This window comes from Nocardia fodinahabitans (assembly GCF_052983615.1).
Genome location: NZ_JBRJJC010000001.1, coordinates 2,856,057 through 2,911,358, shown reverse-complemented (window position 1 = coordinate 2,911,358; position 55,302 = coordinate 2,856,057). Strand labels below are relative to the sequence as shown.

58 protein-coding genes and 1 pseudogene (2 of these 59 running past the window's edge) are annotated in these 55,302 nt (G+C 69.4%); 33 read left to right on the top strand and 26 right to left on the bottom strand.

Translation table 11 applies throughout. The annotated features are described in order from the left end of the window. The 3 genes from NV348_RS13630 to NV348_RS13620 form a co-directional block, all read right to left on the bottom strand. Positions 1–346, bottom strand: the 5' portion of a protein-coding gene (locus NV348_RS13630; RefSeq protein WP_447147270.1) for a hypothetical protein. Its footprint begins 2 nt before the window's first position; only the first 346 of its 348 coding nucleotides appear in the window; its start codon is at positions 344–346; the stop codon is cut by the window's left edge — 1 of its three bases falls inside, at position 1. 87 nt (positions 347–433) lie between these two features. Beyond that, positions 434–1,531 (bottom strand): SPFH domain-containing protein, encoded by a 1,098-nt coding sequence (locus tag NV348_RS13625; protein WP_447147269.1) that lies wholly within the window; start codon positions 1,529–1,531, stop codon positions 434–436. A gap of 14 nt (positions 1,532–1,545) precedes the next feature. After that, the gene (locus NV348_RS13620; protein ID WP_447147268.1) at positions 1,546–1,779 is read right to left on the bottom strand and encodes an NfeD C-terminal domain-containing protein; all 234 of its coding nucleotides are present in this window, start codon (positions 1,777–1,779) and stop codon (positions 1,546–1,548) included. Positions 1,780–1,899: 120 nt separating this feature from the next. Here NV348_RS13620 and NV348_RS13615 point away from each other — a divergent pair, with 120 nt between their 5' ends. Beyond that, positions 1,900–2,523, top strand: coding sequence for a DJ-1/PfpI family protein (locus tag NV348_RS13615; RefSeq protein WP_447151025.1), 624 nt, complete (start codon positions 1,900–1,902; stop codon positions 2,521–2,523). After that, entirely contained in the window at positions 2,523–2,972 is a 450-nt protein-coding gene (locus NV348_RS13610; RefSeq protein ID WP_447147267.1) for a MarR family winged helix-turn-helix transcriptional regulator, read from the top strand. Before NV348_RS13615 ends, NV348_RS13610 begins: the two co-directional genes overlap by 1 nt. 74 nt (positions 2,973–3,046) lie before the next feature. Here NV348_RS13610 and NV348_RS13605 read toward each other — a convergent pair whose 3' ends face one another. Beyond that, the gene (locus tag NV348_RS13605) at positions 3,047–3,595 is read right to left on the bottom strand and encodes a YceI family protein (protein ID WP_447147266.1); all 549 of its coding nucleotides are present in this window, start codon (positions 3,593–3,595) and stop codon (positions 3,047–3,049) included. Positions 3,596–3,620: 25 nt separating this feature from the next. Beyond that, on the bottom strand, positions 3,621–4,241 hold the full coding sequence (locus tag NV348_RS13600) for an FMN reductase (RefSeq protein ID WP_447147265.1): 621 nt from the start codon (positions 4,239–4,241) through the stop codon (positions 3,621–3,623). A 245-nt stretch (positions 4,242–4,486) separates the two neighbouring features. On the opposite strand from NV348_RS13600, the gene NV348_RS13595 reads away from it, so the two are divergent. Then, entirely contained in the window at positions 4,487–5,725 is a 1,239-nt protein-coding gene (locus NV348_RS13595) for an IS110 family RNA-guided transposase (protein ID WP_280188929.1), read from the top strand. A gap of 29 nt (positions 5,726–5,754) precedes the next feature. Here the strand turns inward: NV348_RS13595 and NV348_RS13590 are convergent, their stop codons facing one another. Together NV348_RS13590 and NV348_RS13585 are read right to left on the bottom strand one after the other, a co-directional pair. Further along, entirely contained in the window at positions 5,755–6,846 is a 1,092-nt protein-coding gene (locus NV348_RS13590; protein WP_447147264.1) for an LLM class flavin-dependent oxidoreductase, read from the bottom strand. Positions 6,847–6,934: 88 nt separating this feature from the next. Further along, on the bottom strand, positions 6,935–7,693 hold the full coding sequence (locus NV348_RS13585; protein ID WP_387161426.1) for an HAD-IIA family hydrolase: 759 nt from the start codon (positions 7,691–7,693) through the stop codon (positions 6,935–6,937). 165 nt (positions 7,694–7,858) lie between these two features. On the opposite strand from NV348_RS13585, the gene fgd reads away from it, so the two are divergent. Continuing rightward, entirely contained in the window at positions 7,859–8,869 is a 1,011-nt protein-coding gene (gene fgd, locus NV348_RS13580; protein WP_447147263.1) for a glucose-6-phosphate dehydrogenase (coenzyme-F420), read from the top strand. Between the two features lie 98 nt (positions 8,870–8,967). On the opposite strand, the gene NV348_RS13575 is transcribed toward fgd, so the two are convergent. After that, positions 8,968–9,351: a MerR family transcriptional regulator gene (locus tag NV348_RS13575; protein ID WP_447147262.1), complete on the bottom strand. Its 384-nt coding sequence runs from the start codon at positions 9,349–9,351 to the stop codon at positions 8,968–8,970. A 78-nt stretch (positions 9,352–9,429) separates the two neighbouring features. Next, complete coding sequence (locus NV348_RS13570) at positions 9,430–9,936, bottom strand: nitroreductase/quinone reductase family protein (RefSeq protein ID WP_447147261.1); 507 nt, start codon at positions 9,934–9,936, stop codon at positions 9,430–9,432. A 74-nt stretch (positions 9,937–10,010) separates the two neighbouring features. Here NV348_RS13570 and pta point away from each other — a divergent pair, with 74 nt between their 5' ends. Next, a complete protein-coding gene (gene pta / locus NV348_RS13565) occupies positions 10,011–12,089 on the top strand; it encodes a phosphate acetyltransferase (protein ID WP_447147260.1) in 2,079 nt (692 codons plus the stop codon). After that, positions 12,086–13,288, top strand: a complete 1,203-nt coding sequence (locus tag NV348_RS13560; protein ID WP_447147259.1) for an acetate kinase — start codon at positions 12,086–12,088, stop codon at positions 13,286–13,288. The genes pta and NV348_RS13560 overlap by 4 nt, the downstream gene beginning before the upstream one ends. Here the strand turns inward: NV348_RS13560 and NV348_RS13555 are convergent. Genes NV348_RS13555 through NV348_RS13545 form a run of 3 tightly spaced genes read right to left on the bottom strand, consistent with a single transcriptional unit; the run spans position 13,285 to position 18,229 of the window. Beyond that, complete coding sequence (locus tag NV348_RS13555) at positions 13,285–15,783, bottom strand: serine/threonine-protein kinase PknG (RefSeq protein ID WP_447147258.1); 2,499 nt, start codon at positions 15,781–15,783, stop codon at positions 13,285–13,287. The two genes, NV348_RS13560 and NV348_RS13555, sit on opposite strands and share 4 nt — an antisense overlap. A 5-nt stretch (positions 15,784–15,788) precedes the next feature. Continuing rightward, positions 15,789–16,751: a glutamate ABC transporter substrate-binding protein gene (locus NV348_RS13550; RefSeq protein ID WP_447147257.1), complete on the bottom strand. Its 963-nt coding sequence runs from the start codon at positions 16,749–16,751 to the stop codon at positions 15,789–15,791. Further along, positions 16,748–18,229, bottom strand: a complete 1,482-nt coding sequence (locus tag NV348_RS13545) for a GlnX family signal transduction membrane protein (RefSeq protein ID WP_447147256.1) — start codon at positions 18,227–18,229, stop codon at positions 16,748–16,750. Before NV348_RS13545 ends, NV348_RS13550 begins: the two co-directional genes overlap by 4 nt. A 129-nt stretch (positions 18,230–18,358) precedes the next feature. On the opposite strand from NV348_RS13545, the gene NV348_RS13540 reads away from it, so the two are divergent. After that, positions 18,359–18,988, top strand: a complete 630-nt coding sequence (locus tag NV348_RS13540) for an NUDIX hydrolase (RefSeq protein ID WP_447147255.1) — start codon at positions 18,359–18,361, stop codon at positions 18,986–18,988. Between the two features lie 6 nt (positions 18,989–18,994). Here NV348_RS13540 and thiE read toward each other — a convergent pair whose 3' ends face one another. Beyond that, positions 18,995–19,699: a thiamine phosphate synthase gene (gene thiE, locus NV348_RS13535; RefSeq protein WP_447147254.1), complete on the bottom strand. Its 705-nt coding sequence runs from the start codon at positions 19,697–19,699 to the stop codon at positions 18,995–18,997. A 79-nt stretch (positions 19,700–19,778) separates the two neighbouring features. Here thiE and thiO point away from each other — a divergent pair, with 79 nt between their 5' ends. From thiO to NV348_RS13505, 6 genes are all read left to right on the top strand, one after another. After that, positions 19,779–20,861: a glycine oxidase ThiO gene (gene thiO, locus NV348_RS13530; protein ID WP_447147253.1), complete on the top strand. Its 1,083-nt coding sequence runs from the start codon at positions 19,779–19,781 to the stop codon at positions 20,859–20,861. Next, positions 20,858–21,073, top strand: a complete 216-nt coding sequence (thiS, locus tag NV348_RS13525; RefSeq protein WP_447147252.1) for a sulfur carrier protein ThiS — start codon at positions 20,858–20,860, stop codon at positions 21,071–21,073. Before thiO ends, thiS begins: the two co-directional genes overlap by 4 nt. Further along, a complete protein-coding gene (locus NV348_RS13520) occupies positions 21,066–21,827 on the top strand; it encodes a thiazole synthase (protein WP_447147251.1) in 762 nt (253 codons plus the stop codon). Before thiS ends, NV348_RS13520 begins: the two co-directional genes overlap by 8 nt. Before the next feature lie 93 nt (positions 21,828–21,920). Continuing rightward, positions 21,921–22,853, top strand: a complete 933-nt coding sequence (locus NV348_RS13515; RefSeq protein ID WP_355274513.1) for an ABC transporter ATP-binding protein — start codon at positions 21,921–21,923, stop codon at positions 22,851–22,853. Further along, complete coding sequence (locus NV348_RS13510) at positions 22,853–23,611, top strand: ABC-2 transporter permease family protein (RefSeq protein WP_447147250.1); 759 nt, start codon at positions 22,853–22,855, stop codon at positions 23,609–23,611. Before NV348_RS13515 ends, NV348_RS13510 begins: the two co-directional genes overlap by 1 nt. Before the next feature lie 289 nt (positions 23,612–23,900). Continuing rightward, positions 23,901–24,668, top strand: a complete 768-nt coding sequence (locus tag NV348_RS13505; protein WP_447151024.1) for an adenylate/guanylate cyclase domain-containing protein — start codon at positions 23,901–23,903, stop codon at positions 24,666–24,668. A 2-nt stretch (positions 24,669–24,670) separates the two neighbouring features. On the opposite strand, the gene NV348_RS13500 is transcribed toward NV348_RS13505, so the two are convergent. Beyond that, on the bottom strand, positions 24,671–24,985 hold the full coding sequence (locus NV348_RS13500; protein WP_447147249.1) for a hypothetical protein: 315 nt from the start codon (positions 24,983–24,985) through the stop codon (positions 24,671–24,673). Positions 24,986–25,086: 101 nt separating this feature from the next. Continuing rightward, entirely contained in the window at positions 25,087–25,230 is a 144-nt protein-coding gene (locus tag NV348_RS13495) for a CG2302 family histidine operon protein (protein WP_218722217.1), read from the bottom strand. A gap of 85 nt (positions 25,231–25,315) precedes the next feature. Between NV348_RS13495 and NV348_RS13490 the strand changes: the two genes are divergently transcribed. The 10 genes and pseudogenes from NV348_RS13490 (at position 25,316) to NV348_RS13445 (ending at position 35,324) form a co-directional block, all read left to right on the top strand. Beyond that, positions 25,316–27,031, top strand: coding sequence for an acyclic terpene utilization AtuA family protein (locus tag NV348_RS13490; RefSeq protein ID WP_447147248.1), 1,716 nt, complete (start codon positions 25,316–25,318; stop codon positions 27,029–27,031). Then, on the top strand, positions 27,028–28,179 hold the full coding sequence (locus tag NV348_RS13485; RefSeq protein ID WP_447147247.1) for an acyl-CoA dehydrogenase family protein: 1,152 nt from the start codon (positions 27,028–27,030) through the stop codon (positions 28,177–28,179). Before NV348_RS13490 ends, NV348_RS13485 begins: the two co-directional genes overlap by 4 nt. Then, a complete protein-coding gene (locus NV348_RS13480) occupies positions 28,176–29,774 on the top strand; it encodes an acyl-CoA carboxylase subunit beta (protein ID WP_447147246.1) in 1,599 nt (532 codons plus the stop codon). The genes NV348_RS13485 and NV348_RS13480 overlap by 4 nt, the downstream gene beginning before the upstream one ends. 11 nt (positions 29,775–29,785) lie before the next feature. After that, positions 29,786–30,025 (top strand): annotated as a pseudogene (locus tag NV348_RS13475) (biotin carboxylase N-terminal domain-containing protein); the annotation flags it as partial. Positions 30,026–30,092: 67 nt separating this feature from the next. Then, on the top strand, positions 30,093–31,862 hold the full coding sequence (locus NV348_RS13470; protein ID WP_447147245.1) for an ATP-binding protein: 1,770 nt from the start codon (positions 30,093–30,095) through the stop codon (positions 31,860–31,862). Beyond that, positions 31,859–33,019, top strand: a complete 1,161-nt coding sequence (locus tag NV348_RS13465) for an acyl-CoA dehydrogenase family protein (protein WP_447147244.1) — start codon at positions 31,859–31,861, stop codon at positions 33,017–33,019. The genes NV348_RS13470 and NV348_RS13465 overlap by 4 nt, the downstream gene beginning before the upstream one ends. A 209-nt stretch (positions 33,020–33,228) precedes the next feature. Then, on the top strand, positions 33,229–34,011 hold the full coding sequence (locus tag NV348_RS13460; protein ID WP_447147243.1) for an enoyl-CoA hydratase family protein: 783 nt from the start codon (positions 33,229–33,231) through the stop codon (positions 34,009–34,011). 4 nt (positions 34,012–34,015) lie between these two features. Next, entirely contained in the window at positions 34,016–34,624 is a 609-nt protein-coding gene (locus tag NV348_RS13455; protein WP_447147242.1) for a TetR/AcrR family transcriptional regulator, read from the top strand. Between the two features lie 71 nt (positions 34,625–34,695). After that, positions 34,696–34,902, top strand: a complete 207-nt coding sequence (locus tag NV348_RS13450) for a DUF2191 domain-containing protein (RefSeq protein ID WP_447147241.1) — start codon at positions 34,696–34,698, stop codon at positions 34,900–34,902. After that, a complete protein-coding gene (locus NV348_RS13445; protein ID WP_447147240.1) occupies positions 34,893–35,324 on the top strand; it encodes a PIN domain-containing protein in 432 nt (143 codons plus the stop codon). The genes NV348_RS13450 and NV348_RS13445 overlap by 10 nt, the downstream gene beginning before the upstream one ends. A gap of 186 nt (positions 35,325–35,510) precedes the next feature. On the opposite strand, the gene NV348_RS13440 is transcribed toward NV348_RS13445, so the two are convergent. Continuing rightward, entirely contained in the window at positions 35,511–37,514 is a 2,004-nt protein-coding gene (locus NV348_RS13440) for a glycosyltransferase family 39 protein (RefSeq protein ID WP_447147239.1), read from the bottom strand. Beyond that, positions 37,511–38,788 (bottom strand): bifunctional glycosyltransferase family 2/GtrA family protein, encoded by a 1,278-nt coding sequence (locus tag NV348_RS13435; RefSeq protein WP_447147238.1) that lies wholly within the window; start codon positions 38,786–38,788, stop codon positions 37,511–37,513. Before NV348_RS13435 ends, NV348_RS13440 begins: the two co-directional genes overlap by 4 nt. Positions 38,789–38,924: 136 nt before the next feature. On the opposite strand from NV348_RS13435, the gene NV348_RS13430 reads away from it, so the two are divergent. Continuing rightward, entirely contained in the window at positions 38,925–39,431 is a 507-nt protein-coding gene (locus NV348_RS13430; RefSeq protein WP_447147237.1) for a DUF6790 family protein, read from the top strand. On the opposite strand, the gene NV348_RS13425 is transcribed toward NV348_RS13430, so the two are convergent. Beyond that, on the bottom strand, positions 39,362–40,066 hold the full coding sequence (locus NV348_RS13425; RefSeq protein ID WP_447147236.1) for a class I SAM-dependent methyltransferase: 705 nt from the start codon (positions 40,064–40,066) through the stop codon (positions 39,362–39,364). The genes NV348_RS13430 and NV348_RS13425 overlap by 70 nt on opposite strands. Positions 40,067–40,205: 139 nt before the next feature. Here NV348_RS13425 and NV348_RS13420 point away from each other — a divergent pair, with 139 nt between their 5' ends. Further along, entirely contained in the window at positions 40,206–40,928 is a 723-nt protein-coding gene (locus NV348_RS13420) for a TetR/AcrR family transcriptional regulator (RefSeq protein ID WP_447147235.1), read from the top strand. A gap of 115 nt (positions 40,929–41,043) precedes the next feature. Here NV348_RS13420 and thiD read toward each other — a convergent pair whose 3' ends face one another. After that, positions 41,044–41,892: a bifunctional hydroxymethylpyrimidine kinase/phosphomethylpyrimidine kinase gene (gene thiD / locus NV348_RS13415; RefSeq protein ID WP_447147234.1), complete on the bottom strand. Its 849-nt coding sequence runs from the start codon at positions 41,890–41,892 to the stop codon at positions 41,044–41,046. A gap of 78 nt (positions 41,893–41,970) precedes the next feature. Here thiD and NV348_RS13410 point away from each other — a divergent pair, with 78 nt between their 5' ends. Further along, positions 41,971–43,119 carry a GTP-binding protein gene (locus tag NV348_RS13410; protein ID WP_447147233.1) on the top strand — a complete coding sequence of 383 codons (1,149 nt, stop codon included), beginning with the start codon at positions 41,971–41,973 and terminating at the stop codon, positions 43,117–43,119. Between the two features lie 104 nt (positions 43,120–43,223). On the opposite strand, the gene NV348_RS13405 is transcribed toward NV348_RS13410, so the two are convergent. Then, entirely contained in the window at positions 43,224–44,369 is a 1,146-nt protein-coding gene (locus tag NV348_RS13405; RefSeq protein ID WP_447147232.1) for an epoxide hydrolase family protein, read from the bottom strand. A gap of 89 nt (positions 44,370–44,458) precedes the next feature. Here NV348_RS13405 and NV348_RS13400 point away from each other — a divergent pair, with 89 nt between their 5' ends. Continuing rightward, a complete protein-coding gene (locus NV348_RS13400; RefSeq protein WP_447147231.1) occupies positions 44,459–45,106 on the top strand; it encodes a TetR/AcrR family transcriptional regulator in 648 nt (215 codons plus the stop codon). A gap of 85 nt (positions 45,107–45,191) precedes the next feature. Beyond that, the gene (locus NV348_RS13395; protein WP_447147230.1) at positions 45,192–45,602 is read left to right on the top strand and encodes a VOC family protein; all 411 of its coding nucleotides are present in this window, start codon (positions 45,192–45,194) and stop codon (positions 45,600–45,602) included. A 42-nt stretch (positions 45,603–45,644) separates the two neighbouring features. Here the strand turns inward: NV348_RS13395 and NV348_RS13390 are convergent, their stop codons facing one another. Further along, entirely contained in the window at positions 45,645–46,889 is a 1,245-nt protein-coding gene (locus tag NV348_RS13390) for a KasA/KasB family beta-ketoacyl-ACP synthase (RefSeq protein WP_447147229.1), read from the bottom strand. Positions 46,890–46,928: 39 nt separating this feature from the next. On the opposite strand from NV348_RS13390, the gene NV348_RS13385 reads away from it, so the two are divergent. Further along, on the top strand, positions 46,929–47,534 hold the full coding sequence (locus NV348_RS13385; RefSeq protein ID WP_447147228.1) for a TetR/AcrR family transcriptional regulator: 606 nt from the start codon (positions 46,929–46,931) through the stop codon (positions 47,532–47,534). Here NV348_RS13385 and NV348_RS13380 read toward each other — a convergent pair. Next, on the bottom strand, positions 47,508–48,794 hold the full coding sequence (locus tag NV348_RS13380; protein WP_447147227.1) for a M20 metallopeptidase family protein: 1,287 nt from the start codon (positions 48,792–48,794) through the stop codon (positions 47,508–47,510). The genes NV348_RS13385 and NV348_RS13380 overlap by 27 nt on opposite strands. A gap of 209 nt (positions 48,795–49,003) precedes the next feature. Here NV348_RS13380 and NV348_RS13375 point away from each other — a divergent pair, with 209 nt between their 5' ends. From NV348_RS13375 to NV348_RS13360, 4 genes are all read left to right on the top strand, one after another. Next, a complete protein-coding gene (locus tag NV348_RS13375) occupies positions 49,004–50,524 on the top strand; it encodes an MFS transporter (protein ID WP_447151023.1) in 1,521 nt (506 codons plus the stop codon). 73 nt (positions 50,525–50,597) lie between these two features. Continuing rightward, a complete protein-coding gene (locus NV348_RS13370) occupies positions 50,598–51,029 on the top strand; it encodes an SRPBCC domain-containing protein (protein WP_447147226.1) in 432 nt (143 codons plus the stop codon). Continuing rightward, on the top strand, positions 51,019–51,348 hold the full coding sequence (locus NV348_RS13365; protein ID WP_447147225.1) for an ArsR/SmtB family transcription factor: 330 nt from the start codon (positions 51,019–51,021) through the stop codon (positions 51,346–51,348). Before NV348_RS13370 ends, NV348_RS13365 begins: the two co-directional genes overlap by 11 nt. A gap of 16 nt (positions 51,349–51,364) precedes the next feature. Next, positions 51,365–51,877 carry an SRPBCC family protein gene (locus NV348_RS13360; protein WP_447147224.1) on the top strand — a complete coding sequence of 171 codons (513 nt, stop codon included), beginning with the start codon at positions 51,365–51,367 and terminating at the stop codon, positions 51,875–51,877. Here NV348_RS13360 and NV348_RS13355 read toward each other — a convergent pair whose 3' ends face one another. The 4 genes from NV348_RS13355 to NV348_RS13340 all read right to left on the bottom strand — a co-directional run. After that, positions 51,878–52,672 carry a thioesterase family protein gene (locus NV348_RS13355; protein WP_447147223.1) on the bottom strand — a complete coding sequence of 265 codons (795 nt, stop codon included), beginning with the start codon at positions 52,670–52,672 and terminating at the stop codon, positions 51,878–51,880. Positions 52,673–52,736: 64 nt separating this feature from the next. After that, positions 52,737–52,946: a hypothetical protein gene (locus tag NV348_RS13350; protein WP_447147222.1), complete on the bottom strand. Its 210-nt coding sequence runs from the start codon at positions 52,944–52,946 to the stop codon at positions 52,737–52,739. Between the two features lie 127 nt (positions 52,947–53,073). Further along, positions 53,074–54,714, bottom strand: a complete 1,641-nt coding sequence (thiC, locus tag NV348_RS13345; RefSeq protein WP_447147221.1) for a phosphomethylpyrimidine synthase ThiC — start codon at positions 54,712–54,714, stop codon at positions 53,074–53,076. Between the two features lie 194 nt (positions 54,715–54,908). Beyond that, positions 54,909–55,302: the 3' portion of an MMPL family transporter gene (locus tag NV348_RS13340; RefSeq protein WP_447147220.1), read on the bottom strand. 1,871 nt of this gene lie beyond the right edge of the window; the window shows 394 of its 2,265 coding nt (coding positions 1,872–2,265); the start codon falls outside the window, past its right edge; it ends in the stop codon at positions 54,909–54,911.

The window sequence follows — 55,302 nt, the reverse complement described above, 5'->3', positions numbered from 1 at the left end:
ACGCCGACACGACGGCATCGAGTGTCTTGATCACCTGGTCGACCTTGTTGACGACGAAGAGTTCGGTGCCGGCGTCGGTGTCTATGCGCAGGCGGGTGCGCAGACCGCCGCTGAATATGCCGCCGTCCGGGTTTTCGCGGCCCACCGAGCGGAGCTGGGTCAGGGGGATTTCCCAGCGCATACCGCCGGTGATGGCGTCGAGGTGGTTCGGGACGAAGAGCAGGCGGGCTTCGGTGAGGAAGAGGCAGCCGCCCACGGCCCTGTTGCCCTGTGTTCTATTGGCGAGTTTGCGCCAGACGACGTTCTCCGAAGCGCCCAGCGCGGGGCTACCGATCCACAATCCCATCAGTCATTCCTCTGTTCGAGCTCGGCGTTCGTCCTCCTGAATCGGCAGCAGGCCGGGCACCGTTAATGGCGCCCGGCCGGTGTCGGATCAGGCGTTGTCGGTATCCCCGTTGGACAACGCCTTCTGCAGGGAGTTGAAGACGGTCAGACCCTGGCCGACCATGCCGTTGACCAGTTCACCGACGCCGTCGGGCCCGTTGAGGACGGTCAGGTTCGCGTTGGCGAGGCCGTTGGAGGCCTGCTTGACGATCTCGGGCAGCTGCTCGATGAGCAACTGGTCCAGGGCGATCCGGTTGTTGGAGGCGGCGGCCTCGGCCTGGATGCGGGTGCGATCGGCTTCGGCCTCGGCGAGGATCCGGACGCGCTCCGCCTCGGCCAGTGCGGGTTTCACGACTTCGGCCTGGAGTTCCTGCTCGCGCAGTTCGGCGTTCTTGCGAGCCTGCTCGGCCTGGGCGGTGAGGACTTCCTGGCGGGCGATGGCGTCGGCGAGCGGACCCGCCTGGGCCGCTTCGGCATTGGCCTTGTCGATGTCGCGCTGGTACTGCGCCTTGAGGATCGAGGTCTCCCGCTCGTACTCGGCGCGCCGGCGCAGCGACTCCTGTTCGGCCTCGGCGGCGCGCTGGGCGGCCTGGGCCTGGGCGATCTGGGCGTCGCGCTGGACGGCGGCGTTGTGCGGTGCGGCCAGGGCGTTGATGTAGCCGAGGTTGCCGTCGTCGATGGACTGGATCTGGAACGAGTCGACCCAGAGGCCGATATTGCCCATCTCGACCTTCGAGGCGAGCAGGACCTCGTCGGCCAGCTTCTGGCGTTCGCGGATGATCTCCTCCACCGTCATCGAGCCGACGATCGAGCGCAGGTGACCGGAGAAGATGCGGCCGGTGAGCACCGACATCTCTTTCTCCTGCTCGGAGAGGAAGCGCTGGGCGGCGTTGACGATGGACGGGGTGTCGTTGGCGACCTTGAACGCGATCACCGCGCGTACGTCGAGCTGGATCGCCTGCTTGGTGACGCAGCGTTCCTTGATCTCGGATTCGAACATGGCCAGCGACAGGTAGCGGACCTTACGGAACAGCGGAATCACCCAGGTGCCGCGGCCGATGACGACCTTGAAGGGCGCGTTGTCCTTGGTCTTGGCGCCACTGACCAGCATGGCCTCGTCGGGATCGGGGACGTGATAGCCCAGCATGTGAGCCCCTTCTCTCAGTTCTCTTGCGGCAGTTGCGGTGCGAGGGGAATCCAGATGACGACATCGACGATGCGGCCCGGATGGACCGCGACGATCAAGACGGTGGTCCCGGCCGCGATCGGCTCGTCGGCCCGTGCGATGTACAGCTCGGTGCCCCCACGAATCGCCACGAGTACTTCACCCAGCGCGCCTGCCCCCCGGATCGGTGACGTGATGGTGCCCGTCATGCCGTGCACGGGGTCGGTCATCGCGGCTGAACTCCTTGTCTCGCACCGAATGACGTCAGCGTACGATGCCTGGCCTTTCGATGGGTTCCAATTTCCTTATTGACAGCATCCTGTCAACTATGACAGGATGCTGTCATGACGATGCGAACAGTCCACATGGCCGTATACGACACCCTCGCCGACTGGGAGGTGGGTGCCGCCACCGCGCACATCGCCAACGGCAGCTGGCACCGCGAGCCCGGCACGTTCCAGGTGAAGACGGTCGGGCTGAGCACCGAACCGATCACCACGATGGGCCGCCTGCGGGTCACCCCGGACCTCGCGCTGGCCGATCTCGACCCCGCCGACAGTGCGATGTTGATCCTGCCCGGCGCCGATCTGTGGGAGGGCGAGGAGCTGGTGCCGTTCGCGGACAAGGCGCGCCGGTTCGTCGATGCGGGCGTGCCGGTCGCCGGAATCTGCGGCGCCACTTTCGGATTGGCCAAGGCGGGCCTGCTCGATGATCGCGCACACACATCCAATGCGGCCGAATTCCTGGTCTACAGCGGATATTCGGGTGCCGAGCACTATGTGGAGGCGCCGGCCGTCACCGATCGCGACGTGATCACCGCCGACGGTATGTCGCCGTTCGAGTTCGCCCGGGAGGTGTTCACCCGCCTCGACCTGTACGAACCGCACGTCATCGAGGCTTGGTACAAGTTGTTCGCGCACCGGGACCCCGCGGCCTACGCTGTGCTCGCCGAATACGAAGCCGCCAACGCTTGATGGGCGGCGAGCAAGAACTGTTCTCCACCGCGGCGATCACCTCGTTCAAGCTCAACGGCCAATTCCTCGCCATCGCCGAGGAATTGGCCGCCCCGGCCGGTCTCACCGCGGCCTGGTGGCAGGTGCTCGGCGCGGTGCTCGCCGAACCGCTCCCGGTCGCCGGTATCGCCCGCGCGATGGGCATCACCCGCCAGAGCGTGCAGCGCATCGCCGACCTGCTCGTCGACAAGGGCCTGTGTGAATACCGGCCCAACCCGGCGCACAAGCGGGCAAAGCTGGTCGCGGGGACGGAATCGGGCCGGGCGGCGGTCCAGCGCATCAATCCGCAGCACGCGAGGATCGCCCGCCGTCTGGCCGAGGAACTCGGTCCGGCGGAGTTCGCGGCGATCGTGGCCGCGCTGACTCGCCTGTCCGCCGCGGTCGAGGCGATCACCGTCGCCGATGGGTGAGGTCGTCGGGAGCTGACGCACGACGCCCCCGGCGCCGAAGTGGCGACGGGGGCGTCGGATTGTGCGGCCGGAGGTCAGCTCTGGAGGCCGACCTCGATCTCGAGGGTGAGGGTGATCTTGTCGCCGATGACGGCGCCGCCGTCGGGGAGCGGCATGTCGATGTCGAGGCCGAAGTCGCGGCGCGAGACCACGGTCTTGGCTTCGAAGCCGGCGACCGGGCCGTTGCCCATGCCCTCGTTGACGCCGAGGAACTCGACTTCGAGGGAGACCGGCTTGGTGTTGCCGCGGACGGTGAACTCACCGTCGACGACGAAGTCGCTGCCCTCGCCGCGGAATCCGGTGGACTTGAAGGTCATCACCGGGAACTGCTCGGCGTGGAAGAAGTCGGCGGTGCGCAGGTGGCCGTCGCGCTGGGCGTTGTCGGTGGTCAGCGAGTCGACGCGGATCTCGGCCTGCGCGGAGGCGGTGCCGTCCTCGCCGATGACGAGCGCGCCGTCGAAGTCGGTGAAACGGCCACGGACCTTGCTCACCATCAGGTGGCGTACGGAGAAGCCGACGGTGGAGTGGGTGGGGTCGATGGCCCAGGTGCCCGCGGTGAGGCCGTTGGCGATGGCGGTGGTCATGGGAACTCCTTGTGGGGGTGGGGTTCTAGCGTGGGAGGTTGGCGGCGAGCAGATCCGCGAACGGGGTCGGCTCGTCGTACGGGTCGGCGGGTCCGGCGCTGGGCCTGCCGAGAATCTGGGTGGCGAATTCCGCTGCGGCGCGGTCGATCCGGTTGTTCAGCGCCTGGTCGGCGCCGTGGGCGCCCCAGTCCGGCGATGCGGCGTACACGGCGGTGGGTACGACGATCGAGCGCAGGTAGGCGAACAGCGGACGCACCGCGTGTTCGAGGGCCAGCGAGTGGCGTTCGGAGCCGCCGGTGGCGCCGGCCAGCACCGGCTTGCCCGCGAGCGAATCCGGTTCCAGCACATCGAAGAAGGTCTTGAACAGACCGCTGTAGGAGGCGCTGAAGATCGGGGTCACGGCGATGAGCCCGTCGGCGGTGACGACCTGGTCGATCGCCGCCCGCAGTGACGGTGCGGGGAACCCGGTGATCAGGTTGTCGGCGAGCTCGCGGGCGTGATCGCGCAGGTCGACGAAGTCGAGTTCGACCTCGGCGCCCTCGGCGCGCAGTTCCCGTGCGGTGGCGGTGGCCAGCCGGTCGGCCAGCAGCCGGGTCGACGAGGGCTGCGAGAGCCCGGCCGACACCACCGCGATACGAGTGGTCACTCCTGTACCTCTTGTCTTGCGGACGCGAAGAGAGCGTCTGTGGTAGGGATGGGACGGGAGCCGGGGTGACGGCCCGATGTGGTCGCCCTTGGAGGGCTTGCATGACACTGCCGCCCCCGGCTCCTCGGAATCGGCCGACCGACAACAGAGGGATGCGTCCGGCAGCGCCGGTGAGTGACCACTCGGCAGCCGGTTCCACGCCCGTCGCGTCCCTGCTCGGGATCGGGTGGTGAAAGGCGTTCGTGTTGTCTTTGGTCGAAGCGTTGTTCTTCGTCGGGATCGATTGGGCGGCAAAGGTTCACGCGGTGTGCGTGCTGGACTCGACGGGCCGGAAGGTAGCGGCGTTCACCGTCGAGCACACAGCCGCCGGGTTCGCCGCGCTGGCCGCGAAGCTGGACAGGCTCGCCGATGATCCATCCGGGGTGCCGATCGCGATCGAACGCCCGGACGGCCGGCTGGTCGACGCCTTGCTGGAAGCGGGGCATCCTGTGGTGCCGGTCAAACCGAACGCGATCAAAACCTGGCGCGACGGTGAGGTGATCTCGGGCGCGAAGTCCGATGCCGGTGACGCCGAAGTGATCGCCGAATACCTGCGGCTGCGTGCCAGGAAACTGCGTCCCGCAACGCCTTACAGCGACGAGACCAAGGCATTGCGCACCGTCTCGCGCACCCGTTCGGACCTGGTCGAAGCCCGGGTGGCCGCCGGCAACCAGCTGGCGGCGCTGCTGGACGCGCACTGGCCCGGCGCGAAGGAGATCTTCGCTGACCTCACCAGCCCGATCAGCCTGGCGTTCCTCACCCGCTACCCGACCCCGGCCGCTGCCGCGCACCTGGGTGTGAAACGGATGGCCGCTTTCTGCGTCAAACACGGCTACTGCGGCCGCCGCAGCCCACAGGCCCTGCTCGACAGGCTCCGGGCAGCTCCGGCCGGGGTCACCGGTCCCGCGCTTACCGAGGCGTTGCGTGACGCGGTCATCGCCCACGTCACCGTCCTGACCGCGCTCGGCACCGCGATCAAGGATCTCGATCGGTCGGTCGCCGCGCACCTGGCCGAACACCCCGACGGTGAGGTGTTCGCGTCGTTCCCCCGCGCCGGGACCGTCAACGCCGCCCAGATCCTCGCCGAATGGGGCGACGCCCGCGCCGCATTCACCAGCCCGGAAGCCGTCGCCGCGCTCGCCGGGCTGGTGCCGGTCACCAAAGCCTCGGGCAAACACCGGGCGGTGCATTTCCGGTGGGCCTGCAACAAACGCCTGCGGGTGGCGATCACCACCTTCGCCGACAACTCCCGCCACCAAAACCCGTGGGCGGCAGAGGTCTACCGGCGAGCCCGCGCCTCCGGCAAGGACCACCCCCACGCCGTGCGCGTCCTGGCTCGCGCCTGGGTGCGCGTCATCTGGCGCTGCTGGCAGACCAACACACCCTACGACCCGGCACGCCACAACGGCGCGCAACCACACCTGCACACCGCCACAGCGGCCTGATTCCAAACCTTGGGTTGACACAGAGGGTGTCATGCGGTCACCTCCGTGGTGGTCTTGGCGGCGAGCAGGGATGCGTGGGTCGGCGCGTCCGGCACGTGCGCGGGACGTCCGGCGGCGAATTCCTTGCGCAGCACCGGAATCACTTCCTCGCCGAGCAGGTCGAGCTGTTCGAGCACCGTCTTCAATGGCAGCCCGGCGTGGTCGACCAGGAACAGCTGGCGCTGGTAGTCACCGAAGTGCTCGCGGAAGGTGAGCGTCTTCTCGATGACCTGCTCCGGGCTGCCCACGGTGAGCGGGGTCTGCTCGGTGAATTCCTCCAGCGACGGGCCGTGTCCGTAGACGGGCGCGTTGTCGAAGTAGGGCCGGAACTCGCGGATCGCGTCCTGGGAGTTCTTGCGCAGGAACACCTGCCCACCGAGGCCGACGATGGCCTGGTCGGCGCTGCCGTGGCCGTAGTGCTCGTAGCGGCGGCGGTACAGCTCGATCAGCCGCTGGAAGTGGTCGGTGGGCCAGAAGATGTGGTTGGCGAAGAAGCCGTCACCGTAGTACGCGGCCTGCTCGGCGATCTCCGGGCTACGGATGGAGCCGTGCCAGACGAACGGCGGGACGTCGTCGAGCGGGCGCGGGGTGGAGGTGAACGACTGTAGCGGCGTGCGGAACTTGCCCTCCCAGTCGACGACGTCCTCGCGCCAGAGCCGGTGCAGCAGGTGGTAGTTCTCGATCGCGAGCGGGATGCCGTCGCGGATGTCCTTGCCGAACCACGGGTAGACCGGGCCGGTGTTGCCGCGCCCGAGCATCAGGTCGACCCGGCCGTCGGCCAGGTGCTGCAGCATCGCGAAGTCCTCGGCGATCTTGACCGGGTCGTTCGTGGTGATCAGCGTGGTGGCGGTGGACAGCATGATCTTGTCGGTGCGGCCCGCGAGGTAGCCGAGCATGGTGGTCGGCGAGGACGGCACGAAGGGCGGATTGTGGTGCTCGCCCATCGCGAACACGTCGAGCCCCACCTCCTCGGCCTTCTGCGCGATCGCGACCATCGCCTTGATCCGCTCGGCCTCGGTGGGGGTGCGGCCGTTGGTGGGGTCGGTGGTCACGTCGCCCACGGTGAAGATTCCGAACTGCACGGGCCCTCCTCGACTCGCTTTGGTTGCCATGGCAACTATAACCAGCGAGAGCGGAAACCTATTCCGCTGTGAGGCAGCTCACATGCGGCTATTCCGGGAAGGGGGTGCGGGTGCGGCCGATCAGGTCGGCGACCGAGTCGACGACCAGGGTGGGGCGGAAGGGGTACTTCTCGACCGAGGTCTTGGTGGAGATGCCCGAGGTGACCAGGATCGTGCGCAGACCGGCTTCCAGGCCGGAGATGACGTCGGTGTCCATGCGGTCGCCGATCATCACCGTGGTCTGGGAGTGGGCGCCGATGCGGCGCAGGGCCGAGCGCATCATCAGCGGGTTCGGCTTGCCGACGTAGTACGGGTCCTTGCCGGTGGCATGGGTGATCAGGGCGGCGACCGAGCCGGTCGCGGGCAGGACGCCGTCGCGGGACGGGCCGGTCGCGTCGGGGTTGGTGGCGATGAAGCGGGCGCCGCGGTCGATCAGGCGGATCGCGGTGGTGATCGCCTCGAACGAATACGTACGGGTCTCGCCGAGGACCACATAGTCGGGGTCGACATCGGTGAGGACATAGCCGATCTCGTGCAGCGCGGTGGTCAGGCCGGACTCGCCGACGACGTAGGCGGTGCCGTTGGGGCGCTGGTCGTCGAGGAAGGTGGCGGTGGCCAGCGCCGAGGTCCAGATGGACTCCTCGGGGATGTCCAGGCCGGTCTGGCGCAGCCGGGCCTGCAGATCGCGCGGGGTGCGGATCGAATTGTTGGTGAGGACCAGGAACGGGATCTCGTTGTCGCGCAGCTCGGCGAGGAATTCGTCGGCGCCCGGGATCAGTTGATCCTCGTGCACCAGCACGCCGTCCATATCGGTCAGGTACGACAAGATCTGCTCATCCTTGGCGGTCACCAGCTAATCATCCGCTAAAACCCGCGGCGGTGCGAGCCGCCGCTACCGGAGAAGCCGGCGGCGGTGTTGGTTAGTGTCGATGCGGCAGGGGCCGCGACGAAGCGAACGACAGGAGTGGCTGAGATGGTTGATCTCAAGCTCGGATACAAGGCATCGGCAGAGCAGTTCGGGCCGCGTGAGCTAGTCGAGCTGGCGGTGGCCGCCGAGGAACACGGGCTCGACAGCGCGACTGTCAGTGATCACTTCCAGCCGTGGCGGCACAACGGCGGGCACGCGCCGTTCTCGCTGGCCTGGCTGGCCGCTACCGGCGAGCGCACCGAGCGCATCATGCTCGGCACCTCCGTGCTCACCCCTACCTTCCGCTACAACCCGGCGGTGATCGCCCAGTCCTTCGCGACCTTCGGCTGTCTGTACCCGGGCCGGGTCATGCTCGGGGTCGGCACCGGTGAGGCGCTCAACGAGATCGCCACCGGCTACAAGGGCGAATGGCCCGACTTCAAGGAGCGGTTCGCCCGGCTGCGCGAGGCGGTATCGCTGATGCGCGCGCTGTGGACCGGCGAGCGCACCGATTTCGACGGCGAGTACTACCACACCGTCGGCGCCTCCATCTACGACGTGCCCAAGGGCGGCATCCCCGTCTACATCGCCGCGGGCGGCCCGGTCGTGGCCCGCTACGCCGGTCGCGCTGGCGACGGTTTCATCTGCACCTCGGGCAAGGGCATGGACCTCTACACCGAGAAGCTGCTGCCCGCCGTCGCCGAGGGCGCGGCCAAGGTCGAGCGTGACGTCGCCGACATCGACAAGATGATCGAGATCAAGATCTCCTACGACACCGATCCCGAACTGGCGCTGCAGAACACACGCTTCTGGGCACCGCTGTCGCTGAGCGCCGAGCAGAAGCACGACATCACCGACCCGATCGAGATGGAAGCCGCCGCCGACGCGCTGCCGATCGAGCAGGTCGCCAAGCGCTGGATCGTGGCCAGCGATCCCGACGAGGCCGTCGCCCAGATCAAGCCGTACCTGGACGCGGGCCTCAACCACCTGGTCTTCCACGCCCCCGGCCACGACCAGCTGCGCTTCCTCGACCTGTTCAAGCGCGACCTGGCACCGCGCCTGCGCGCCCTGGGCTGACCGCCTGCGCACACCCGCCCGGGTGATTCGGCTGCGCGCCGGATGACCCGGGCGGTGTCGAGTGAGTGATCCATCGGGACAGCGGAATTCGACGTGGGTCAGCGCAGCGAACAGGCGGGGTCGCCGGGTTCGGCGGCGAGGGCGCCGGCGAGCTGGGCGGCCAGCTGGGTGCGGATCGCGGCGAGGCGCCGGGTGGCCGCGTCGACCTCGTCGAGTTTGCGGCGCAGCTCCTCGACGGAGTCGGGGCAGCCGTCGCCCGAGCCGTCGCCGGCCCGCAGGCAGGCGACGAACGGGTGCATGTCGGCCAGTTCGAAACCGACGGTGCGCAGGGCGTGGATCTTGCGGACGACGCGCAATTCGACCTCGTCGTAGATCCGGTAGCCGTTGCCGTCGCGGCGCGGTTCGACCAGCCCGTGCTGCTCGTAGTAGCGCAGCGCGCGAGCGCTGGAACCGGTGCGCGCGGCCAGTTCGCCGATCAGCATGCGACCTCCTCGATGACCGTGGCCGTCAAGGTAGACCTTGCCGCCGGTGTCAAGGCAAGAACGCCGCCGCGGTCCGCGCTATGCCCGGCGCAGCGCGAACATGCGCAGGTCGCGCGTGGTCCGGTCGCGGTAGGCCGCGTAGGCGCCGGTGATCTCGATGAAGCGGGCGAAGAGGGCTTCCTTGTCCGCCTCGGGCACCGGGGTGGCGACGACGGGGATGCGTTCGCCCGCGATGGCCACGGTGGCCGCCGGGTTCGCCAGCAGGTTCCCCGTCCACGCCGGATGGTGCTCCTGTCCGAAGTTGGAGCCGACCACGTACAGGGTGTCGCCGTCGTGCACGTAGAGCAGCGGCTGGGTGCGCTGCGCGCCGGACTTGCGGCCGGTCGTGGTCAGCAGGATCACCGGTGCCCCGATCGGGCCGAGCACGGTGTACTTGGCGTCGGTCCGCTCGAGCAGGGCCCGGTCCAGCGGAGTCACGGTCCGGATCAGCCAGGAACCCGGCTTCGTCGCGGCGAAACGATTGGCGGCGCGGGACAGGAGATTGGTGCGCGAACCCCACTGCCGATCCGGGAACTGCGATGTCATGGGCCGGACTATAACGCGGCCGATCGCGCCACACCGAACCCCCGAATCGCCGTCGATTAACTAAGCTCGCGACCATGGTCGAACCTGCCACATCCACCGTGTACATCGCTTCACCCGAGGGTGACACCGGAAAATCCACGGTGGCGCTGGGCGTGCTCCAGATGTTGTGCGCGACCACCGCGCGCGTCGGGGTGTTCCGCCCGATCACCCGCTCGACCACCGAGCCCGACTACATCCTCGAACTGCTGCTCGAGCACAGCACCGCCGATATCGACTACGAGCAGGCCGTCGGCGTCACCTACGAGGACGTGCACCGCGACCCCGACGCCGCGATCAGCGAGATCGTGATGCGGTTCCACGGCGTCGCCAAGGCGTGCGACGCGGTGGTGATCGTCGGCAGTGACTACACCGATGTCGCCAGCCCCAGCGAGCTGCGCTACAACGCCCGCATCGCGGTGAACCTGGGCGCGCCGGTGTTGCTGGTGGTGCGCGGCGCCGACCGCACGCCCACCGAGGTCAAGCAACTGGTGGAGCTGTGTTCGACCGAACTGGCGGCCGAGCACGCCCAGCTGGTCGCGGTCGTCGCCAACCGGTGTGCGCCGGACGGGATCGACGAGATCGGTACCGCGCTGGCCGGTTTCGACGTGCCGTTCTGGACGCTGCCCGAGGTGCCGCTGCTGATGGCGCCGACCATGGGCGAGCTGTGCGGGGCCATCGACGGCGAGATCTACAGCGGCGACCCGGAACTGCTGCAGCGCGAGGCGCTGCGGATCCTGGTCGGTGGCATGACCGCCGAGCACATCCTGGAACGACTATCCGACGGGGTGGTCGTGATCGCCCCGGGCGACCGCTCCGATGTTCTGCTCAGCGTGGTGAACGCCCATGAGGCGGCGGGCTTTCCGTCGCTGGCCGGTGTCATCATGAACGGCGGCATCCGCCCGCATCCGGCGATCGCGCGCCTGATGGAGGGCCTGCAACCCAAACTGCCGATCCTCACCACCGAACTCGGCACCTACGACACCGCCAGCGCGGTGCACCGCACCCGCGGCCGGATGTGGGCGGGCAGCCCGCTCAAGGTGGACACGGCGCTGGCGCTGATGGAGGAGCGCGTCGACGCGCCGGAGCTGCTGCGGCGCATCCAGGTACCGCCGTCGAACGTGGTCACCCCGCAGATGTTCGAGTACCAGCTGATCGAGCGGGCCAGGGCCGATCGCAAGCGGATCGTGCTGCCCGAGGGCGACGACGACCGCATCCTGCGCGCCGCGGGCCGGGTGCTGCAGCGCAAGATCGCCGACCTCACCATCCTCGGCGACGAGACCGCCGTACGAGCCCGCGCCGCCGAACTCGGCGTCGACATCGCCGCCGCGCAGGTCCTCGATCCGCGCACCTCCGGCTACCTCGACGAGTTCGCCGCCGATTACACCGAATTGCGCAAACACAAGGGCATGACGCTCGAGCGCGCTCGCGAAACCATGGCCGACATCTCGTATTTCGGCACGATGATGGTCTACAAGGGGATCGCCGACGGCATGGTCTCCGGCGCCGCGCACACCACCGCGCACACCATTCGGCCCTCCTTCGAGATCATCAAGACGGTGCCCGGCGTCGCCACGGTGTCGAGCGTCTTCCTGATGTGCCTGGCCGACCGCGTGCTCGCCTACGGGGACTGCGCGGTGGTGCCCGACCCCACCTCGGAGCAGCTGTCCGATATCGCGATCTCCTCGGCGGGCACCGCCGCCCGGTTCGGGATCGATCCGCGGGTGGCGATGCTGTCGTACTCGACCGGGTCCTCGGGGTCCGGTGCCGATGTCGACAAGGTCCGGGTCGCCACCGAACTCGTGCGCGAACGCGCGCCGCAGCTGCCGGTGGAGGGCCCGATCCAGTACGACGCGGCGATCGAGCCGACGGTGGCCAGCACCAAACTGCCGGACTCCGAGGTAGCTGGGCGGGCAACGGTTTTCGTGTTCCCCGACCTCAACACCGGCAACAACACCTACAAGGCCGTGCAGCGCAGTGCGGGCGCGGTCGCGATCGGTCCGGTGCTGCAGGGTCTGCGCAAGCCCGTCAACGACCTCTCGCGCGGCGCGCTGGTCGCCGACATCGTGAACACGGTGGCGATCACCGCCATCCAGGCGCAGGGAGAAGACGCGTGAGCGACTTGGTGCTGGTGCTGAACTGCGGCTCCTCCTCGATCAAATACCAACTGCTGCACCCCGACTCGGCCGACGTGCTGGCCGCCGGGCTGGTGGAGAAGATCGGTGAGTCGCACGGCGGCCGGATCGTGCACGAGTGCGGCGACCGCGAGCTGGTGCACGAGGGCGTCATCGCCGATCACCGAGCGGGTCTGCGCCGGGCGTTCGAGATGTTCCGGGAGACCGGCATCGACCTGACCACGATCGGCATCGGCGCGGTCGGGCACCGGGTGGTGCACGGCGGCGAGGTGTTCTGGCAGCCGACGCTGATCACCGACGAGGTCCTGCGCATCATCGACGAGCTGTCGGTGCTGGCGCCGCTGCACAATCCGGCCAATGTGATCGGCATCGAGTCGACCAGGGAACTGCTGCCCGGCATCCCGGAGGTCGCGGTGTTCGACACCGCCTTCTTCCATGCCATGCCCGAGGCGGCCAAGACCTACGCGATCGACGCGAAAATGGCTGCCGCGCACGGTATCCGCAAGTACGGCTTCCACGGCACCTCGCACCAGTACGTGTCCGCCAAGGCAGCCGAATTCCTGGGCAGGCCCGTCGAGGAACTGAACCAGATCGTCTTCCACCTCGGCAACGGGGCGTCGGCCTCGGCCGTGGCCGGTGGCGTCGCGGTCGATACCTCCATGGGCATGACCCCGCTGGAAGGTCTCGTGATGGGCACCAGGCCGGGTGATCTCGACCCCGGAATCATGCCGCACCTGATGAATGTCGCCGGGCTGGACCTGCCCGCGGTCGAGCAGCTGCTCAACCGCAATTCCGGGATCAAGGGCCTGTCCGGGGTGAACGATTTCCGCGAGCTGCAGCAGCTCATCGACAACGGCGACGCCGCCGCGAAGCTGGCCTACGACGTCTACATCCACCGCCTGCGCCGCTATCTGGGTGCGTACCTGGTGGAACTCGGCGGTGTCGACAGCATCATCTTCACCGCGGGCGTCGGCGAGAACAGTGCGTCGGTGCGCGCGGACGCGCTGGCGGGGCTACAGAACCTCGGCATCGAGGTCGACCCGGTCCGCAACGAGACCAGGACCCCTGGCATCCGGCACATCTCGCCGGAGTTCGCGCCGGTGCACGTGCTGGTGGTGCCGACCAACGAGGAACTCGCGATCGCCAGGGCCGCGCACGCGCTGGCCGGCGGGCCTGCTTAGAACCAGGACTTGGCGCGCAGCGAGTTGGCCAGGTCGACCAGGGCGTAGCGGTGCGCGCGGTCCGGCGCGTTGCGGGCCAGCGCGCGCAGCCCGGTCTCGGTGCCGTCGCGCAGATCGCGTTCGTCGAAGGGGCGGCCGAACAGCTTGGCGTCCTTGCGTTTCGGCGTGTTACCGGCCTGCAGCCAGGCCAGTGCCGTGCCCTGCACCAGGGTGCGCATGAGGGTGGACCGGTGTTCGCCCGGCGGGATGGACTGGGCGCGGGAGGCGGCCAGGCGCAGCACCTGCTCGTCGAGCTGGGCGACCGGAGCGCTGGTGAGCAGCAACAGGATCGCCGTGGTCTGGGCGGTGGTGAAGTGCCGCGAGGCCGCGGGGACGTCGTCGAGGGCGTGCACCGCCTCGCCGACCCGGCCCGCCACCGCCAGCTGCCTGGCCAGGCCGAAGGCGGCACTCACCACCGCGCGGTCGGTGCGCCACACGGTGTCGTAGTAGCGCTCGGCAAAGGCCCGCCACTGTTCGGGGGCGTCGGAATCCCAGTGCTGCAGAATCAGTTCCGCGGTGGCGGCCAGCGCCAGCTTGGGCGCGATCTCGCCGGGCAGTACCCGCAGCACCGCCTCGAAGGCGGCGAAGGCGGCCTCGTAGTCGAGTTCGAGCAGGTGGGCCTGGCCGGTGAACCAGTCGGCGCGCCAATCGGATTCGCCGGGGACCCGATCGAGCAGATGCAGTACCGCGGCCGATTCGCCGAGTTCGAGCCGGGCCCGCGCCTCGGCGAAGACCAGCTCGCCCGCCAGCGTTTCCGGCGCGTTTTCCGGATCGGCCTCGGCCCGTTCGCGGGCCTCGTGTAGCGCCTCCAGTACCCGCTCCGGTTCCAGGTTCGCCGTCGACGCCAACAGCGGCGCCGACGGATCGGCCGGGTCGATCAGCGGAATCGGCAGCGCGGCGACCACATCGCCGGAGTCCAGCAGCGGCGAGCGGCCGACGCCGTCGAGGTAGGCGTCGGTCTGGCTGATCAGTTCCTCGGTGCCGAAGCTGGTGCGCTGGGGACTGAACACGGTGGACAGCTGGGGATGTTCGGCGCCGGTGTCGTAGGCCAGGATCTCCCGCAGCACGCCCGCGAGCTGGGCCGACATCGCCCGCGCCGTCGGAAACCGCCGGGCCGGATCGGGGTCGGTGGCGGTGAGCAGGAACCGGTGGAAGAACTCGTAGCGGGCCAGCAGCGGCTCGTCGGCGGGATCGGGGATGCCGTCGAGGTAGCGGCCGTGCTCGCTGGGCAATGCGAGGGTGAGCGCGGCCAGCGTGCGCCCGACCGTGTGGACGTCGGAGGCGGGGGTGGGGCCGGTCCTGGCGATCTCGGGGGCTTGGAAACCCTTGGTGCCGTAGAGATTTCCGTAGGCCTCGATGGTGGCGACCGCGCCCAGGTCGATCAGCTTCACCTGGTCCTCGGTGACCATCACATTGTCGGGCTTGAGGTCGTTGTAGGTCAGCCCGATCGAGTGCAGGTGGTCCAGCGCGGGCAGGATCTCCAGCACGTAGGCGATGGCCTCGGCCAGCGGCATCCGCTCACCGGGGGGCCTGGCGTCGAGGATGTCACGCAGCGAATGACCGCCGACGTATTCCATGACGATGTAACCGGTGCTCGACCCGTCGGCCGCCGTGTGCTCGACGAAGTTGTGGATCTTGACGATGCTCGGATGCGCCACTTCGGCCAGGAACTGCCGCTCGGCCACCGCGACGGCCTGCGCCTCGGCGTCACCGGCGTGCAGCAGGCCCTTGAGCACCACCCACCGGTCGCTGACATTGCGGTCGATGGCCAGGTAGATCCAGCCGAGGCCACCGTGGGCGATACAGCCCTGGATCTCGTACTGCCCGGCGACCATGTCGCCCTCGTGCAGTGACGGCCGGAAATCGTAGGCGGCGCCGCAGGTGCCGCACTGACCGGCCGAGGTCCCGGCGTGCGTCGGGGTCGATCGGCCGACCGGGTCGCCACAGCGCCAGCAGAACCGCCTGCCCTCCGAGACCACCGGGTCGGCCAATACCGCCGCGCGTGGGTCGGCGGGGGTGACGGTCGGGATCGGCACCAGGCCGGCGCCGAGCCTGCGAGTGGGGCGCGACCTGGCGGTGCGCACACTGCGACCGGACCTGGACGTGCTCGGCCCGGTCTGCGCGCCGGACGGCCAGGCGAGGTCGCCGGATCCGGTGCGGGCGGGGGCGGCCTGGGTGCCGGGTGGTTCGGTCACCGCGCGGGAGGCCTCGGTGCCGCGTCGTCCGCCGGCGCGCTGGGTGGGCGGTGGCTGATCCGGTTCGGCGGATCTGCCGGCCGCGATCTCGGTGGGCGCGTGCGGCGCCTGGACCGGCAGCGGCATGGTCTCGTCGTCGGGCGGTGCGGGCGGCAGCGTCCAGCCGCCCGGCAGTGCGCCCTCGGGGCGGTGGGTCAGCTGGGTCGGTTCGTGGCGCTCCGGATCTTCCTGCGCCGGTTCGCCGTTCGTCGGTGTGGTCATGACGATCAGTCCTGGTATGTCGGAGCGGGCGGGCTCGGCGTCTCCCCGAGGGAGGCGAGCCAGCGGCGGTGGATGCGCACCCAGGTGCCGTCGTTGCGGATGCGCTCCAGGGTGGCGTTGACGAAGCGGACCAGGTCGTCGTCGCCCTTCGGGATGCCGATGCCGTACGGCTCAGGGCTGATGCTCTCGCCGACGACCTCGGTGTAGGGGTCCTGGGCGGCCAGACCGGCCAGGATCGAGTCGTCGGTGCTCACCGCGTCGACCTGGCGCTGCTGCAGCACCACCAGGCAGTCCGCCCAGGTCGGCACCGTCAGGATGGTGGCGGCGGGCTGGTCGCGGCGGATGTGGTCGAGCGAGGTGGTGCCGCGCACCACGCACACCCGCTTGCCCGCCAGGTCGGCCAGGCCGTTGATGCCGGAGTTCTTCACCGCGAGCACCCGCTGGTCGGCGCGCAGGTACACGGTGGAGAACGCCACCCGCTGGCGGCGCTCGCAGGTGATCGTCATCGTCTTGGCGATCAGGTCGACGGTGTGGTCCTGCAGTGCCCGTTCGCGTTCTTCCGAAGCGAGACTGCGGTATTCGATCAGATCCGGGTTGCCGAGCAGGTCGCGGGCGATCTCGCGGGCGATATCGGCGTCGAAGCCGACGATCCGGCCGGTCAGCGGGTCGCGGAAGCTGAACAGGTTGCTGCCCGCGTCGAGGCCGACGATCAGCCTGCCGCGGGCGCGGATGGCATCGATCGTCGGACCGCGCGAGGTGCTGGGGCGCAGGCTGGCCGTCGGGTCGCCGCACTGCTCGCCGCTGCGGGCCGGCACCGGGGTGTCGGTGCCGATCGGGATCGCCTTGGCCGGCAGCGGCGGTTCGGAGTAGACGCTGCGGTCGTCCGGCGCCGGGGTGCTGTCGGCGCAGCCGCCGAGCAGCGCCGCCGCCGTGAGCAGCAGCGCCGCGGCGATCCGCCCGCGCCTCATCGGTACTCCCGCAGTCGCGGCCACAGGCCCAGCCCGACGCACACGGCCGCGACGATGCCCAGGATGAACGCGCCGGGGGCGAGGAAGGTCAGCACGTCGATGGCCTGGGAGACCTTGTCGCGCAGGGTGTCCCTGGTGGCCGCGGCGGCCTTGTCGAGGGCGCGGTCGATCGCGTCGACCTGGGCGGCCGCGTCGGCGGCACTCGGCCCGGTGGCTACCGCGGCCGCGCCGGTGAAATCGCCGCGGGCGAGGGTGTCGTTCATCCGCTGATGCGCGGACTGCCAGCGGGCGAGCGCGGTGCGGGCGTCGGCGACCTCGGTGCGGGCGGGCGCGTCCTGCGGGTAGCCGGCGAGCAGCTCGGTGAGCCGGGTGGTGTTGGTGTCGAAGGTGCGGTCGTAGTCGCCGGTGGCGTCGCGGCGTACCAGCTTCACCATCTCCGCCGACCTGGCCTGCTGCACCAGGATGCGGCTCTCGGCCAGCCGGGCGGCGGGTACGGCGCCCTGGTCGCGGCATTGCATCATCGACACCGCCGACACCGAGCCCGCGGCCACGGTCCACACCAGCGTCAGCGCGAGCGCGCCCGTGCCGATCAGCAGACCCATGTTGAACACCCGCCGCGAGCGCTTGGCCAGCTCCACCTGGACCCAGAGCAGGGCGCCCAGCGTCGCCATCAGCAGCACGATCGCGGGCCACGGCGGCAGCACGTGCCGGTGCTGGGCGGCGGTGACCGCGTCGAGCCGGTGGCTCTCCAGTTCCTCGGCCATCGGCAGCAGGGCCGTCTGCATCTGGTGCGAGGCCTCGCTGAGGTAAGCGGCGCCGACCGGGTAGCCGTTGCGGTTGTTGGCGCGCGCGGTCTCGATCAGGCCGGTGTAGACGGGCAGCCCGGTCGCGATGCCGGTGCGCAGTGTGCGATCGGTGCCCGACGGGTCGGCGGCTTCCTCGACGGAGATGTGCCCGGCCTGGGTCACCAGTTCGGCGGCGGCCTCACCGATGGCCTGGGTGTAGCGGTCGCGCACGGCCTGGGGCTCGAGCCCGCCCGCGATGAACGCGGTGCCCGCGGCGGCGTCGGCGATCGAGAGCGAGGTGTAGAGGTGATTGGCCGAGTGGGCGTCGGGTTCGGTGTCGTCGAGCAGGACGCCGAGAGCTTGCTGGCGGTCGCTGACGGTCGTCGAAGTCACCGCGCCCGCAGTGACGCACAGCACCATCAGCACCAGACCGGCAGCCACGAGCCGCCCCGGCGAGGACTGCACGAAGCCGCGCAACCGGGCGGGATGAAACTGCGCACGCAGGGCCTTCACATCCGGCGCGGGCGGCCGGTCGACGACGATCGCCGGTTTCCGCAATGCGGCACGTCGACCCCTCGCCGGCTCGGCCGGAGCCGCCACCGAGCCCTGCGCACCCGGCGTGGCCTGCGGCGACGGGCCGGAACGAACGGCCGCGACCTCGGTCGAGGCATCGCGATTCCCGGGTTCGACCATCGTTCACCTCCCCGTGCTGTCCGCGCACCCCTCGTGGTGCGGAGTTTATTGTGGTCCTACCGGTGGCGCAGCCCCTCAGACACCCCCGAAGCGGTTGCTGCTCGGCTGCTACGGAAGAAAGAGTATTGGATGCGCGGTGACGGAGACGGCTGGTCGGACAGTCCGGGCGGGGTTCGGCACTGGGGCAAGTACGGTGCGGCGGGTTTGTTGCTGCGCGCGCCGCTGCCCCGGGGCGGGTCGGCGGTGCTGCTACAGCACCGCGCGCCGTGGAGTCATCAGGGCGGTACCTGGGCGATCCCGGGCGGCGCGCGGGATTCCCACGAGAGCGCCGAACACGCCGCGGTCCGGGAAGCCTGGGAGGAGGCGGGCATCACCGCCGACGCGCTGCGGGTGCGCGCCGAACGGCTGACGATGACCGCGCCGAGCGGCTGGACCTACACCACGGTGGTGGCCGACGCCGAGTTCCCGCTGCCCACCATCGCCAACAAGGAGAGCTCCGAGCTGGTCTGGGTGGCCGAGGACGAGGTCGACGACCTCCCGCTGCACCCGGGTTTCGCCGCAGCCTGGCTCGACCTGCGCGCGGTGCCGTTGCGCCTGCGCTTCGCCGCCGAACCGGTCACCGACCTGCCACGGACCGTCGAACTCGCCGATCGCGGGTTCTTCTGGCTGCACGCGCTGGACGGACCCGGCGACGAGGTGACCATCGGTCCGGACCCGGCCGATGACCTGGCCGCGGCCTTGACCAGCCTGCTGACCTGAGTCGCGCTACTCGGCCGTCGCGGCGACCAGCGCCTGCTTGAGCTCCCGCGCCGCGGTCTCCGGATCGTCGGCCGCGGTGATCGCGCGGACCACGACGATCCGCCGCGCACCGGCGGCGAGCACCTCCGGCAGCCGTTCCGCGTCGATGCCGCCGATCGCGAACCACGGCATCGTCGGATGCGCGTCGGCGGTGGATCGCACCAGGTCGATGCCTGCGGCCTGGCGACCAGGCTTGGTCGGCGTCGTCCAGATCGGACCGGTGCAGAAGTAGTCGAGATGGCCGTCGATCGCCGCCAGCCCGGCCTGGGCCCGATTGTGGCTCGACCGGCCGATGACGACATCGGGGCCGAGCATGCGGCGCGCGTAGGCGGGCGGTAGATCGCCCTGCCCGAGATGCAGGACGTCGGCGCCCGCGGCCAGCGCGATGTCGGCGCGATCGTTCACCGCGAGCAGCGCGCCGTGCCTGCGGGTCGCCGCCTTGATCTCGGCGAGCGCGCCCAGCTCGGCCTTGGCCTCCAGTGGGCCGAACTCGGCCTCGCCGGGCGACCCCTTGTCGCGGAGCTGGACGATGTCGACGCCACCGGCCAGCGCGGCATCGACGAAACGGGCCAGATCGCCCTTCTCCCGGCGCGCGTCGGTGCACAGATACAGCAGCGCGTTCGACAGGCGCTCCCTGGGCGGGACGGAACGATTCGGATGGGAGGGCTGCACAGTGTCGACGGTAGTCGCGCTACCGTGGAGACGCGAACGCCGAGGCGCTCGGTAGGCGGAAAAAGACAGGTGGAACGTGATGCGAACTCTGGCGGTCGTTGGCGGCGGCGCCGTCGGACTCGCCGTCGCATGGCAGGCCGCCGAGGCGGGCTGGACCGTCACCGTCTTCGATCCCGCGCCCGGCTCGGGCGCGTCCTTCGTGGCGGGCGGCATGCTCGCGCCGCTGTCGGAGGGCTGGCCGGGGGAGGATCGGGTGCTGGCCTTCGGCGCCGCCGCGCTGGCCGCCTGGCCCGCCTTCGCCGAGCGATTGCGCGCGATCACCGGTGAGTCGGTGTTCGTCGCCGACGAGACGCTGACCGTCGCCCTCGACGGCGCCGACGCCGCCGACCTGCGCACCGTCGCCGACTGGCTCGCCGAATTCGGCCACGACCTGAAGATCCTCGACCGGGCCGGGGTGCGCGCGCTCGAACCCGCGCTGGCCCGCACCGTGCGCGCCGGTCTGCTGGCCACCACCGAACCGGCCGTCGACAATCGCCGGGTGCTGACCGCTCTGCGCGCCGCCTGCGCGGGCGCCGGGGTCGAGATCCGGGCCGAAGCTGTTGTCGCGCTCGCCGATCTGCCGCACGACCGGATCGTGCTCGCCGCGGGCGCGCACTCCGCCGACCTGTGGCCGGGACTGCCGGTGCGCCCGGTCAAGGGCGAGATCCTGCGGTTGCGGCACCGGCCCGGCGTGCGTCCGGCGCCGAGCCGGGTGATCCGGGCCAGGGTGCACGGACGGCAGGTGTATCTGGTGCCGCGCGCGGACGGAATCGTCGTCGGCGCGACCCAATACGAGGCCGGATTCGATACCGCGGTCACCGTCGGCGGGGTCCGCGACCTGATCGCCGACGCCGAGGCCATCCTGCCCGGCATCGCGGAATACGAACTGGCCGAAGCGAACGCGGGCTCGCGGCCGGGCACCCCCGACAACCTGCCGCTGGTCGGCGCGCTCGACGACCGGGTCGTCGCCGCCACCGGCCACGGCCGCAACGGCATGCTCACCCTCGCGCTCACCGCGACCCTCGTCCCCGGACTGCTCGACGACGAGTCGCCCGCGATCGCGGAAATCGCATCACCGCAACGCTTTCCGGCGCTGCAGCTGTCCCCAGGAGGAGTTCGATGACCTCGACCATCCCGATCGGCGTCACCGTCAACGGTGTCGACCACGAGTTCCCCGAGCCGCTCAGCATCCGCGAATTGCTGACCAGGCTCGAATTGCCGTGTCAGGGCGTGGCGCTGGCGGTCGACGGCGCGGTGTTCCCGAAGTCGCGCTGGGACGAGCCGGTCGGTCGCGGCTGGACCATCGAGGTGCTGACGGCGGTGCAGGGTGGCTGAGCCCGCGCCGCTGCGCATCGCGGACAAGGAGTTCGGCTCGCGCCTGGTCATGGGCACCGGCGGCGCCGAGAACCTGGCCGTCCTCGAAGAGGCCCTGATCGCCTCGGGCACCGAGCTCACCACCGTCGCCATGCGCCGGGTCGACGCCGCGGGCGGCACCGGTGTGCTGGACCTGCTGAAGCGCCTCGACATCACCCTGCTGCCCAACACCGCGGGCTGTCGCACCGCCGCCGAGGCGGTGCTCACCGCGCAGCTGGCGCGCGAGGCGCTGGAGACCAACTGGGTCAAACTCGAGGTCGTCGCCGACGAGCGCACCCTGCTGCCCGATCCGTTCGAGCTGCTCGACGCCGCCGAACAGCTGGTCGACGCCGGTTTCGTCGTCCTGCCCTACACCAACGACGACCCGGTCCTGGCCCGGCGGCTCGAGGACGCGGGCTGCGCCGCGGTGATGCCCCTCGGTTCCCCGATCGGCACCGGCCTCGGCATCGGCAACCCGCACAACATCGAGATGATCGTGGCCGCCGCGGGCGTGCCCGTCATCCTCGACGCGGGCATCGGCACCGCCAGCGACGCCGCGCTGGCCATGGAACTCGGCTGCTCGGCGGTGCTGCTGGCCACCGCCGTCACCCGAGCCCGCGAACCCGAACTGATGGCCTCGGCGATGGCCGCCGCCGTCCGCGCCGGCTACCTCGCCCGCGAGGCGGGCCGTATCCCCAAACGATTCTGGGCTCAGGCTTCCTCCCCAGCCCGGTAGTCGCTGTCTCAGGGTCGGGTCATCCTCGAGGATGACCCGACTCGCGACCTCACGGCGACGCGCTCGCCGTCTTCGTGCGGCAAGCTGGGGCGCATGATCGAGCTGAAGGGCCTGACGAAGCAATTCGGCCAGACCGTCGCGGTGCAGGACCTCTCGTTCACCGTCCATCCCGGACAGGTGACGGGGTTCCTCGGACCCAACGGTGCCGGTAAATCGACGACCATGCGGATGATCCTCGGCCTGGACCGGCCGACCTCGGGCACCGCGCTGATCGATGGCAAACGCTACGAGGATCTGGAGCGTCCGCTCACGCAGGTCGGCGCGCTGCTGGATGCCAAGTGGGTGCATCCGAACCGTTCGGCACGCGCGCACCTGGAGTGGCTGGCCGCGTCCAACGACCTCCCCAAGTCGCGGGTCGAGGAGGTGCTGCGGCTGGTCGGCCTGTCCGAGGTGGCGGGTAAGAACGCCGGCGGCTTCTCGCTGGGTATGTCGCAGCGGCTCGGCCTGGCGGGCGCGCTGCTCGGCGATCCGAAGGTGCTGCTGTTCGACGAGCCGGTCAACGGCCTCGACCCCGAGGGCATCCTCTGGATCCGCCGCTTCATGCAGCGCCTGGCCGCCGAGGGGCGCACCGTGCTGGTGTCGAGTCATCTGCTCTCGGAGATGGCCCAGACCGCCGAGCACCTGATCGTCATCGGCCGTGGTCAGCTCATCGCCGACACCACCACCAAGGACTTCATCGACCGCGCCTCCGAGCAGTCGGTCCGGGTCCGCAGCCCGCAGCTGGATCAGCTGCGCAGCCTGCTCACCTCGCACGGCATGACCGTGCGGGAAGAGGGCGACGCCGCGCTGATCGTGGCCGGGGTGACCAGCGACGAGGTCGGCAAGGTGGCAGGCACCAACAACGTCACGCTCTACGAGCTGGCGCCGCAGCAGGCGTCGCTCGAGGAGGCGTTCATGCGGATGACCGGCGGCGCCGTGGAGTACCACGGTGCGGGCCTCGACCAGGTGATGGGAGGTGCGCTCTGATGGGCGTGCTCGCTGCGGAACGAATCAAGCTCACCTCGACCCGGTCGCCCTGGTGGTGCTCGGCGATCGTGGTTCTCCTCGGTATCGGCCTGGCCGTGCTGATCGCCCTGGTCACCAAGGCCGAGAACACCCAGCCGGGGGATGTGCCGACGCTGCTCACCCCGAGCGTGGTCGTCTCCGGTGTCTCCGGTTTCGGCGTGATGGTGCTGATGATCATGGCCGCGCTGACGGTCACCAGCGAATACCGCTTCGGCGTCATCCGTGCCAGCTTCCTCGCGGTACCGAACCGCTTGAAGGTGGTGCTGTCCAAGGCCGGTCTGGTCGGCGTGTACGCGGCGGTGCTGACCGGCGTGCTCGCGCTGATCGCCTTCGTGGTGGCCAAGCTGTTCGTCGGTGACGAGGCGCCCGAACTGGTGCTCGACGGCAACTGGCGGGCCATCTACGGCATTCCGATCTACGCTTTCCTGTGTGTGGTGCTGGCCATCGGCGTCGGTGTGCTGGTGCGTCAGTCCGCCGCCGCGATCTCGCTGATCGTGCTGTGGTCCCTGCTCCTGGAGGGGCTGCTCGGCGCGTTCGGCAGCTTCGGCCGTACTGTCAAACCGTTCCTGCCGTTCCAGAATGCCAATCGCTTCCTGACCGTCGAGGACGTCTCGGGCAACTGGCACTGGGGCGTCTGGGGCAGTCTGATCTACTTCGCCGTCTTCGTGGCGATCGTGTTCGCCGGTGCCTTGGTGATGATCAACCGCCGAGACGCCTGACAGACGTCCCGGGCTGCCCTCGCAGATGCCCGGGATCAGCCCCGGCGTCCGCTGCCCGGACGCCGGGGCTAACCCCACCTCTCCGCTCCTTCGGCCGGACCGGGGTGCGGGGCGGATCAGCTACGATCTGGGCGTGAGTGAAACGCCTTCTGGCGGGGTGGATCCGCGGCGGCGTGACGCTGCCTCGGAGGTGGTTATCCCGTTGGAGCCCACCGAGAGTGCGCAGTCCGACAAGCCGGACGTCGAGGATGCCCGACCCGGTCGGCGGCGTGTCCAGTTCTCCTCGAAATTGCAGGCGGCCAATCGGCGGGCCGATGTGATCGGTGCCGTGCGGAAGGCGCGCCATCAGCTTCCCGGTGACCCGGCGTTCGGTGATCCGCTCTCGGTCTCCGGTCCCGGTGGCGCCCGCGCGGTCGCCCGTGCCGCGGACAAGATCGTCGGCGGCACCCCCAGCGCGGCCAGGGAGATCGGATTCGGTGCGCTCCAGGTGTGGCAGGCGGCGCTGGAGCGGATCGGTCGCGGGCGTGGCACCGAGGAGGTGACCATCGTGTTCACCGACCTGGTGGCGTTCTCCAGCTGGTCGCTGTCGGCGGGCGACGAGCGCACCCTGGAACTGCTGCGCAAGGTCGCCAGGGCCATCGAGCCGCCGATCGCCGAGCGGGGCGGTCAGGTGGTCAAACGCATGGGTGACGGCCTGATGGCGGTCTTCTCGTCGCCCGATCGCGCGGTCCGCGCCGCCGTCGCCGCCCGGCGCAATCTGGCCGCGGTCGAGGTCGAGGGCTACAAGCCGCGCATGCGGGTCGGCCTGCACACCGGTTCTCCCCGCGAGATCGGCGGCGACTGGCTCGGCGTCGACGTCAATATCGCCGCCCGCATGATGGAGGCCGGTGGCAACGGCAACACGATGCTGTCCAGCACCACCCTCGCCGCCCTGCGCCCGGAGACCCTCGCCGAGCTGGGCGCGACGGTCAAGCCCTACAAACGTAATTTCTGGGCGGCCCCGCTCAACGGCGTCCCCGAGGACGTCCGCATCTTCAAGCTCAGCATCCCCGGCTGAACTCAGCCGCGCTGCTGTTCGCGCTGGTAGGCGCGCCAGGCCTGCTGGGTGGGAGTCGGCCTGGTGGTCAGCGCGGACCAGTTCGTCGACTTCACGAAGTTGATCGCCAGCAGCACCGGCAGGATGAACGCCTGGAAGAAGATCAGGTAGCTGCCGCCGTCGAAGTAGAACGCCAGGTAGGCCGCGTAACCGAGGAACCCGATGCCGAACACGGCGTTGAGGACCCGGGCGAACTCGCCCTGCCCGCTCTTGACGTTCGCCATCACGATCATCGCGATGCCACTGAACGCGAGCAGACCGACGTACCAATCGAACATGGATGCTTCCCCCGACTCGAGGCGGCCATCTGGCCGGACAACTGGACGGGCGAAGCTAATCGCGGTGGGCTTGCCCGCCGCTTTCGAAATGCTTGGCGTGGCTATTGCAGCCAGAGGGCCGCGCCGACGGCGGCGAGCACGGCGGCGGCGATCAGGGCGATCGACAGCGCGCGGTTGTTCTTCCAGGTCGTGTAGGCGCCGCCGAGCAGGAATCCGGCCAGGGCGAAGAGAAGGACCGATGACATGGTTTCCATCTTGCCTGGTGGATTGCCCGCAATTAACAAGCACGCATGCTTGCTTTTTTTCTGAACCGGTGTGATCCTGGGGTTCATGAGTGCACTCTCGGCGGACCCGGACCTGATCCGGATCGGAAACTGCTCCGGGTTCTACGGCGACCGGCTCAGCGCGATGCGCGAGATGCTGGAGGGCGGCGACCTCGACGTGTTGACCGGCGACTACCTCGCCGAGCTCACCATGCTCATCCTGGGCCGTGACCGCATGAAGGACCCCAGTCTCGGCTACGCCAAGACGTTCGTGAAGCAGATCGAGGACTGTCTGGCCCTCGCGCTGGAGAAGAACGTCCAGATCGTCACCAACGCGGGCGGCCTCAACCCGGCGGGGCTGGCCGAGCGGCTGCGCAAGGTCGCCGCCGAGCTGGGCCTGGACGCCAAGATCGCCCACGTCGAGGGTGACGACCTGATCGGCCGCGCCGCCGACCTCGGCCTCGGCCAGCCGCTCACCGCCAACGCCTACCTCGGCGCGTGGGGCATCGTCGAGTGCCTGAACGCCGGCGCCGACATCGTCGTCACCGGCCGGGTCACCGACGCCTCGGTCATCGTCGGTCCCGCCGCGGCCCACTTCGGCTGGGGCCGTGCCGATTACGACGCCCTCGCCGGCGCGGTGGTGGCGGGTCATGTGATCGAGTGCAGCACCCAGGCCACCGGCGGCAACTTCGCCTTCTTCACCGAACTCGGCGACATCAGCCGCCCCGGTTTCCCGATCGCCGAGATCCGCCGCGATGGTTCCAGCGTCATCACCAAGCACGACGGCACCGGCGGCGCGGTCACCGTCGACACTGTCGAAGCCCAGCTCATGTACGAGATCCAGAGCGTGCGCTACGCGGGCCCCGACGTCACCACCCGCCTGGACAGCATCGAGCTGAGCCAGCAGGGCAAGGACCGGGTACTGATCAGCGGCGTCACCGGGGAAGCGCCGCCGCCGCAGCTCAAGGTCTCGCTGAATACCCTCGGCGGCTTCCGCAACGAGATGGAGTTCATCCTCACCGGCCTGGAGATCGAGGCCAAAGCCGCACTGGCGCAACGGCAGCTGGAGGCCTGGCTCCCCGCCAGGCCCGCCGAGCTCACCTGGACCCTGGCCCGGCTCGACCGCCCCGACGCCGACACCGAGGAGCAGGCCAGCGCGCTGCTGCGCTGTGTGGTGCGCGACCCCGATCCGAACAAGGTCGGGCGCGGATTCTCCAATGTCGCCGTGGAATTGGCGCTGGCCAGCTACCCGGGCGCGACCTTCACGACCCTGCCGGGCAACGGCTCGCCCTACGGTGTCTTCACGCCGGGCTTCGTCGACGCCCACGAGGTGCCGCACACCGCGGTGCTGGCCGACGGCACCCGCGTCGCGATCGCGCCCGCCGCCGAAACCGCGGTGCTGGAACCGGTTTCCGAGCCCGAGCTGCCCGCCGACCTGCCGCCGTCGGCGACCAGCCGCGTGCCGCTCGGCACCATCGCGCTGGCCCGCAGCGGCGACAAGGGCGGCGACGCCAACATCGGTGTCTGGGTCCGCACCGACGAGCAGTGGCGCTGGCTGGTGCACACGCTCACGGTCGAGAAGCTGCGGGAACTGCTGCCCGAGACGGCCGAGCTGACCGTCACCCGGCACGTGCTGCCGAACCTGCGGGCCGTCAACTTCATCATTTCCGGCCTGCTCGGCAAGGGCGTCGCCTACCAGGCGCGTTTCGACCCGCAGGCCAAGGGGCTCGGCGAATGGCTGCGCTCCCGACACATCGATATGCCGACGGAGCTGTTCGCATGACGACAATTTGGGACACGCCGGAACGTAGAGAACTGCGCGCCACCGTGCGCGGGTTCGTCGAGCGGGAGATCCTGCCCGACCTCGACACCTGGGAGCGCGAGGGCGCCCTGCCGCGTGAGCTGCACAAGAAGGCCGGTGAGCTCGGCCTGCTCGGCATCGAGTACCCGGAATCGGCCGGCGGCGAGGGCGGCAGCATCGTCGACTCGATGATCGTCGGCGAGGAGATCCATCTCGCCGGTGGTTCCGGCGGCCTGTGGGCGTCGCTGTTCACCTGCGGAATCGCGTTGCCGCACATCATCGCTTCCGGCAATCAGGACCACATCGACCGATGGGCCGTGCCGACGCTGCGCGGTGACCTGATCGGCTCGCTGGCCATCACCGAGCCCGGCGGCGGCTCCGATGTCGGCCACCTCACCACCGTGGCGGTGCGCGACGGCGACGACTTCATCATCAACGGCGCCAAGACCTACATCACCTCGGGCACGCGGGCGGACTTCGTGGTCACCGCGGTCCGCACCGGCGGCGCGGGCGCGGCGGGCGTCTCGCTGATCATCGTGCCGACCGATACGCCGGGCTTCACCGTCAGCCGCAAGCTGGAGAAGATGGGCTGGCTGGCCTCCGACACCGCCGAGCTGTCCTACGTCGACGTGCGGGTGCCCGCGGCCAACCTGGTCGGCGGCGAGAACACCGGCTTCGCGCAGATCGCCAACGCGTTCGTCAGCGAGCGGGTCGGCCTCGCGGTGCAGGCGTACTCGCTGGCCCAGCGCGCCCTCGACCTGACCGTGCGGTGGTGCCGGGACCGGGAGACCTTCGGCCGCCCGCTGATCAGCAGGCAGAAGGTGCAGATGACGCTGACCGAGATGGCCCAGCGGGTCGACGTGTCGCGCACCTACACCCGGGCCCTGGTCGAGCGCTTCGTCGCCGGTGACACGAACCAGATCGCCCAGGTCTGCTTCGCCAAGAACAATGCCGTCGAGACCGCCGAATGGGTCGCCAACCAGGCGGTCCAGCTGCACGGCGGCATGGGCTACATGCGCGAGTCCGAGGTGGAGCGCATCTACCGCGATGTGCGCATCATCGGCATCGGCGGTGGCACCAACGAGATCCTGACCATGCTGGCGTCGAAAGTATTGGGGTACCAGTCGTGACGACCTTCCGTTCCGCCGTCGACACCGCGTCGCCGGAGTACACCGCCGCCGCGGAGGCGATGGCCACCAAGCTCACCGAGGTCGAGGCCGAATTCGCCAAGGCGATCGCCGGTGGCGGCCCCGACAAGGTGGCCCGCCATCACAAGCGCGGCAAGCTCACCGCCCGTGAGCGCATCGAACTGCTGCTCGACGAGGACTCGCCGTTCCTCGAGCTGTGCCCGCTCGCGGCCTGGGGCAGCGACTTCCATGTCGGCGCGTCCACGATCGCCGGCATCGGCATCGTCGAGGGCGTCGAGTGCATGGTCGTCGCGCCCGATCCGACCGTGCGCGGTGGCACGTCCAACCCCTGGACGCTGCGGAAGACCCTGCGGATCAACGAGATCGTCAAGCAGAACCGCCTGCCGGTGATCTCGCTGGTCGAGTCCGGCGGCGCCGACCTGCCGACGCAGAAGGAAGTCTTCATCCCGGGTGGCGCGATGTTCCGCGACCTCACCCAGGCCTCGGCGGCCGGAATCCCCACCATCTCCCTGGTTTTCGGTAACTCGACCGCCGGTGGCGCCTACATCCCCGGCATGTCCGACTACGTGGTGATGGTCAAGGAGGGCGCGAAGGTCTTCCTGGCAGGCCCGCCGTTGGTGAAGATGGCCACCGGCGAGGACTCCGACGACGAGACCCTCGGCGGCGCCGAGATGCACGCCCGCACTTCGGGTCTGGCCGACTACATGGCCGCCGACGAGCAGGACGCGATCCGGATCGGCCGCAACATCGTGCGCAGGCTGAACTGGAAGAAGCAGGGCCCGGAGCCGCGTGCCGAGGTCATCTCGCCGCTCTACGATCCCGAGGAACTGCTCGGCATCGTGCCCTCGGATCTGAAGATCCCGTTCGACCCGCGCGAGGTGATCGCGCGCGTCGTCGACGGTTCCGACTTCGACGAGTTCAAGCCGCTCTACGGTTCCAGCCTGGTCACCGGCTGGGCCGAGATCAACGGCTACCCGATCGGCATCCTGGCCAACGCGCGCGGCGTGCTGTTCTCCGAGGAATCGCAGAAGGCGACCCAGTTCATCCAGCTGGCGAACAAGAAGAACACGCCACTGCTGTTCCTGCACAACACCACCGGCTACATGGTCGGCAAGGACTACGAGCACGGCGGCATCATCAAGCACGGCGCGATGATGATCAACGCGGTCGCCAACTCCACGGTGCCGCACATCTCGCTACTGGTGGGCGCGTCCTACGGCGCGGGCCACTACGGCATGTGCGGGCGCGCGTTCAACCCGCGCTTCCTGTTCGCCTGGCCGAGCGCGAAGTCCGCCGTGATGGGCGGCGCCCAGCTGGGCGGCGTGCTCACCATCGTGCAGCGCGGCGCGGCCGAGGCCAAGGGCCTGCCGTTCGACGAGGAGGCCGCCGCCGGTCTCGCCGCCATGGTCGAGGCGCAGATCGAGGCCGAGGCGATGCCGATGTTCCTGTCGGGCAGGCTCTTCGACGACGGCATCATCGACCCCCGCGATACCCGCACCGTGCTGGGGATGGCCCTGTCGGCCATTCACACAGCTCCGATCCAGGGCGCCGAGGGCTTCGGCGTCTTCCGAATGTGAGGCGCGACAGCATGGCGATCACGAATGTCCTTGTTGCCAACCGTGGTGAGATCGCGCGCCGCGTGTTCGCCACCTGCCGCCGGATGGGTATCGGCACCACCGCGGTGTATTCCGATGCCGACGCCGCGGCCCCGCACGTGGCCGAGGCCGACGCGGCCATCCGGCTGCCCGGCAACACCCCCGCCGAGACCTACCTGCGCGGGGAGCTGATCATCGAGGCCGCGCTCTCCGCCGGTGCCGACGCCATCCACCCCGGCTACGGATTCCTGTCCGAGAACGCCGAATTCGCGCGGTCGGTGCTCGACGCCGGAAGGCCTGGTGTGGATCGGTCCGCCGGTCGCGGCGATCGAACAGATGGGCTCCAAGGTCGAGTCGAAGAAGATGATGGACGCCGCAGGCGTGCCCGTCCTCGCCGAGCTCGACCCCGCCGAGGTCACCGAGGCGCACCTGCCGGTGCTGATCAAGGCGTCCGCCGGTGGCGGCGGTCGCGGCATGCGCGTGGTGCGCGAGCTGGGGGAACTGAAGGACCAGATCGCCGCCGCGCAGCGCGAGGCCGAGTCGGCCTTCGGCGATCCCACCGTGTTCTGCGAGCGCTACCTCGAGACCGGCCGCCACATCGAAGTCCAGGTCATGTCCGATACTTTCGGCACGACCTGGGCGGTGGGCGAGCGTGAGTGCTCGATCCAGCGGCGGCACCAGAAGGTCGTCGAGGAAGCGCCCTCGCCGTTGGTCGAGAAGATCGACGCGCTGCGAGCTCACGGGCCGGCGGCGGTAGCGGAGCGTGGCCACGCAGGCCCCGCGAGCAGCGCAGACGGGCAGAGCATGCGCGATCGGTTGTTCGAGGCGGCCCGCCTGGCCGCCGAGGCGATCGGCTACGAGGGCGCGGGCACCGTCGAGTTCCTCGCCGACGAGAAGGGTGACTTCTTCTTCCTGGAGATGAACACCCGTCTGCAGGTGGAACATCCGGTCACCGAGCAGACCACCGGCCTGGACCTGGTCCGCCTGCAGTTGCAGGTGGCCTCCGGGCTGCCGCTGCCCGCGACCCAGCCCGCCCAGCGCGGCCACTCGATCGAGGTCCGGCTCTACGCCGAGGACCCCGCGCAGGACTGGCAGCCGCAGAGCGGCCCGGTGCACAAGATCGAGATCCCGTTCACCGCAGGCGAGTTCACGGTCCTGGAGCAGGCGGGCGTGCGGCTCGACACGGGTGTCGTCGACGGCTCGGTCGTCGGCGTGCACTACGACCCGATGCTGGCCAAGGTCATCTCCTACGCCGAAACCCGTGCCGAGGCAGCGCATCTGCTGGCCACGGCGTTGCAGCGAGCCAAGATCCACGGTCTGGTCACCAACCGCGACCTGCTCGTGCGGGTGCTGCGTCACCCCGCGTTCCTGGCCGGTGACACCGACACCGCGTTCTTCGCGACCCACGACCTGGCCGCGCTGTCCGCGCCGCTGGTGTCCGAAGCCGATGAAGCGCTGTCGATCGTGGCCGCCGCCCTCGCCGATTCGGCGCTGGCGCACACCACGAACCGGTTCGGCAAGCTCGCCCCGAGTGGCTGGCGCAATCTGGCCTCGCAGCCGCAGCGCAAGTCCTATGAGAGCCGCACCAGCGGCACGCACGAGGTGCGGTACCGGTTCACCAGGGCCGGTGGCATCGAGGTCGACGGTCACGAGGGCCTCGAGCTGATCTCGGTGGCGCCCGAGCGCGTGGTGCTGTCGGTGCCGGGCGAGCGCGGTCCGGTCCGCCGCCAGTTCGAGATCGCCCGCTACGGCGACCTCGTCGCGGTCGACTCGCCGCTCGGCCCGGTCGCCGCGCGCAGGCTGCCCCGCTTCACCGACCCGTCGGAGCAGGTCGCGGCGGGTTCGCTGCTCGCGCCCATGCCCGGCAGCGTGATCCGCCTCGGTGCCGCCGAGGGCGACCAGGTCACGCACGGACAGCCCATCCTGTGGCTGGAGGCCATGAAGATGGAGCACACGATCGTCGCGCCGGCCACCGGCGTCCTGAGTGCACTGAACGTGACCGTCGGCCAGCAGGTCGAGGTCGGAACCGTCCTCGCCGTCGTCGAGGAAGAAGAGCAGGAGCAGGCATGAGCTTCCACGAAACCGAAGAGCAGAAGGCGCTGCGCGCGGCGGTCGCCGCGTTGGCGACCAAGTACAACTACCGCGACTACGTGCTGCCGCTCTCGCGCAAGAACGAGCCGCTCACCGAACTGTGGGACGAGGCAGGCAAGCTCGGCTTCCTCGGCGTGAACCTGCCCGAGGAATACGGCGGCGGTGGCGCGGGCATGTACGAGCTGGCGCTGGTGCAGGAAGAGCTCTCGGCCCAGGGCGCGGGCCTGCTGCTGATGGTGGTCTCGCCGGCCATCTGCGGCACCATCATCACCAAGTACGGCACCGACGCGCAGAAGCAGACCTGGCTGCCCAAGCTGTCCGACGGCTCGGCCAAGATGGTCTTCGCGATCACCGAGCCCGACGCGGGCTCCAACTCGCACCAGATCACCACCACCGCCCGCCGCGACGGCAGCGACTGGATCCTCAACGGCCGCAAGATCTTCATCTCCGGTGTCGATCAGGCCGAGGCCATCCTGGTGGTCTCGCGCACCGAGGACCACAAGACCGGCAAGCTCAAGCCGGCGCTGTTCATCGTCCCGGTCGACGCGCCCGGCCTGGTGAAGAACGTCCAGGAGATGGACGTCATCGAGCCGGACAACCAGTTCACCCTGTTCTTCGACGACGTGCGCCTGCCCGCCGACGCCCTCGTCGGCTCCGAGGACGCCGCGATCGCGCAGCTGTTCGCCGGCCTGAACCCCGAGCGGATCATGGGCTCGGCCATGGCGATCGGCCTCGGCCGCTACGCCATCGACCGCGCGGTGGAATACGCCAAGGATCGCACCGTCTGGAAGACGCCGATCGGCGCGCACCAGGGCATCTCGCATCCGCTCGCGCAGATCAAGATCGAGCTGGAACTGGCCAAGCTGATGATGCAGAAGGCCGCGACCCTCTACGACGCCGGCGACGAGTTCGGCGCCGCCGAGGCCGCGAACATGGCCAAGTACGCGGCCGCGGAGGCCAGCATCAAGGCGCTGGACCAGGCGATCCAGACCCACGGCGGGTCGGGTCTGACCAAGGAGGTCGGGCTTTCGGCGATGCTGCAGGCGGCGCGCATCATGCGCATCGCCCCGGTCAGCCGGGAGATGATCCTGAACTTCGTGGCCCAGCACTCGCTCGGGCTTCCTCGGTCGTATTAGTTGGAGCGCTGGCGCGCTCGAGTCGCGGCCCTGAGGGGCCGCCGGTCAGGCACCGTTTCTTGCTCCTTCGTCGCTTGCGAAACGGTGCCTGACCGGCGACCCGGCCGCGACCGGCCACTGCGTGGCCGCCGCTCCTCGGGGTCGCGGGTGTGGGGGTGGGAGTGCGGTCAAGGTTGAGTTCGATCTAGTGAAAGGTTGAGGTGGGTTCGATGAGTGATCCTCAGGCTGCGCCCTTTGTCCGGTACGAGGTCGTCGACGGGTTTGCCACGCTGACCTTCGATTCCCCGCACAATCGCAATGCGCTCTCGTCCAAGCTGGTGCGTGAGCTGCTGGCTGGACTGGACGCGGCGAACGTTGATCCCGCGGTGCGCGGCATCGTGCTGGCGCATACCGGTGACACGTTCTGCGCGGGCGCCGATCTGAAAGAGGCCAGTACCGCCGATCCGGCGACCGCGGCTGATCAGCGCACTCGCGTGATGATCGACGTGCTGCGTGGCATCCTGGCCTCGCCCAAGCCGGTCGTCGCCCGGATCGACGGCAATGTGCGCGCCGGTGGCATGGGCATCATCGGCGCCTGCGACCTCGTCGTCGCCGGGCCGGGCAGCAGCTTCGCGCTCACCGAGGTGCGGATCGGGATGGCGCCGTTCATGATCTCGCTCACCCTGGTGCCACGGATGGACCAGCGTTCAGCGAGCCGCTACTTCCTGACCGGCGAGAAGTTCGACGCCGCCACCGCGCAGCAGATCGGCCTGGTCACCATCGCCGCCGCCGATACCGCCGCCGAGGTGAAGCGCCTGTGTGGCGAGCTGCGCAAGGGTTCGCCGCAGGGGCTGGCCGAGTCCAAGAAGCTGGTCAACGCGACCCTGCTCGCGCGCTTCGACGCCGAGGCCGAGGAGCTCGCGCAGCGCTCGGCCGGGTTCTTCGGCACCCCCGAGGTGATCGAGGGCATGACCGCCTTCTTCCAGAAGCGTCCGCCCAGCTGGGCACAATAGTCCGATGGCGACACCCCACGAACCCAAGCAGGACCGCAGCCGGGCCACCCGGCAGCGGCTGCTCGAGGCGACCATCGACTGCCTGGCCGAGACCGGCTGGGCAGCCGCCACCGTATCGGTGGTCGCCGAACGGGCCGGGGTGTCGCGCGGCGCCGCCCAGCACCATTTCCCCACCAGGGAAGACCTGATCACCGGCGCGCTCGAGTACATGTTCGACATCAGGATGGATCAGTCGGCCGCCGAGGCCGCCACCATCAGCGCGGTCGCCGAGGGCGTCGGCCGGACCCGCGCCGTCGTCTCGGGTCTGGTCGAGTCCTACACCTCGCCGCTGTTCAAAGCGGCCCTCCAGGTGTGGACGCACGCCGCCGCCGATCCCGCGTTGCGCGAACGCATCGTCCCGCTCGAGGCACGGTTCGGCCGGATCACGCATCGGCGCGCGGTCGAAGCGCTCGGTGTCGACGACTCCGATCCGGTCAACCATCACCTGGTCCAGGCGACCCTCGACCTGGCCCGTGGACTCGGCCTGGCCGACGTCCTCACCGATGACTCGGCGCGCCGCAAACTCATCGTCGACCAGTGGGCGGCGACCCTGCATTCGGCGCTGAACACCTAACTACAGCCCTTGTGACCTGCGCAGTTCCGGATATATACTCCTCGCATGGGGGATATATCGAGGACTGCGACATGACCAAACGGCTGATCGAGATCGACGACGAACTGCTCGAGTCCGCGCAGGACGCGCTGGGCACTTCCGGCGTCTCCGACACCGTTCGCGCCGCGCTGAACTCGGCTGTGGTCGCTCGGGCTCGGGCTCGCGAGGTCGAATGGCTGATCAACGGTGGTCTGGCCGAGATGGCCGACAAGGATCGGCGCGACGACGTATGGCGATAACGGCTCGCTACCTGATCGACACCAGCGCGTCCGCGCGGATGCGTCATCCGGGAGTCGCCGCCGAACTCGCTCCGTTGATCAAGGCGGGGCTGGTCGCCACCTGCGGACCGCTGGATTCGGAAGCGCTGTACAGCGCCCGGAGTCCCGCCGAATACGAGGAGATCCGGTTTCGCAGACGGGCAGCCTACGAGTATCTGCCCACCAATGACGAACACTGGCACAGTGCGTTCGTCGTGCAGCGTGAGCTGGCACGGTCTGGCCGGCATCGGTCGGTCGGCATCCACGATCTGCTCGCCTCGGTCCTGGCGGTAGAGCACCGCCTGGTTCTGGTTCACTACGACGCCGATTTCGAAGCCGTCGCCGCTGTCGTCGATCTCAACCACCGATGGATCGCGCCACGGGGGAGTCTCGAAGAGTCCTGATGTCCCACCCCGCGGCGTCGTCTCTGTGAACGCGAAAGCAGCGAAGAGGGTGCGGATCATGGGTGAGCGGAAGACGATCGCGGTGGCGGGCCGACTCGGCATCGAGGCCGGGTCCGGTGGATCACGGGGATCCGACCCGGCCCGGCCTCGAGTGGTGTTGCGGTTGTGGATATTCGGCCCCGCCGACTATTTCGGTTGGGTGAGGTCGTACAGCGTCACGCCGTCCACCGTGGTCGCGGTGTAGTTCGCGGTCACCCAGGCGGTGATCGCCGAGCTGGTCGACGTGCTGTCCCCGCCGGGGCCGCCCCGGCCGCCCGCCACGAAGTAGTGGATTTCGCCCTCGGCGACGTAGCGCTGGAACTGCTCCAGGGTGGGGGAGGGATCGCTGCCGTTGAACCCGCCGATCGGCATCACCGGCAGTTCGGTGGCCAGCTGGTATCCGGCGGCGCTGTTGGAACCCACCGTCGCGGCGACCCAGGTGTAGTTCTCGCCGTTGTGCTCGAGCAGGCTGACGATCCGATCGCTCGGACGCGAGCCGCCGAGCAGTCCGCCGGGCCCACCCATCATCTGGTCACCGGCACCACCCTGCCGGCTCGCACCGCCATCCGGCCGCGCACCGCCCGGCGAGGACGCACCGTCGGCACCGGGCGTCGCCCCCATCCGCCCATCACCGCCGGGCAACATTCCCGGCCCACCCTGGCCACCGAACCCGTGCATCCCACCGGCATCCGGCCCGGCGGAGGGAATCGCACCGGAGTGCGCGGTGGCCAGGGTGTCGATCGAGTAGGCGACAGGCCCGGCCAGCCCGATGAAGGCGGCGGCGATCGCGGCGATCACTGCTTGCCTGCGGGCCAAGGGGAAGGCGGCGGCGATGGCCGCGAGTACGCCGAGCACCAGGATGGTCCAGCGCAGCCACGGCTGGAAGGAAGCGCTGCGCGACAACAACATCCATGCCGTGGCGGTGGTGAGTCCGATGGCGAGAGCGCACGCCAGGCGGACCCACAGCCGGTCGCGCGCACCCCACAGCTGCACCGCGCCGATGCCGGCCAGCGCGGCGACGGCGGGCGCGAGAGCCACCGTGTAGTACTGGTGGAAGATCCCCGCCATGTAGCTGAATACCAGGCCGGTCACGAGCAGCCAACCGCCCCACAGGATCAGCGCGGCCCGGCGCCGGTCGGTCCGCGGCGCCCGTCCACAGAGGACGAGTCCGGCGACCAGGGCCACCAGCGCGGCCGGGATCAGCCAGGCGATCTGACCGCCCTGCGCTGGCTCGAACAGCCGGGTGATCCCGGTGCTGCCCCACATGCCGTTGCCGCCGGCGGGCAGTTCACCGCCGGGTCCGACGCTGCCGCGCTCGTTGCCGTTCAACCGGCCGAGCCCGTTGTAGCCCAGGGTCAGCTCGATGATCGAATTCTCGTGCGACCCACCGATCCACGGCCGCTGGTCGGCCGGCCACAGCTCCACTGTCAGCAGCCACCAGCCCGCCGCGACCACCATCGCGGCGCCGGCGGCGAACAGCTGCGCGATCCGCTTGCCCAGCTTCGGCGGGCCCGCGAACAGGTAGGTCAGCGCGAGCGCGGGCACCACCAGTAGCACCTGCAACTGCTTGGCGAGGAAGCCGAAGCCGATCAGGCCGCCGGTGAGCAGCAGCCAGCGCCAGCGCCCGTCCGCGACGGCGCGGGTCATCGCCCAGGCGGCCGCCGTCATCAGCAGCACCAGTAGGGCATCGGGGTTGTTGAACCGGAACATCAGCACCGCGACGGGTGTCACCGCGAGCACTGTGCCCGCGATCAATCCCGCTGCGGGCCCGAAGGATCGGCGCACCGTCGCCCACAGCACCGCGACCGTCGCGACGCCGAGCAGCACCTGCGGAACGAGCATGCTCCAGCTGTTGAGCCCGAACAGCCGCACCGACAGTTCCATCACCCACAGCGAGGCGGGCGGCTTGTCCACGGTGATCGAATTGGCCGCGTCGGAGGAGCCGAAGAAGAACGCCTCCCACGATTGCGAACCCGCTTGCACGGCAGCGGCATAGAAGTCGTTGGCCCAGCCGTTGGCGCTGAGGTTGACGAGGTAGGCGATGGCGGTGCCGAGCAGCAGAACCGCCAATGCCGGTAATTCCCAGCGCTGTCGGCGCGGCGCGGTGTCGGGGGTCGCGGTCGGTGACGGCGGGGCGACGGTGGTGGTCATCGGCGCGCCTCCACCGAGTCCATGGTGCCGGGCAGGTGCAGAGCGGGATTCGCCGCGGCGCGGTCGGTGCCCGCGTTGCGGAACACCCAGCGCAGTCCGACGAACCGGGCCAGTGTCGCGACCAGATTGGCGAAGACCAGCACGCCGAGCTCCACCGCGACCGGGGCGTCGGGCGCCCAGCGGTGCAGCGCGAACAGCGAGCCGCTGGTGATCGTCAGCCCGAACCCGAAGATCGCCAGGCCCTGGAACTGGTGGGTCATCGCGTCACTGCGCCCGCGCACACCGAAGGTGAACGCGCGGTTGGCCGCGGTATTGCCCACCGCGGTGAGCAGCAGCGACACCAGATTGGCGCCCTGCCCGCCGAGCAGCGGTTGCAGCAGCAGATACAGCACGATGTAGGCCAGCGTCGAGGTCACGCCGACGATCGCGAAACGGACCAGCTGCCCGATCATCCCGAGGGGCACTCCCGCCACCAGCGGCTCGCGGCCGACGGCGGCGCGCAGCTCGTCCAGCGGGAGCGCACCGGTGGCCAGTGCCCTGGTGAGCCGCCAGATGCCGCGCAGGTCCTTGCGGGCGGTGTCGACGATGTCGACCCGGCTGTCGGGATCGTCGATCCAGTCGACGGGCACCTCGTGGATGCGCAGCCCCGCGCGCTCGGCCAGCACCAGCAGTTCGGTGTCGAAGAACCATTCCCCGTCCCGTACCAGCGGCAGCAGCTCACGCGCGACCTCGGTGCGCACCGCCTTGAAACCGCACTGCGCGTCGGAGAAGTGCGCGCGCAGCGTAGTTTTCAGCAACAGGTTGTAGCCGCGGGAGATGATCTCGCGCTTGGGTCCGCGCACCACCCGGGACGACGCGTCGAGCCGGGTGCCGATCGCGAGGTCGGAATGGCCGGACACCAGCGGCGCGACCAAGGGCAGCAGCGCGTTGAGATCGGTCGACAGGTCGACGTCCATGTACGCGACCACCGTCGCGTCCGACCCCGCCCACGCCGCCCGCAGCGCCCGGCCGCGGCCCTTGGCGTCCAGGTGCAGGACCCCGACGCCGTCGAGCTCGGCGGCCAGCAGCCGCGCCACCTCGAGCGTGGCGTCGGTGCTGGCGTTGTCGGCGATCGTGATCCGGGCGGTGAACGGGAACCCGTCCCGCAGGTAGGCGTGCAGCCTGCGCACGCACACGCCCAGGTCGGTTTCTTCGTTGTAGACGGGAATCACCACGTCGAGCACCGGCGCGCGGCTGCTCTGCGTGGGCTGTGGCTCGGCCTCGGTCTGGGTCATGCCACCCACCCTCGACGGCGGCGCTGCCACTCAGCTGGGACCGAGCTGGGAGGTTCCTGGGGATCCGCGAGGGTACACTGGAAAAGCTCGTCTACCTGCTCGAACAGTACTCGACTCGAGGCATGGAGGCGCTCGGATGCCTACCGTCATCGCGGTACTCGTCGCCCTCGTCGGCGGGTTCGTACAGAGCCGGCGTCAGCCCGGCCGCCCCGCGGCCGACATCCACATGGTCTGGTGGATGGTGGCCGTCGTCGGGGTCGCCTCGGTTCTCGGCGCCGCCGCCCACATCTTCGACGGCGCCCAGGTCGCCGAGCAGATCGGCTACACGCGGGGCGACGGCGGCTTCCAATGGGAGAACGCGATGGGCGACCTGGCCATCGGCGTGGTCGGCATCATGGCCTATTGGTTCCGCGGCTACTTCTGGTTGTGCACGATCGTCGTCCTGACCATCCAGTACTGGGGCGACGCGGCCGGGCACGTCTACTTCTGGGTGGCCGAGGACAACACCAAGCCGTACAACATCGGGATCCCGCTGTGGACCGACATCCTCCTGCCGATCGTCATGTGGGCGCTCTATGTGCTGTCGCGACGAAGCAACGGCGACGCGGTGCCGAAAGCCGCAGCGGGTACCCGGGGCGGCTGACTCTCCGCTAGCCGCGGCGCACGCGCAGCACGCTGTCGGCGCGTTCGCCCTCGACGCCGTCGGGGCTGGTCGACGGGCTGGTGATCAGGCCGGGCGGTCTCCACCTGCCACTCGGGGCCGAGGTCGAGCTGCGCCAGCATCTGCTCGATGGTGGGGAAGGAGACGTCGTGCGGCGGGGTGCTCACCCAGGTCGGCCAGTGCGCGTGGCTGCCGATCACCAGTACGCCGCCGGGCGCGACGGCAGCGGCGGCCCTGCGCAGGATGGTGGGGCGCTCGTCGGGGCGTTCCACCGGGGAGTGCAGGAACTGCGCGGAGACCAGGTCGAAGGTGCCCGTCGGGAAGCTCGTCTGCAAGTCGTGGCGCTCCCAGGTGATCCGCACGCCCGCGTCGGCCGCGTGCCGGGCACCGCGTTCCATCGCTGTCGCGGAGACGTCGACCGCGGTGACCTGCCAGCCCTGCCGAGCCAGCCAGATCGCGTCGCCGCCCTCGCCGCACCCGAGGTCGAGCGCGGTGCCCGGCGTCAGCTCGGTGACCTCGCTGACCAGGGTCTTGTTGGCGTTGCCGGTCCAGATCTGGTCCCGTTCGCGGTAGAAGTCCTCCCAGAACTGTTCGGGGGTCGGCGCGGTCTCGGTCATCGGGGCTCCTGTCGGTCGGCGGACGCGTAGACGATTCGATGGTGCGGGAGAGCGGGAAAATCCCGCAAGAAAGATTGCCGGTTCGGCAAAAGTCGCCCCGCGCAGCACCCGGGCCGACCGCGCCAATAAGCTGCTGACCGTGACGCGCGGTTACCGGAAGGCAGACGAGCCGGTCCGTCGTGTCGACGCGCGGACCGAGCGGTGGCGCGAACATCGTGTGCAGGTCCGGATCGAATTCGTCGACGCCGCGTTCCGCGCGCTGGATCGGGTCGGCCCCGATGTGAGCATGGGCGATATCGCCAAGGAAGCCGGCGCGGCCAAGCCGAAGCTCTACCGGCATTTCGAGGACAAGACCGATCTCTACAACGCGATCGTCGACCGGGTCCGCGACATGCTGTGGGAACGGGTGCTCAGCGGGGTGAATCTCACCGACGATTCCGTCGCCGACCTGGTCCGTCGCGCGGCCGCCGAATACGTGGCCGTCGTCTCCGAGCATCCGAACGTCTTCCGTTTCATGCTGCACAGCCATTTCAGTCAGCAGGCCAAGGAAACGGAACGGGCGCTGGTCGCGGCCAGGCAATCGGCGCGGCGCGCCGCGGAATTCTTCGCCGGTCTGCTGCCGACCGAATCGATCGACGTGGCGGGGATCGAATTGGTGAACTATTCGATTTTCGGCGCGGTGGCCTCGGCCACGGACTGGTGGCTCGGCGCGAATCAGCGTGAGGTCTCGGCGATGCCGGTGGAGCGATTCGTCGAATATCTGGCCGAGAGCATCTCGGCGCTGGCCTTGGCGCACGCGCGCTTCAACGGAGTCAGGATCGACCCGTCGCAGCCGTTGCGCGACGCGTTCGTGGTCGGCTGAAAGTCGTCGCGCCCGAGGCGAACTCCGTTGTTCTCGCCGGTTACGTCGTTGGAACCGGTGGTGGGTGCGATGGATTCAGTATGAACCCGCCCACCGACAAGTTCGCGACGCCACGCTAGACGTCGGTACGCAGTCGCCAGAGCGGGGAAACCGGCCCGTGGCCCGCGCCGAGGTCGTAGGAGGCGACCAGGCAGCGGTAGGTCCACTCCTTGGCGAAGGCGACCGCGTCGGGCACCGAGTAGCCGTTGGCGAGCGCGCTGGCGATGGCCGCGGCGAGGGTGTCGCCGCCACCGTGATCGTTGCCGGTGGCGATGCGCGGCGCGGTGAACTCGCGGAAGGTGTCGCCGTCGAAGAGCAGGTCGGTGCTGTATTCCGAGGAGCGCAGGTGCCCGCCCTTGACGATCGCCCACTGGGCGCCCAGCGCGTGCAGCGCCTCGGCGGCCTTGCGGGAGGTGGCGTCGTCGACCACCTCGATGCCGGTGATCAGGCGGACCTCGTCGAGATTCGGCGTGACGACCGTGGCCAGCGGGATGAGGGTGTCGCGCACCGCGTCGAGCGCCTCGGCGTGCAGCAGTGGGTCGCCGTGCATCGAGGCCGCGACCGGGTCGACCACCAGCGGCACGGCGGCGTCGCGCCCGATTCCGACCTCGCGGCACACCGCGGCGACGGCCTCGATGATCGCGGTGGAGGCCAGCATGCCGGTCTTGGCCGCGCCGATCCCGATATCGCGGACGACCACCCGCACCTGATCGGCCACGATGTGCGGCGGGATCTCGTGAAATCCGCTGACGCCCACCGTGTTCTGCACGGTCACCGCCGCCACCGCCACGCACGCGTGCACCCCGCACAGCGCCATCGTCCGCGAGTCGGCCTGGATGCCCGCGCCGCCACCGGAGTCGGTGCCCGCGATGGTGAGCGCGCGAACGGGGGTCTGGCCATCGGGGGTCAGCGGCAACATCTTCACGCCCCAACCCTACGACCGGGCGCGCGGTTCGCCGGACCCCGCCCGCGAACGGCAAATGAAAACCATTATCATTAAATCGTGACCAACTCCGCCCCCACCGCGCATCTGCCCGTCACCGTCCTGTCCGGCTTCCTCGGCGCGGGCAAGACCACGCTGCTCAACCACATCCTCGCCAACCGGGACGGCCGCCGGGTCGCGGTCATCGTCAACGACATGAGCGAGGTCAATATCGATGCCGCGCTCGTCGCGGGCCAGGGCCATCTCGACCGGACCGAGGAGAAACTGGTCGAGCTCACCAACGGCTGCATCTGCTGCACGCTGCGCGAGGACCTGATCGAGGCCGTCGCCCGGCTCGCCCGCGACGGCCGGTTCGACCAGCTGGTGATCGAGTCGACCGGGATCTCCGAGCCGATGCCGGTGGCCGCCACCTTCGACTGGGAGTTCGAGGACGGGTTCCGCCTCGGCGACCTCGCCCGGCTCGACACCATGGTGACCGTGGTCGACGCGTCGACCTTCCTGGCCGAGCTGGTCAAGGGCCAGGCGCTGGCCGAGCGGGAACTCGAAGCGGGCGAGGGCGATGCGCGCACGATCGCGGATCTGCTGGTCGACCAGGTGGAGTTCGCCGACGTCCTGCTGATCAACAAGACCGACCTGGTGAGCGCGAACGCCGCGGCCACCGTGGAGGCGACCGTCCGCAGACTCAACCCGCGGGCGCACGTGCTGCGCACCGAGAAGGGCGTGGTCGGGCTGGACGAGGTGCTCGCCACCGGCCGCTACAACCCGGTGGTGGCCGCCGAGGCCGAGGGCTGGGCCGAGGAGCTGGCGGGTGGCCACACTCCCGAGACCGAGGAATACGGGATCAGCAGTCTCACCTACACCGCCGACCGCCCGTTCCATCCGGACCGGCTCGCCGACGCGCTGTCCGGGCTGCGGGGGATGTTGCGCAGCAAGGGTTTCTGCTGGATCGCGAGTCGTCCCGAGCTGGCCGCGATCTGGTCGCAGGCCGGTCCCAACCTGACCTTCGAGCCGGGCGCGTGGTGGTCCTCGCTCGAGGTGCCCGCGGGACAGGAGATCGTGTTCATCGGCGTGCGCCTGGACGCGGCCGCGGTCCGGCGCGCACTCGACGCCGCGCTGCTCACCGACGCGGAGTTCGCCGCGGGTCCGGCCGGGTGGGCCGGCTTCGCCGATCCCTTCCCGGCCTGGGGTGACCTGCACGAGCATCACTGATTGTGTTCTTTGGTGCGCGTATACCACTGCGCTGGTGCATGATTCGAATGGGTCGCGACCCACGCACCGATGAGGGGAGCGTGGGCCGCGGCACCGAAGCCGAATCAGGCGAGGCCGGCGAAGAACCGGCGGATGTCGCCGACCAGCACCTCGGGCGCCTCGTGCGCGGCGTAGTGCCCGGCCGCGTCGTTCGCGCCGCCCGTCGTCGCGGCGGTGTCGTAGGAGTTCCAGCTGACGATATTGCGGTGATCGCGCTCGGCGAACCGGCGGATCGACTGGAAGTCACCGGCGAACATGGCCAGCCCGGTCGGCACCGTGGTCGGCTCGGTCGGGTGCTCGGTGGCGTGGGCGTCCTCGTAGTAGAACCGCAGCGACGAGCCCGAGGTGCCGGTGAGCCAGTACAGCGCGATGTTCGCGATGACGAACTGCGCGTCGATCGACTCGCCGAACAGCTGGGCGTTCCAGCCGAGCAGCCCGCCCGGCGAGTCCGCCAGGGCGTAGGCCAGGGTCTGCGGCTGCTGGCTGTGCAGGGTGTTGAAGGCCATCTTGTTCTCGTGGAACCACTGCAGGTGCGCCAGCGCGGCCATGTCCGCCTCCGACATGCCCTCGAACTCGGCCGGATCGCCGGACGGGAACGAGTACAGCTGGGTGACGTGCACGCCGAGTACCTGCTCGGGCGCGATCCGGCCGAGTTCGGGGGAGACCATCGAGCCGCCGTCGTTGCCGATGGCGCCGTAGCGCTCGTAGCCGAGGCGCGCCATCAGCTCGGCCCAGGCACGGGCGGTGCGGTAGCGGTTCCAGCCGGTGCTGCGGGTCGGGCCGGAGAAGCCGAAGCCGGGCAGTGACGGGATGACCAGGTGGAAGGCCGGATCCTCGGCCGACTCCGGCTCGGTGAGCGGCGCGATGACGTCGATGTACTCGAGGATCGACCCCGGCCAGCCGTGGGTGAGGATCACCGGCGTCGCGTCGGCCCGCGAGGACCGGATGTGCAGGAAGTGGATGTTCTCGCCTTCGATCTCGGTGGTGAACTGCGGGTACGCGTTCAGCTCGGATTCCAGTGCGCGCCAGTCGAACTCCTCGAGCCAGTACTCGGCGAGAGCGCGGACGCGGGCGGCCGGGACGCCGTAGGCATCGCCGACGCCGGGCAGCTCGTCCGGGAAGTGGGTGCCGCGCAGGCGGGCGGCGAGGTCGTCGAGCTTCGCCTGGGGCACGTCGATGCGGAAGGGGGTGATGGTGGCCGTGGCGGTCATGGCGACTCCTTGTTGTGAAACGGAATGTTTCGTTCTGTTCCAACGGTAGCAGAACGGATCATTCCGTTTCAAGTGGTATTCTCGGATTCATGCCGAAGCAGACCGAAACCGCAGCTCAGCCCCGCCTGTCCGGCCGCAAGGCGCAAGCCGCGCGCAACGACGGACTCATCCTCGACGCCGCCCGCACCGTGTTCCTGGACGATCCGACCGCGCCGATCGCGGCCGTCGCCGAACGCGCCGGCGTCGGCATCAGCGCCCTCTACCGGCGCTATCCGAGCAAGGAGGTGCTGCTGCGCACGCTGTGCCACGAGGGACTGCGCCGGTTCAACGCCGAAGCCGATGCGGCGCTGGCGGATCCCGACGGGTGGCGCGGATTCGTCGGCTTCCTGGAACGGGTGGTCGAGGCCGACGTGCACTCGCTGACGGTGAAGCTCGCCGGCACCTTCACCCCCGACGAGGCGATGCTGCCCGACGTCATCCACTCGGGGGAGGCGGGCGCGGAGCTGGTGCGCCGGGCCCACGCGAGCGGACGCCTGCGGGCCGATTTCGATCCGCAGGACGTCGGGCTGCTGCTGGAGGCATGCGCCGCGGTGACCATGCCCGATCCGGTCCGAACCGCGCAGCTGCGGCAGCGGGTACTGGCACTGCTGCTGGACGGCATGACCGCCGAGGGCGACCTGCCCGGCCCGCCACCGGCCGAAGGTGAATACGCCTGGCGCTGGGAGCGCAGGCTGTGAGCAGCCCGTTCGGCCCGCATCGAGCCCGTGCCGGTGGCAGACTCGGCACCACCGCGTGACCGAACCGCACCTCGGGAGGCACCTCGTGAACTGGACCCTGGAAGTCGTGATCGTCCCGGTCTCCGATATCGACCGGGCCAAGGATTTCTACGCGAATCGGCTCGGCTTCGTCGTCGACCACGACACCGTGATCTCCGACGACGTACGCATCGTGCAACTCACCCCGCCGGGTTCGGGCTGCTCGATCGTCATCGGCAAGGGTGCCGTGCCCGAGATGCCGCCCGGCTCGCTGAAAGGACTCCAGCTGGTGGTGCCCGATATCGAGCGGGCGCACGCCGAATTGGTGGCGCGCGGCGTCGAGGTCACCGACGTGCAGTCCCTCGGCCAGAACCCCCGGCCGACACCGCATCCGCTCGACAATGTCGGCTTCGTCTTCTTCAGCGATCCCGACGGCAACGGCTGGGCGGTCCAGCAGATCTCGTCGCGGGCCGGCTGATCCGGCCCGGCGCGCTGCCGCGGATCCTGGTCGGCGTCGCCGCTACGCTTTCCCGAACGCCAGGGCGACGTTGTGGCCGCCGAAGCCGAACGAGTTGTTGAGCGCGTAGTCGATGCGCTGCTCACGTGCCGCGCCCGCGATGACATCGAGCTCGATCGCCGGGTCGGGATGGTCGAAATTCAGTGTGGGCGGGACGATCTGCTCGCGCAGACTCAAGATCGTGAGGACCGATTCCAACGCGCCCACCGCGCCGATCGAATGACCGAGCGCTGATTTCGGCGCGTACACCGAGGCGTCGGGGGTGACCGCGGTGATGGCCGCGGCTTCGGAGGCGTCGCCGACCGAGGTCGAGGTCGCGTGCGCGTTCACGTGGTCGATATCGGAATCCCGCAGTCCCGCGGTGTGAATCGCCTTGCGCATCGCCCTGGCCGCACCCGCCCCTGCCGGATCGGAGGCCACGATGTGGAAGGCGTCGGAGGTGATGCCCGCGCCGAGCACTCTGGCGTGGATCCGCGCACCGCGTGCCCGCGCGTGCTGTTCGGATTCGAGCACGAGCAGCGCGCCCGCTTCGCCGAAGACGAATCCGTCGCGGTCGCGGTCGAACGGCCGTGAGGCGCGCTCCGGCTCGTCGTTGCGGGTGCTCATGGCCCGCATCATCGCGAAGCCCGCGATGGGAACGGGGTCGATGTGACCCTCCACGCCGCCGGTGACCACCACGTCGGCCTCGCCGGTACTGATCAGCCGCCACGCGTGCGCGATCGCCTCCGACCCCGACGAGCAGGCCGAGACCGGCGCGAAAACGCCGCCCTGCGCGCCGATCTCGAGTCCGACGGTGGCCGCGGGTCCGTTGGGCATCACCATCGGCACGGCCAGCGGCGAGACCTTGCGGTAGCCGCCGGCCCGCATCGCGTCGACGGCGTCGAGCAGCGCGTCACCGCCACCGAGCCCGGTGCCGATGGCCACGGCGAGCCGTTCGGGATCGACCTCCGGCGCGCCCGCCGCCGCCCAGACCTGCCTGCCGAGGACCAGTGCCATCCGCTCGACGTAGGAGTGCCTGCGCTGTTCGATCCGGGTGAGTTCGGCGTCGGGTGCGGTGACCAGCGGTCCGCCGATCCGGACCGGCAGGTCGTGTTCGGCGAGGAATTCCGGTGCCAGCGCGCGGATTCCGCTGTCCCCGCGCAGCAGGCGCGACCAGGTCTCGTCCATGGTGTCGGCGAGAGCGGTGGTCGCCGCGTACGCGGTCACCACGACACCGGCCCGAGTTTCTGAAGCGATCGGTACAGTCACGCCGTCATGAATACCTGTAGCAGTCGCTACAGTCAACCCATGGCTCGTCCACTCGACCACCGCAAACGCGCCGAACTGCTGGCCGGTGTCGTGGCATACATCGCCGCGCACGGCTTGGCCGAGCTGTCGCTACGCCCGCTCGCCGCCGCCCTCGGTACCAGCTCGCGGATGCTCATCTACTACTTCGAGACCAAGGAGGAACTGCTGGTCCAGGCCCTGGCGACGCAGCGGCCCGACCTCGCGGCGGTGTTCGCCGATGTCACCGAGCCCGCGCAGCTGCGCGCCCGGCTGACCGGCTTCTTCGACCTGAACGCCGAGGGCGCCGAGGCCGACAGCGTGCGTGTGCTGTTGCAGGTACTCGGCGCGGCGTGTGCCCCCGATTCGCCGTACCAGGACTACGCGAACGCGGCGATCGCCACGTTCGTCACCGAGCTCGCGGCCGCGCTGCACCGCATCGAGATGGCCGCGGACGCCGAGGTGGTCGCGACCCTGCTCGTCTCCGGACTGCGCGGCATCCTGCAGGATCGGGTGATCACCGGCGACCGGGAACGCACCGGCCGGGCCGCGCGCGCCCTCATCGACGCCGTGCTTCCCGAGCGGGTGCGCGGAGAGCCGTCGTCACCGGGGGACGACTGCTCCGCGTAAGTGGTCGTACGCGATGTAGGTATGCAGACGCACCCCGGTGGCCAGCGTGTCATCGTCGGCGTAGAAGCGCGGGTTGTGGTTCATGTACATTCCCCGCCCGCCCTGCACCGGCTCCAGCCCGGCCACGCCGCCGAATTCGGTGTCCTGCACGCCGAGGGTGACGTAGAGGCCGCCGTACTTGTTGACGAACTCGGAGACGTCGTCGTATCCGAGAGTGGGAGTGGTGGATACGACCCGCTCGTCGCCGACGACCCTGCGCAGGGTCGGCAGTGCCGCGTCGACCCAGGGTTGCCGGTTGTGCACGGCGGGCACGTCTTGCAGGTACTCCACCGTGGCCGTGCAGTTGTACGCCTGGGCGGAGTGGGTGGCCAGCGTTTCGAGCCGCTGCCGCACCTGCGACATATCGGTTTCGACCGAACACCGGATAGTGCCCCACAGGGTGACCGTCCGGCCGATGATATTGAATCGTCCGACGTCCTCGATGTGACCGATGGTGACGGTGATCGGGTCGAAAGCGTTGAGCTGGCGGTAGAGCTGCCCGATCCCGGTGAGGACGGCGCCTGCCGCTGGCATCGGGTCGATGCCCATCCACGGAGTCGACCCGTGGACCTGTTCGCCGGTGATGACGATCTTGATCAGGCTCGAGGCGCCGAACTGGTTGCCGACGCGATAACCGATGTAGCCCTTGGGATACGGCGTGACATGGAAGCCGAATGCCATCGTGGGCGCTGGATCGTCCAGCGCGCCCTCGGCGAGCATTTCCCGCGCGCCGCCCTTCTCCTGGACCGGCGGACCTTCCTCCGCGGGCTGGAACACGAACAGCACGGTGCCGGGCAGTCGGTCGCGGGCCCCGGCCAGGACCGTGGCCGCGCCGAGCAGCATCGCCGTGTGGCAGTCGTGTCCACAGGCATGTGACACCGGGAACGGCCCGCCGGGATAGTCGTCGTCGACGACTGTCGACGCGAACGACACACCGCATTCGTCCGGCACCGGCAGGGCGTCGATGTCGGCGCGCAACGCGATGACCTTGTCACCGGGCAGGCCGCCGCTGAGCACACCGACGACACCGTGTCCGGCGATGCCGGTTCGAACCTCGTCCAGATTCAACGACCTGAGGTGGTCGGCGACGAGTGCGGCGGTGTCGACCTCACGGTTGGACAGTTCCGGGTTCTGGTGCAGGTGGTGCCGCCAGGCGACGACCTGGTCGGCCACGGCGGCCGCGCCCTTGTCGAACTGGTCGTAGATCGAGCTCTCGGACATCGGTTTCTCGCCTCCGTCGCCTCGCCCCCGGGAAACACGAGCGGGACAGATCTTACGGCGACGTGACGGCATTGCCGGGCAACTGGCCGGTTGCCCGGTGTCGGGTTGCGCTCCGGCCGGAACCGTCGGCGACTGGGTAGGTTGAGCAGCGGATCGAGCGCCACGGATCCGGAAACCGGTCAGTGATCAGGAATCGGCGGGTGAGGCGGATGGTGGACGAGACCACGAAGACCTACGGTTCGGTGCGCTGGGTGATGCTCGGGGTGCTGTGCGCCAGCCTGTTGCTGGTCGCGATGGACGCCACGATCCTCAATGTCGCGTTGCCGTCGCTCATCGACGACCTCCAGGTCGGGCCGATGGAGCAGCTGTGGATCATCGACATCTACGGCCTCGTGCTCGGCGGTCTGCTCATCACCACCGGCGCGCTCGGCGACCGGGTGGGCCGAAAGCTGTTGTTCATCAGCGGTTTCGTGCTCTTCGGCGTCGCCTCTGTGGTCGCGGCGACCGCCGGGAGCGCGGCCCAGCTGATCGGCGGGCGGGTACTGCTCGGCATCGGCGGCGCCATGGTGATGCCCTCGACGCTCTCGCTGATCCGCAACATCTTCACCGATGTGCGCGAACGCACCATGGCCATCGGGATCTGGGCCGCGGTCGCCGGTGTCGGCGCGACGGTCGGGCCGATCGTCGGCGGGTTCCTGGTGGAGCACTTCGGCTGGGCCTCGGCGTTCTGGCTCAATGTGCCGGTGGTGCTGGTGACCGTGGTGGTCGGGCTGTGGGTGCTGCCGGAATACCGTGCGCCGCAGGCGGGCAGCCTCGACTGGTTTGCCGCGGCGCTGTCCATGCTCGGCATCGTGTGCCTGGCCTGGGGCATCAAGCATCTCGCGAAAGGCGAAGCGGGACAGGTCGACTGGGTGATCCTGCTGGTCGGCATCGGTGCGATGGTCTGGTTCGTCCGCCGCCAGCTCACCGCCGAGGACCCGCTGCTGGACGTGCGCTTGTTCCGCAACGGCGCGTTCACCGCGGCCGCCGTCGCGACCCTGCTTGCCATGATGGCGATCGGCGCGGCGATGTTCCTGGTCTCGCTGTGGCTGCAGTACGTCCACGGCTACAGCCCGTCCCAGGCCGGCATCCGGATGCTGCCCGCCGCGCTCACCCTGCTCACCGCCTCGCTGCTGACGCCGATGCTGATGGACAAGTTCGGTGTCCGCACCGTGCTCGGCGTCGGCCTCGGCGCGGTGTCGCTGGGCTTCCTGCTGCTCGCGGTGAGCCCGGAGCCGACGACGTATCCGGTGGTGGCGCTGGTCCTCGTGTCGTTCGGGCTCGGTGACGGCATGGCGGTGACCGCGGCCGCCGCGGTTCTCGTCGGCGCGGTGCCCGCCGATCGGGCGGGTCAGGCGGGCGCGGTCGAGGAGACCAACTACGAGGTCGGCGTCGGTTTCGGCGTCGCGCTGCTCGGCAGCCTGCACGCCAGGATCTTCAGCCGGCACATGGTGGACCTGCCGGTCCCGGCCGACAAGGTGGAGCAGGCGAGCGGCTCGGTCGGCGGGGCGTACGAGGTGGCCACCGAGCTGCCCGAACCGGCGCACACGCAGGTGGTCGATGCCGCGAGTCATGCCTTCGACACCGCGCTGACCACGACGTCGTATATCTCGGCGGTGGTGATGGCGCTGGTCGCGGTCGGCACGGTGTGGCTGGTCCCGCGCGGTTTCCGGGTCACCGGCGGGCACTGACCCTTGACGCAACCAATTGGTTGCCATACTCTGAATTGCAACCAACTGGTTGCTACTGACTGAGGAGAACACCATGGGATTCCCTGATCAGATCGTGCGGACCGTCGAGCTCGCCCACCCGCCCGCCAAAGTGTGGGCGGCGATCACCACCGCCGAGGGGCTCGCGAGCTGGTTCGGCAATACCGCGGAGATCGACCTGCGCCCGGGCGGCGACATGCGGATGACCTGGAAGGAAGGCTTCACCGCCGACATGCGGGTGGAACGGGTCGAGGAGCCGACGGTGTTCGGCTACACCTGGCCGATCAACGGCCTGCCCGACGAGGACCCGCGCCGCACCTACGTCGAGTTCACCCTCGAACCGCACGGCGACGGCACCCGGCTCACGGTCGTCGAAACCGGCTTCGCGCAGCTGCCGGAGGACGCGCACAAGGCGGCGTTCGAGGGCAATGTCGGCGGCTGGAAGAGCGAGCTGGGTGAGCTCGTCGAGTACCTCGATGCGGCCTGAGCTCGAGGCCACCGCCGAACGGGTCTTCGTCGCACTGGCCGATCCGAGCAGGCGGTCGATTCTGGCCTCGCTCGCCGCGCACGGCCCGGCCACCGCGACCGACCTCGCCGATCGCCTGCCCATCACCCGTCAGGCGATCGCCAAACACCTCGCCCTGCTGACCGATGCGGGCCTGGTGACCCCGGAGCCGGGTGAGCGCCGACGCGTGCGCTACCGCCTCGACTCCGCGCCGATGCAAGTGGCACAACAATTCCTGGCCGCCCTCTCGCGTGATTGGGACGGCCCTATGGACGCGCTCCGCCGACACCTGGACGGCTGAGCCGGAAGGAAAAGCAATGAGCACCAACGATTTCACCGCAACCATCACCGTCGACAAGACCCCCACCGAGGTGTTCGCCGCCGTCAACAATGTCTGGGGCTGGTGGTCGGAGACCATCGAGGGCGCCACCGGCACGGTCGGCGACAGCTACCTCTTCGAGGTGCCCGGCATCCACCGCTGCACCATGACGACCACCGAGTCGGTGCCCGGTCGCCGACTGGTCTGGCATGTCACCGACTCGCACCTGTCCTTCATCGAGGACACGACCGAGTGGGAGAACACCGACGTCGTCTTCGACATCACCGAAACGGCGGACGGCACCGAAGTCCGTTTCACCCATGCGGGTCTGGTGCCCACGGGCGAATGCTACGAGGTGTGCTCCAACGCCTGGGGCGCCTACATCACCACGAGCCTGCGCGGTCTGCTCACCACCGGCCAGGGCGATCCGTACCGCCGCACCAGCACCGCGGAATCGGAGTTGCGCAAGCACGGCAACGACGACCTGGTGAACCTGGACGCCCTGCGCTGATCAGCCGCGCGGCGCGATGAGCAGTGTCTGCGTGCTGCGCCCGATCGGCCCGGTCTCGTCGAACAACGCCGATTCGGCGAGGCCGATGCCGTGCGGCTGCGGATGGGTCACCGCGTCCAGGCACACCCATTCGCCGACCGGCTGCCGGTGCAGGGTGACGGTGAGGTCGGTATTGATGAACAGGTACTTCGACCAGTCGAGTACGGCGCTCACGCCGTTGCCCGAGTCGGCCGCCGCGAGCGTGCGCTCCAACGGGCTCGGGGTGGTGCCCGCGACGATCGGGTACTTCAACCGGATCCAGCAGACCGCCGGTCCCGGTGCCGCGAAAGAGCCTGTGATGAAACGATATTCGATGCCCGTGTGGAAACCGATCTCCTGATCGGACGGAAACGCCTGCGGCTCCACCGCCGTTGGCTCCGGCCGGGAGCCGGTCGGCAGGAATTCCTGGGGCAGGTCCAGCGGCGGGTCGGCCACCTTGAGCCGCCACGCGGTGGCCTGCAGCACCGGCCCGCGATCCGACGACAGGGTCGCCTCGATCAGCTCGACGCTGCGCCCCGACCGCACCACCTTCGTCCGCGCGGTCAGCGGCGCGAGTGGCACCGGCCCGAGGATCTCGACCGCGACCCGCCCGACCTGGAAGCCGGGCCGCGGTTCGCACCGCTCGATGACATGCCCGAGCAGCGCCGAAGGCGGCCCGGCGTGCTGGGCGTCCGGTGACCAGGGTCCCCTGGTCAGCTCGGTCGACAGGTAGCGGTTCGGATCCGCCGGGTCGGGGAGGTAGAAGGCATCGGCCACCGCACCGACGTTACCCCGGACAACGATCCGGGCTCCGCCGTGCTCCGGTGTCCGGGATCTGGGCTCAGGCCTGGGCGCTACCCGTGGAAAGGGCGGTGATCAGGTCGAACAGCGGGCGCAGGACACACGGGCTGGTGTCCGAAGTACAGCCGATGGACGAGGATCCGGAGTCGGCGACCGGGGATGCCGCCTGGGCGGTACCGAGCGGGGCGGCGAGAGACAGGGCGGCGGCCACGACGGCGCCGGCGACACAACGTTTCGTGCGAGCTGACATGCAAGAACCCTACTGACCGAGCCCAGCAAGGAAAGCCCCCGAAATCCTGGGCCCGCAGGATGCCAGGGGCAACTCTTGGCCGGGACCGGCGCGGCAGAGCCGGGCCGGTCCCGGGACCTGAGGGTCGTCAGACGACGGGCAGGTAGACCTGATTGCCGTGGTCGGCGAACTCGACCGACTTCTCGGCCATGCCCGCCTCGATGGCGGCGACATCGGTGAGGCCCTGCTTCTCGGCGTACTCGCGCACGTCGGCGGAGATGCGCATGGAGCAGAACTTCGGACCGCACATGGAGCAGAAGTGCGCGGTCTTGGCGGGCTCGGCAGGCAGCGTCTCGTCGTGGTACTCCCGGGCGGTGTCCGGGTCGAGCGAGAGCGCGAACTGGTCGTGCCAGCGGAATTCGAAACGGGCCTTGGACAATTCGTTGTCCCGGTCCTGGGCGTGTGGGTGGCCCTTGGCGAGATCGGCGGCGTGGGCGGCGATCTTGTAGGTGATCACGCCGACCTTGACGTCGTCGCGGTTGGGCAGGCCGAGGTGCTCCTTGGGGGTGACGTAGCAGAGCATCGCGGTGCCGGCCTGGGCGATGATCGCGGCGCCGATCGCGGAGGTGATGTGGTCGTAGGCGGGCGCGATATCGGTGGCCAGCGGGCCGAGGGTGTAGAACGGCGCCTCCTCGCACAGTTCTTCCTCGAGCCGCACGTTCTCGACGATCTTGTGCATCGGCACGTGGCCGGGGCCCTCGATCATCACCTGCACGCCATAGGATTTCGCGATCTTGGTGAGCTCGCCGAGGGTGCGCAGCTCGGCGAACTGGGCCTCGTCGTTGGCGTCGGCGATGGAGCCGGGACGCAGGCCGTCGCCGAGGGAGAAGGTGACGTCGTAGCGCGCCAGGATCTCGCACAGTTCACGGAAGTGCGTGTACAGGAACGATTCCTGGTGATGGGCCAGACACCACGCGGCCATGATGGATCCACCGCGCGAGACGATGCCGGTGACGCGCTTGGCGGTCAGCGGGATGTAGCGCAGCAGCACGCCCGCGTGCACGGTCATGTAGTCCACGCCCTGCTCGCACTGCTCGATCACGGTGTCGCGGTACATCTCCCAGGTGAGCTTGGTGGGATCGCCGTTCACCTTCTCCAGCGCCTGGTAGATCGGCACGGTGCCGATCGGGACGGGGGAGTTGCGCAGGATCCACTCGCGGGTCTCGTGGATGTTCTTGCCGGTCGACAGATCCATGATCGTGTCGGCGCCCCAGCGCGAGGCCCACACCATCTTCTCGACCTCTTCGGCGATCGAGGACGACACCGCCGAGTTGCCGATATTGGCGTTGATCTTCACCAGGAACTTCTTGCCGATGATGGTCGGCTCCAGCTCCGGGTGCTTGTGATTGGCCGGGATCACCGCGCGACCGGCGGCGACCTCGTCGCGCACCAGCTCCGGGGCGACGCCCTCGCGGGCGGCGATGAAGCGCATCTCCGGGGTGATGATGCCCTGGCGGGCCCAGGCGAGCTGGGTCGGCGGGCCGTCGACGGTGGGCCGGTCCCACTCGTCGCGCAGCTTCGGCAGTCCGGCCTCGAGGTCGATCACCGCGTTGTCGTCGGTGTACGGGCCGGAGGTGTCGAAGACGTCGAAGTGCTCACCGTTGGTGAGGTTGATCCGGCGCACCGGAATGCGCAGGCCGTCGACCTCTTTGTAGTGCTTGACGCTGCCCTGGATCGGCCCGGTGGTGACGGTGTCGACCGCCCCGGTCGAAGACGTGGCTGTGCCCATGATGTTCCTCCCTACGCCGGCATTACCCGGTCAGGTTCATACGGTCGACGGCCCTGATCGCCCGGAAATGGGCTAGCCGTCCTCTCAGCCCGCTGGTGCGAGCCCCCGTTGGCGTGTGAAATTTTCCGGGGCCGACGATACCCGCCGTGGTTCGCGACCCGCCCGGGAAGTCCGCGGGCCGGGTCGCGAACGGCTCAGACCGTGGCTGGTGCGGGTTCGGGCCGGTCGACCTCGCCGGTCGCGGGTTCCTCCGCCTCGTGCAGCCCGAACCTGTTGTGCAGCACCACCAGTGGCTTGGGCGCCCACCAGTTCCAGGTGCCCATCATCCGCATCAGGGCGGGCGCGAGCAGGCCGCGGATGACGGTGGCGTCGCTGATCACGGCCAGCGCGCAGCCGAGACCGAACAGCTTCATCATCGACACACCAGAGGTCGCCACGCCGAGGAACACGATGCTCATGAGCAGCGCCGCGGCGGTGAAGATGCGGCCGGTGCGGGCCACACCCATGGCGACGGCCTCGGTATTGCCCTCGGTCGTCTTGGGCCCGGCCAGCCACTCCTCCCGGATCCGGGAGAGCAGGAACACCTCG

What these genes read in the sequence shown, in the direction of transcription:
- NV348_RS13430 (WP_447147237.1), top strand. Translation starts at nt 38,925, where the DNA reads ATGCCTACCGTCATCGCGGTACTCGTCGCCCTCGTCGGCGGGTTCGTA.
- thiO (WP_447147253.1), top strand. Translation starts at nt 19,779, where the DNA reads ATGCGAACTCTGGCGGTCGTTGGCGGCGGCGCCGTCGGACTCGCCGTC.
- NV348_RS13465 (WP_447147244.1), top strand. Translation starts at nt 31,859, where the DNA reads ATGAGCTTCCACGAAACCGAAGAGCAGAAGGCGCTGCGCGCGGCGGTC.
- NV348_RS13540 (WP_447147255.1), top strand. Translation starts at nt 18,359, where the DNA reads ATGCGCGGTGACGGAGACGGCTGGTCGGACAGTCCGGGCGGGGTTCGG.
- NV348_RS13385 (WP_447147228.1), top strand. Translation starts at nt 46,929, where the DNA reads ATGGCTCGTCCACTCGACCACCGCAAACGCGCCGAACTGCTGGCCGGT.
- NV348_RS13615 (WP_447151025.1), top strand. Translation starts at nt 1,900, where the DNA reads ATGCGAACAGTCCACATGGCCGTATACGACACCCTCGCCGACTGGGAG.
- NV348_RS13605 (WP_447147266.1), bottom strand. Translation starts at nt 3,595, where the DNA reads ATGACCACCGCCATCGCCAACGGCCTCACCGCGGGCACCTGGGCCATC.
- NV348_RS13545 (WP_447147256.1), bottom strand. Translation starts at nt 18,229, where the DNA reads ATGGTCGAACCCGGGAATCGCGATGCCTCGACCGAGGTCGCGGCCGTT.
- NV348_RS13435 (WP_447147238.1), bottom strand. Translation starts at nt 38,788, where the DNA reads ATGACCCAGACCGAGGCCGAGCCACAGCCCACGCAGAGCAGCCGCGCG.
- NV348_RS13610 (WP_447147267.1), top strand. Translation starts at nt 2,523, where the DNA reads ATGGGCGGCGAGCAAGAACTGTTCTCCACCGCGGCGATCACCTCGTTC.
- NV348_RS13510 (WP_447147250.1), top strand. Translation starts at nt 22,853, where the DNA reads ATGGGCGTGCTCGCTGCGGAACGAATCAAGCTCACCTCGACCCGGTCG.
- NV348_RS13400 (WP_447147231.1), top strand. Translation starts at nt 44,459, where the DNA reads ATGCCGAAGCAGACCGAAACCGCAGCTCAGCCCCGCCTGTCCGGCCGC.
- NV348_RS13365 (WP_447147225.1), top strand. Translation starts at nt 51,019, where the DNA reads ATGCGGCCTGAGCTCGAGGCCACCGCCGAACGGGTCTTCGTCGCACTG.
- NV348_RS13375 (WP_447151023.1), top strand. Translation starts at nt 49,004, where the DNA reads ATGGTGGACGAGACCACGAAGACCTACGGTTCGGTGCGCTGGGTGATG.
- NV348_RS13485 (WP_447147247.1), top strand. Translation starts at nt 27,028, where the DNA reads ATGACGACAATTTGGGACACGCCGGAACGTAGAGAACTGCGCGCCACC.
- pta (WP_447147260.1), top strand. Translation starts at nt 10,011, where the DNA reads ATGGTCGAACCTGCCACATCCACCGTGTACATCGCTTCACCCGAGGGT.
- NV348_RS13625 (WP_447147269.1), bottom strand. Translation starts at nt 1,531, where the DNA reads ATGCTGGGCTATCACGTCCCCGATCCCGACGAGGCCATGCTGGTCAGT.
- NV348_RS13350 (WP_447147222.1), bottom strand. Translation starts at nt 52,946, where the DNA reads ATGTCAGCTCGCACGAAACGTTGTGTCGCCGGCGCCGTCGTGGCCGCC.
- NV348_RS13575 (WP_447147262.1), bottom strand. Translation starts at nt 9,351, where the DNA reads ATGCTGATCGGCGAACTGGCCGCGCGCACCGGTTCCAGCGCTCGCGCG.
- NV348_RS13495 (WP_218722217.1), bottom strand. Translation starts at nt 25,230, where the DNA reads ATGTCATCGGTCCTTCTCTTCGCCCTGGCCGGATTCCTGCTCGGCGGC.
- NV348_RS13515 (WP_355274513.1), top strand. Translation starts at nt 21,921, where the DNA reads ATGATCGAGCTGAAGGGCCTGACGAAGCAATTCGGCCAGACCGTCGCG.
- NV348_RS13370 (WP_447147226.1), top strand. Translation starts at nt 50,598, where the DNA reads ATGGGATTCCCTGATCAGATCGTGCGGACCGTCGAGCTCGCCCACCCG.
- NV348_RS13585 (WP_387161426.1), bottom strand. Translation starts at nt 7,693, where the DNA reads ATGGACGGCGTGCTGGTGCACGAGGATCAACTGATCCCGGGCGCCGAC.
- NV348_RS13440 (WP_447147239.1), bottom strand. Translation starts at nt 37,514, where the DNA reads ATGACCACCACCGTCGCCCCGCCGTCACCGACCGCGACCCCCGACACC.
- NV348_RS13500 (WP_447147249.1), bottom strand. Translation starts at nt 24,985, where the DNA reads ATGTTCGATTGGTACGTCGGTCTGCTCGCGTTCAGTGGCATCGCGATG.
- NV348_RS13455 (WP_447147242.1), top strand. Translation starts at nt 34,016, where the DNA reads ATGGCGACACCCCACGAACCCAAGCAGGACCGCAGCCGGGCCACCCGG.
- thiC (WP_447147221.1), bottom strand. Translation starts at nt 54,714, where the DNA reads ATGGGCACAGCCACGTCTTCGACCGGGGCGGTCGACACCGTCACCACC.
- NV348_RS13460 (WP_447147243.1), top strand. Translation starts at nt 33,229, where the DNA reads ATGAGTGATCCTCAGGCTGCGCCCTTTGTCCGGTACGAGGTCGTCGAC.
- NV348_RS13445 (WP_447147240.1), top strand. Translation starts at nt 34,893, where the DNA reads ATGGCGATAACGGCTCGCTACCTGATCGACACCAGCGCGTCCGCGCGG.
- NV348_RS13550 (WP_447147257.1), bottom strand. Translation starts at nt 16,751, where the DNA reads ATGAGGCGCGGGCGGATCGCCGCGGCGCTGCTGCTCACGGCGGCGGCG.
- NV348_RS13490 (WP_447147248.1), top strand. Translation starts at nt 25,316, where the DNA reads ATGAGTGCACTCTCGGCGGACCCGGACCTGATCCGGATCGGAAACTGC.
- NV348_RS13405 (WP_447147232.1), bottom strand. Translation starts at nt 44,369, where the DNA reads ATGACCGCCACGGCCACCATCACCCCCTTCCGCATCGACGTGCCCCAG.
- thiS (WP_447147252.1), top strand. Translation starts at nt 20,858, where the DNA reads ATGACCTCGACCATCCCGATCGGCGTCACCGTCAACGGTGTCGACCAC.
- NV348_RS13425 (WP_447147236.1), bottom strand. Translation starts at nt 40,066, where the DNA reads ATGACCGAGACCGCGCCGACCCCCGAACAGTTCTGGGAGGACTTCTAC.
- NV348_RS13555 (WP_447147258.1), bottom strand. Translation starts at nt 15,783, where the DNA reads ATGACCACACCGACGAACGGCGAACCGGCGCAGGAAGATCCGGAGCGC.
- fgd (WP_447147263.1), top strand. Translation starts at nt 7,859, where the DNA reads ATGGTTGATCTCAAGCTCGGATACAAGGCATCGGCAGAGCAGTTCGGG.
- NV348_RS13450 (WP_447147241.1), top strand. Translation starts at nt 34,696, where the DNA reads ATGACCAAACGGCTGATCGAGATCGACGACGAACTGCTCGAGTCCGCG.
- NV348_RS13360 (WP_447147224.1), top strand. Translation starts at nt 51,365, where the DNA reads ATGAGCACCAACGATTTCACCGCAACCATCACCGTCGACAAGACCCCC.
- NV348_RS13380 (WP_447147227.1), bottom strand. Translation starts at nt 48,794, where the DNA reads ATGTCCGAGAGCTCGATCTACGACCAGTTCGACAAGGGCGCGGCCGCC.
- NV348_RS13570 (WP_447147261.1), bottom strand. Translation starts at nt 9,936, where the DNA reads ATGACATCGCAGTTCCCGGATCGGCAGTGGGGTTCGCGCACCAATCTC.
- NV348_RS13620 (WP_447147268.1), bottom strand. Translation starts at nt 1,779, where the DNA reads ATGACCGACCCCGTGCACGGCATGACGGGCACCATCACGTCACCGATC.